General features: G+C 70.9%; 42 protein-coding genes and 1 other RNA gene (2 of these 43 cut by a window edge). 31 read left to right on the top strand and 12 right to left on the bottom strand.

Annotated elements, in window-relative coordinates; all coding sequences use genetic code 11:
* Window positions 1–52: the final stretch of a serine hydroxymethyltransferase gene (gene glyA / locus ACMXN5_RS11850; protein WP_439675227.1), read on the top strand. The gene continues 1199 nt to the left of window position 1, outside the view; the window shows 52 of its 1251 coding nt (coding positions 1200–1251); its start codon lies off the left edge, out of view; the stop codon is at window positions 50–52.
* A gap of 108 nt (window positions 53–160) precedes the next feature.
* Here the strand turns inward: glyA and ACMXN5_RS11845 are convergent, their stop codons facing one another.
* Complete coding sequence (locus tag ACMXN5_RS11845) at window positions 161–2779, bottom strand: FHA domain-containing protein (RefSeq protein WP_439675226.1); 2619 nt, start codon at window positions 2777–2779, stop codon at window positions 161–163.
* Window positions 2780–3093: 314 nt separating this feature from the next.
* On the opposite strand from ACMXN5_RS11845, the gene ACMXN5_RS11840 reads away from it, so the two are divergent.
* From ACMXN5_RS11840 to ACMXN5_RS11825, 4 genes are all read left to right on the top strand, one after another.
* Complete coding sequence (locus ACMXN5_RS11840; protein WP_439675225.1) at window positions 3094–4662, top strand: serine/threonine-protein kinase; 1569 nt, start codon at window positions 3094–3096, stop codon at window positions 4660–4662.
* Between the two features lie 149 nt (window positions 4663–4811).
* Window positions 4812–6869 carry a protein kinase domain-containing protein gene (locus tag ACMXN5_RS11835; protein ID WP_439675224.1) on the top strand — a complete coding sequence of 686 codons (2058 nt, stop codon included), beginning with the start codon at window positions 4812–4814 and terminating at the stop codon, window positions 6867–6869.
* Window positions 6870–6906: 37 nt separating this feature from the next.
* A complete protein-coding gene (gene prfB / locus ACMXN5_RS11830; protein WP_395789898.1) occupies window positions 6907–8019 on the top strand; it encodes a peptide chain release factor 2 in 1113 nt (370 codons plus the stop codon).
* A gap of 370 nt (window positions 8020–8389) precedes the next feature.
* Window positions 8390–9421 (top strand): hypothetical protein, encoded by a 1032-nt coding sequence (locus tag ACMXN5_RS11825; RefSeq protein WP_439675223.1) that lies wholly within the window; start codon window positions 8390–8392, stop codon window positions 9419–9421.
* A gap of 355 nt (window positions 9422–9776) precedes the next feature.
* Here ACMXN5_RS11825 and ACMXN5_RS11820 read toward each other — a convergent pair whose 3' ends face one another.
* Window positions 9777–9959, bottom strand: coding sequence for a hypothetical protein (locus ACMXN5_RS11820; RefSeq protein WP_395789894.1), 183 nt, complete (start codon window positions 9957–9959; stop codon window positions 9777–9779).
* A 236-nt stretch (window positions 9960–10195) separates the two neighbouring features.
* Here ACMXN5_RS11820 and ftsE point away from each other — a divergent pair, with 236 nt between their 5' ends.
* The 5 genes from ftsE (at window position 10196) to ssrA (ending at window position 14329) form a co-directional block, all read left to right on the top strand.
* Complete coding sequence (gene ftsE, locus ACMXN5_RS11815) at window positions 10196–10885, top strand: cell division ATP-binding protein FtsE (protein WP_078977036.1); 690 nt, start codon at window positions 10196–10198, stop codon at window positions 10883–10885.
* 56 nt (window positions 10886–10941) lie between these two features.
* Window positions 10942–11847: a permease-like cell division protein FtsX gene (gene ftsX / locus ACMXN5_RS11810; RefSeq protein ID WP_078977037.1), complete on the top strand. Its 906-nt coding sequence runs from the start codon at window positions 10942–10944 to the stop codon at window positions 11845–11847.
* A 171-nt stretch (window positions 11848–12018) separates the two neighbouring features.
* A complete protein-coding gene (locus ACMXN5_RS11805; RefSeq protein WP_439675222.1) occupies window positions 12019–13278 on the top strand; it encodes a peptidoglycan DD-metalloendopeptidase family protein in 1260 nt (419 codons plus the stop codon).
* A 57-nt stretch (window positions 13279–13335) separates the two neighbouring features.
* On the top strand, window positions 13336–13815 hold the full coding sequence (gene smpB, locus ACMXN5_RS11800) for an SsrA-binding protein SmpB (RefSeq protein WP_439677990.1): 480 nt from the start codon (window positions 13336–13338) through the stop codon (window positions 13813–13815).
* 144 nt (window positions 13816–13959) lie between these two features.
* Window positions 13960–14329, top strand: a transfer-messenger RNA (tmRNA) gene (gene ssrA / locus ACMXN5_RS11795).
* 81 nt (window positions 14330–14410) lie between these two features.
* Here ssrA and ACMXN5_RS11790 read toward each other — a convergent pair.
* Window positions 14411–17650, bottom strand: coding sequence for an FG-GAP-like repeat-containing protein (locus ACMXN5_RS11790; protein WP_439675221.1), 3240 nt, complete (start codon window positions 17648–17650; stop codon window positions 14411–14413).
* A 395-nt stretch (window positions 17651–18045) separates the two neighbouring features.
* On the opposite strand from ACMXN5_RS11790, the gene ACMXN5_RS11785 reads away from it, so the two are divergent.
* The 4 genes from ACMXN5_RS11785 to ACMXN5_RS11770 all read left to right on the top strand — a co-directional run bounded on the left by ACMXN5_RS11785 (window position 18046) and on the right by ACMXN5_RS11770 (window position 28747).
* A complete protein-coding gene (locus tag ACMXN5_RS11785; RefSeq protein ID WP_439675220.1) occupies window positions 18046–25062 on the top strand; it encodes an RHS repeat-associated core domain-containing protein in 7017 nt (2338 codons plus the stop codon).
* Between the two features lie 98 nt (window positions 25063–25160).
* Window positions 25161–26474 (top strand): hypothetical protein, encoded by a 1314-nt coding sequence (locus tag ACMXN5_RS11780; protein ID WP_439675219.1) that lies wholly within the window; start codon window positions 25161–25163, stop codon window positions 26472–26474.
* Between the two features lie 349 nt (window positions 26475–26823).
* Window positions 26824–28230, top strand: coding sequence for an NAD-dependent malic enzyme (locus ACMXN5_RS11775; RefSeq protein WP_078977039.1), 1407 nt, complete (start codon window positions 26824–26826; stop codon window positions 28228–28230).
* A 235-nt stretch (window positions 28231–28465) separates the two neighbouring features.
* Complete coding sequence (locus ACMXN5_RS11770) at window positions 28466–28747, top strand: HU family DNA-binding protein (RefSeq protein ID WP_020553331.1); 282 nt, start codon at window positions 28466–28468, stop codon at window positions 28745–28747.
* 168 nt (window positions 28748–28915) lie between these two features.
* On the opposite strand, the gene murA is transcribed toward ACMXN5_RS11770, so the two are convergent.
* Complete coding sequence (murA, locus tag ACMXN5_RS11765; protein ID WP_126643613.1) at window positions 28916–30259, bottom strand: UDP-N-acetylglucosamine 1-carboxyvinyltransferase; 1344 nt, start codon at window positions 30257–30259, stop codon at window positions 28916–28918.
* Window positions 30260–30410: 151 nt separating this feature from the next.
* On the opposite strand from murA, the gene ACMXN5_RS11760 reads away from it, so the two are divergent.
* The 11 genes from ACMXN5_RS11760 to ACMXN5_RS11710 all read left to right on the top strand — a co-directional run bounded on the left by ACMXN5_RS11760 (window position 30411) and on the right by ACMXN5_RS11710 (window position 42248).
* The gene (locus tag ACMXN5_RS11760) at window positions 30411–30797 is read left to right on the top strand and encodes a hypothetical protein (protein ID WP_439675218.1); all 387 of its coding nucleotides are present in this window, start codon (window positions 30411–30413) and stop codon (window positions 30795–30797) included.
* A 5-nt stretch (window positions 30798–30802) separates the two neighbouring features.
* Window positions 30803–31360, top strand: a complete 558-nt coding sequence (locus ACMXN5_RS11755; RefSeq protein WP_078977041.1) for a YqgE/AlgH family protein — start codon at window positions 30803–30805, stop codon at window positions 31358–31360.
* Window positions 31361–31482: 122 nt separating this feature from the next.
* The gene (locus tag ACMXN5_RS11750) at window positions 31483–31797 is read left to right on the top strand and encodes a DUF3039 domain-containing protein (protein WP_126643614.1); all 315 of its coding nucleotides are present in this window, start codon (window positions 31483–31485) and stop codon (window positions 31795–31797) included.
* A gap of 262 nt (window positions 31798–32059) precedes the next feature.
* Window positions 32060–32893, top strand: a complete 834-nt coding sequence (locus tag ACMXN5_RS11745; protein WP_439677989.1) for an FAD binding domain-containing protein — start codon at window positions 32060–32062, stop codon at window positions 32891–32893.
* On the top strand, window positions 32890–33471 hold the full coding sequence (locus ACMXN5_RS11740; RefSeq protein ID WP_439675217.1) for a (2Fe-2S)-binding protein: 582 nt from the start codon (window positions 32890–32892) through the stop codon (window positions 33469–33471). The genes ACMXN5_RS11745 and ACMXN5_RS11740 overlap by 4 nt, the downstream gene beginning before the upstream one ends.
* A gap of 13 nt (window positions 33472–33484) precedes the next feature.
* A complete protein-coding gene (locus ACMXN5_RS11735) occupies window positions 33485–35656 on the top strand; it encodes a xanthine dehydrogenase family protein molybdopterin-binding subunit (RefSeq protein WP_439675216.1) in 2172 nt (723 codons plus the stop codon).
* 394 nt (window positions 35657–36050) lie between these two features.
* Entirely contained in the window at window positions 36051–37463 is a 1413-nt protein-coding gene (locus ACMXN5_RS11730; RefSeq protein WP_439675215.1) for an MFS transporter, read from the top strand.
* A 210-nt stretch (window positions 37464–37673) separates the two neighbouring features.
* The gene (locus tag ACMXN5_RS11725; RefSeq protein WP_439675214.1) at window positions 37674–37859 is read left to right on the top strand and encodes a hypothetical protein; all 186 of its coding nucleotides are present in this window, start codon (window positions 37674–37676) and stop codon (window positions 37857–37859) included.
* 235 nt (window positions 37860–38094) lie between these two features.
* The gene (locus ACMXN5_RS11720; protein ID WP_380035823.1) at window positions 38095–39876 is read left to right on the top strand and encodes a DEAD/DEAH box helicase; all 1782 of its coding nucleotides are present in this window, start codon (window positions 38095–38097) and stop codon (window positions 39874–39876) included.
* A gap of 790 nt (window positions 39877–40666) precedes the next feature.
* Window positions 40667–41338, top strand: a complete 672-nt coding sequence (locus ACMXN5_RS11715) for an IclR family transcriptional regulator (protein ID WP_078979460.1) — start codon at window positions 40667–40669, stop codon at window positions 41336–41338.
* A gap of 139 nt (window positions 41339–41477) precedes the next feature.
* Complete coding sequence (locus ACMXN5_RS11710) at window positions 41478–42248, top strand: YlbL family protein (RefSeq protein ID WP_380002713.1); 771 nt, start codon at window positions 41478–41480, stop codon at window positions 42246–42248.
* A gap of 458 nt (window positions 42249–42706) precedes the next feature.
* On the opposite strand, the gene ACMXN5_RS11705 is transcribed toward ACMXN5_RS11710, so the two are convergent.
* The 5 genes from ACMXN5_RS11705 to ACMXN5_RS11685 all read right to left on the bottom strand — a co-directional run bounded on the left by ACMXN5_RS11705 (window position 42707) and on the right by ACMXN5_RS11685 (window position 46991).
* On the bottom strand, window positions 42707–43672 hold the full coding sequence (locus ACMXN5_RS11705) for a glycine betaine ABC transporter substrate-binding protein (RefSeq protein WP_439675213.1): 966 nt from the start codon (window positions 43670–43672) through the stop codon (window positions 42707–42709).
* A 1-nt stretch (window position 43673) separates the two neighbouring features.
* Window positions 43674–44489 carry an ABC transporter permease gene (locus ACMXN5_RS11700; RefSeq protein WP_439675212.1) on the bottom strand — a complete coding sequence of 272 codons (816 nt, stop codon included), beginning with the start codon at window positions 44487–44489 and terminating at the stop codon, window positions 43674–43676.
* Window positions 44486–45742 (bottom strand): ATP-binding cassette domain-containing protein, encoded by a 1257-nt coding sequence (locus ACMXN5_RS11695; RefSeq protein WP_439675211.1) that lies wholly within the window; start codon window positions 45740–45742, stop codon window positions 44486–44488. The genes ACMXN5_RS11700 and ACMXN5_RS11695 overlap by 4 nt, the downstream gene beginning before the upstream one ends.
* Window positions 45735–46382, bottom strand: coding sequence for an ABC transporter permease (locus ACMXN5_RS11690; RefSeq protein WP_439675210.1), 648 nt, complete (start codon window positions 46380–46382; stop codon window positions 45735–45737). Before ACMXN5_RS11690 ends, ACMXN5_RS11695 begins: the two co-directional genes overlap by 8 nt.
* Window positions 46383–46520: 138 nt before the next feature.
* The gene (locus ACMXN5_RS11685; protein WP_439675209.1) at window positions 46521–46991 is read right to left on the bottom strand and encodes an Lrp/AsnC family transcriptional regulator; all 471 of its coding nucleotides are present in this window, start codon (window positions 46989–46991) and stop codon (window positions 46521–46523) included.
* A 72-nt stretch (window positions 46992–47063) separates the two neighbouring features.
* Between ACMXN5_RS11685 and ACMXN5_RS11680 the strand changes: the two genes are divergently transcribed.
* On the top strand, window positions 47064–48431 hold the full coding sequence (locus tag ACMXN5_RS11680) for an FAD-binding oxidoreductase (protein ID WP_395789869.1): 1368 nt from the start codon (window positions 47064–47066) through the stop codon (window positions 48429–48431).
* Between the two features lie 406 nt (window positions 48432–48837).
* Here ACMXN5_RS11680 and ACMXN5_RS11675 read toward each other — a convergent pair whose 3' ends face one another.
* Complete coding sequence (locus ACMXN5_RS11675; RefSeq protein WP_439675208.1) at window positions 48838–49710, bottom strand: NAD-dependent epimerase/dehydratase family protein; 873 nt, start codon at window positions 49708–49710, stop codon at window positions 48838–48840.
* Window positions 49711–49906: 196 nt separating this feature from the next.
* Between ACMXN5_RS11675 and ACMXN5_RS11670 the strand changes: the two genes are divergently transcribed.
* Window positions 49907–50764, top strand: a complete 858-nt coding sequence (locus ACMXN5_RS11670; protein WP_439675207.1) for a helix-turn-helix transcriptional regulator — start codon at window positions 49907–49909, stop codon at window positions 50762–50764.
* 466 nt (window positions 50765–51230) lie between these two features.
* On the opposite strand, the gene alaS is transcribed toward ACMXN5_RS11670, so the two are convergent.
* On the bottom strand, window positions 51231–52541 hold the full coding sequence (gene alaS / locus ACMXN5_RS11665) for an alanine--tRNA ligase (protein WP_439675206.1): 1311 nt from the start codon (window positions 52539–52541) through the stop codon (window positions 51231–51233).
* A gap of 289 nt (window positions 52542–52830) precedes the next feature.
* On the opposite strand from alaS, the gene ACMXN5_RS11660 reads away from it, so the two are divergent.
* The 4 genes from ACMXN5_RS11660 (at window position 52831) to ACMXN5_RS11645 (ending at window position 56185) form a co-directional block, all read left to right on the top strand.
* A complete protein-coding gene (locus ACMXN5_RS11660) occupies window positions 52831–53193 on the top strand; it encodes a hypothetical protein (RefSeq protein WP_439675205.1) in 363 nt (120 codons plus the stop codon).
* A 94-nt stretch (window positions 53194–53287) separates the two neighbouring features.
* Window positions 53288–54094 (top strand): SDR family NAD(P)-dependent oxidoreductase, encoded by an 807-nt coding sequence (locus ACMXN5_RS11655; RefSeq protein ID WP_439675204.1) that lies wholly within the window; start codon window positions 53288–53290, stop codon window positions 54092–54094.
* Between the two features lie 109 nt (window positions 54095–54203).
* Window positions 54204–55508, top strand: a complete 1305-nt coding sequence (locus tag ACMXN5_RS11650; RefSeq protein ID WP_439675203.1) for a nicotinate phosphoribosyltransferase — start codon at window positions 54204–54206, stop codon at window positions 55506–55508.
* A gap of 53 nt (window positions 55509–55561) precedes the next feature.
* Window positions 55562–56185 carry an isochorismatase family protein gene (locus ACMXN5_RS11645; protein WP_439675202.1) on the top strand — a complete coding sequence of 208 codons (624 nt, stop codon included), beginning with the start codon at window positions 55562–55564 and terminating at the stop codon, window positions 56183–56185.
* A 252-nt stretch (window positions 56186–56437) separates the two neighbouring features.
* On the opposite strand, the gene ACMXN5_RS11640 is transcribed toward ACMXN5_RS11645, so the two are convergent.
* On the bottom strand, window positions 56438–57671 hold the 3' portion of the coding sequence (locus ACMXN5_RS11640) for an immune inhibitor A domain-containing protein (RefSeq protein ID WP_439675201.1). Its footprint extends 563 nt past the window's final position; the window shows 1234 of its 1797 coding nt (coding positions 564–1797); its start codon lies beyond the right edge, outside the window; its stop codon occupies window positions 56438–56440.

Genomic DNA, 57671 nt, shown 5'->3' with positions numbered 1-57671 from the left:
TGAGGTGCGGGAGTTTTTGGGGCGGTTTCCGGCGCCGGGGTTGGCTGTGTAGTTGGTGGGCTCGGGTTGGTTTACCCACCCGCTCCACCCGTGACGTTTTGGTGTTCGGGCTGCGGGTTATTGCGTTCGGGGCGGCGATTCGGCCTGTGGGGCTTGGTGGCTACCGGGCTTTTTGGGTCAGGTGCAAAGGGGCTCTGGGCCATAGGCGGGATTGCAGCGGGGTGCCCAGTTGTTCGGCGGCGCGGCGGACCGCGCCGGTGAGCAGGGCCAGGTCGGTGGGGCCGTTGCCGCCGCCGACCGGGGTGGGGCGGCGGGCCAGGCGGTTGCCCATCTCCTGCCACTCCTGGCGGACGACGGTGGGGCGCAGGGTCGCCGTGCGCGGCATCCGGCCGGTCACCCGGCCGCCCTGGAAGGGGATCACCGCGCCGTCGCGGCCGCGCACGAAACCCCGACCCGGGTAGTCCTCGTCCACGCCCGCCGCGTCCTCGACGTCGATCAGCACGCGGGAGGACTGCGGATCGTCCACGCGCAGGGCGATCCGCAGTTCGGCGCCCGCCGCGGCCTCGATCTCCAGGCTCCGGGCGGGCCGACCCGTGGTCACCAGCAGATGTACGCCGTGCGCGCCGCCGCGGTGGGCCACGTCGGCGAGGCCCTTGACGCACCCCGGGTACGACTCGGCCAGCAGGTCTATGTCGTCCACCGCCACCACCAGCCGGGGCAGCGCCCCGCCCGGACCCGCCCGATACGCCTCGAACGGGGTGCCGCGCAGCAGCCCCTCGCGGCGGTCCAACTCGTCGCGCACGGCGGCGATCGCGTCGCCCGTGGCCGAGACGTCGGCCGGCGAGCCCACCACGTGCGGCAGGTCGGACAGCCCCTCGGGGCCCCGGACCAGCGCGATGGCCAACTCGTCGGGCCGGTTCGCCACCGCGAGCGAACACAACACGGAGGCCAGCAACTCGGAGCGGCCCGAGCGGGCGGCCCCGCCGATCACCACGTGCGGGCCCTCGGCGGACAGGTCGACGGTGATCGCCCCGCGCGCGTCCGAACCGAGCACCGCGCGCGGCGAGTGGCCCGCCTCGCGCCAGCCCGCGAGCAGCTTGGCGGGGGTGAGCAGGTCCAGGTTGAGCAGGTCGAGCAGGCGGACCGACTCGGGCAGCGGCGAGGTGACCCGGCGGGTGGCCTCGCGCAATGGGGCCAGCGCGCGGGCGAAGCGGTCCGCCCACGCCGAGGACACCGCGTCGGCGACCACGTCGGTCAATCGACGCGTGCCCGGTCCGATCAGGTCGATCCGGGTGCCCACCTCACCGGTGACGTGGGCCACCGCCGAGCACTGCGCCGGCAGGTCCTCGGCCCGCTCGTCCAGGCACAGCGCGTGGACGCCGGCCGCGGGGCCCTCGACCAGGAGCCGGACGATCTCCGGCCGGGCGGCCAGTCGGCCGGCGCCGTCGAGCACGACCACGGTGCGTCGGAGCGGCACCCGCTCGGCCGTGTCGATGCGGTCGAGCAGTTCGCCGGCACGAGCCAGTACCTGCTCCGGGCCGAGGCCCACCAGGAGCCGGCAGTCCTGGCCTTCGCCCGGCCGCAGATGCGGCAACCAGCGGGCCCAGGACCAGTCGGCGGCGGTGGCGCCGTCGGCGCACAGCACGACCAGTTCGACGTCCTGCGGCCCGTGCAGCCCGGCGAGTTGGGCGACCACCGAGCGGGCCAGACCGAGCAGCCGAAGACGTGGCCCGGCCAGGCCGAGGACGGTGTCCTTGAGCGAGACGGTGACCGGTACGGAGAACGCGGTCAGCCTGCGCTCCGCGCCGTCGCCGGCCGAGGTCGGCGGCTCCACCAGGGTCACCCGCGACGGCAGGTCGCCGACCCCCAGGCGCACGCTCAGCGCCTCCGGGTGGCCGGCCGCGCGCTCCCACAACCGGCCCACCGGGCCCGGCTCGCCGGTGGCCAGCGCGTCGAGCAGCAGCGTGGCCGGGTCGGGCGACTGGTCGCGGCGCCAGCGCACCTCGTCGAGCAGCGCCGAGCGGGCCGCCGCCTCGATCGTCTCGCGCTCGGTCCCGCCGGCCCGGCGGCGCAGCGCGAACGGGCGGCGCCGGCCCGGTGCCTCCTCGGGCAGTTCGAACCGGGCCCGGGCGGGCACCGGCAACTGCGCGCGGGCGACCCGGCGGACCTCGATGTGGCCGGTGCCGTCGGCCCGCGCCGGGGCGCCGGAGGCGTCGTCGGGCGAGCCGTAGGGCTGGGGCAGGAACGTCTGCAGGGTGGACTCGCCGACCCGCAGCAACGATCCCGGCGGCAGGTCGACCGGCTCGCGCCCGACCGGCATGCCGTCCACGGTGGTGCCGTTGGTCGAGTCGAGGTCGGCGACCCGGATGCGACCGGGCTCTATCCACAGTTCGGCGTGCAGCCGGGACAGGTCGGGATCGCCCAACCGCACCTCGGCCTCGGGCGCGCGGCCGATCCGTACCCCGCCCTGGTGCAGCAGGTGCACGCCGCCCGCGTCCGGCCCGCCGACCACCCGCAGTTGCGCGGACCCGGCGGAGGGGGAGGGGGAGCCGAGCGCGTCGACGGTGACCAGGGCGCCGTCCACCAGGGGTGGTCGGCCCACGGGGGTGTCGTCGCGCAGCCGCACGTCGCCCACCCAAAAACGTTGGCCGTCGGTGCCGGAGGCGGTCCGCAGCGCGCCCGCGATCCCCGCGAAGGTCGTTCCGGACGGCGCGGTGACGAGCACGTCGGCGCCCGGTCCGGTCCGCTGCGGTCCGTGCACGGTGAGCCGGATCTGCATGCGCGCCCTCCCTCCTCCGAGCAGAAAACAAGAGGCATCCTCGCACCCACGACCGTCATGTCGCCCACGGCCGGACGGACGAAGGTTCTTGTCCGAATTTCGACCGCAAACGACCGGGTCGCCGGCGAATCGCCCGAACACGGAAGCGATCCCGACCCCCACCGCGCCGACCCCACGACGTCGACCCGTGTCGAGTATCCGCCGAGAGCCCGATCGGACAAGGTTCGAACCGGGCGGCCGAACCGTACCTGCGGTCGATGCGTCCGTACCTGAGTACCACCTAGGGTGGGAGGCAACCCGGCACCACCGCCCAGGTGGCGGACAGGACAGTGGGGAGCGGCGTGGACCGGCCGGTCGGCAGCAAATATCTGCTCCAGGAGACCCTGGGGCGCGGAGCCAGTGGCACCGTCTGGCGCGCGAGCGTGCGCGACTCCGGCGAGGTGGTCGCGGTCAAGGTGCTGCGCGAGGAGTTGGGTACCGACCCGGACGTGGTCACCCGCTTCCTGCGCGAGCGCTCACTGCTGCTCAACCTGCGCCACCCCAACCTCGTACACGTGCGCGACCTCGTCGTCGAGGGCGAGACGCTCGCCCTGGTGATGGACCTGATCGACGGTCCCGACCTGCGTACCTACCTGCGCGACAACGGCCCGCTCCCGGCCGCCCCCGCGGCGCTGACGATGGCTCAGATCTGCGACGCGTTGAGCGTGACACACGCCGACGGGGTGATACACCGCGACCTGAAACCGGCCAACATCATGCTGGCCCGCAACGGCGACTCGCTCTACCCGATGCTGACCGACTTCGGCATCGCCCGGCTCGCCGACTCGCCCGCGCTCACCCGCACCCACGAACTGGTCGGCACCCCCAGCTACGTGGCCCCGGAGACCGCCGAGGGGCGTCCGCTCACCCCCGCCGTGGACGTCTACGCGGCGGGCGTGGTGCTCTACGAACTGGTCGCCGGACACCCGCCGTTCCGCGACACCAACCCGATCGCGCTGCTGCACCACCACCTGACCGAGATCCCGGCGCGGCCGGCGGGCATGCCCGACGCCTACTGGCTGATCACCGAGCGCTGTCTGGCCAAGCAGCCCGAGGTGCGGCCCGACGCGGCGGGTCTCGGCCGCGCGTTGCGGATGGCCGCCGACGTGGTCTCCGGCGCGCGACCCGACGACGGCTCGATCGCACAGGTGCTGGCCGCGAGCGCGTTCGGCGCCCGAGCCGGCGGCGGGGCCGCCGACGCCACCCGCGCGCTCCCGCAGACCCGGGCCGGCTACCCGAGCGCGCCGACCACCCCGCCGCCGACGCCGCCCGTACCGCCCGCGTCGCCGAACGCGACCCGGGTGATGAGCACGCAGCCGCCCGGCTACCCGCAACCGCAACAACCGCCGCCCACGCGGCGACAACCGGCGCAGCAGGCCCCGAACCACCCGCCGCCCGCCTACGCCGAGCCGATGCACAACCGGCCCGGCCCGCCCGCGCAGGCCGATCCCGGCCCGCCGCCGCCCCCACCGCCCCCGTCGCGCTACCACCGCGACGAGGCGGCCGAACGTGAGCCCCGGCGCCGACCGCGCGCCGTGCGCGAGCCGGAGGAGCCCAGGGAGCGCGAGCCGCGCGACCGCCGCGAACGCGAGCCGCGCCGGCGGCGGTTCCGGCTCACCAGCATCCCCGGCGTGGGCTGCGGCGTCGGCTGCCTGCTGCGGCTGGTGATCATCGGCGCGGTCCTGTTCGCCGTCTACTGGTTCAGCCCGCTGCACGACTGGGTTAACTCCGCCATCGACACCTTCGATACCGTTCGAGGCTGGTACGACGACGTCAAGGACTTCGTCACCGGCAACGACGGCGGCGACAAGGGCGACGGCAGCGGCGGTGGCGGCAAGAACTGACGCGAAGTCATCCCCCGGTCGCCCGCGTCGAGGACGGCCTCGTACACGCCGTCCTGCCCGACGGTCCCCGCATTCGGGGGTCGGCCGCGTAGGGTGCGGTCGGGGAAGTCCGCTGTGAGCACCACGCTCGCTGGGTCCACGGAGCTGCTTTGGCACGCAAGATCGGTAGCCGATACGTCGCCCTGAAGGTGCTCGGGCGCGGCGCCAGCGGGACCGTCTGGCAGGGCGAGGGCCCCGAGGGACCCGTCGCGATCAAGCTGCTGCGCGAAGACCTCGCGTCCGACCAGGTGTTGGTCGCCCGCTTCGTGCAGGAGCGCACCGCGCTGACCAGCCTCGACCACCCCAACATCGTGGGCGTGCACGACCTGGTCGTCGACGGCACCGACCTCGCCCTGGTGATGGACCTGGTGATCGGCCCCGACCTGCGGGCCCGGCTGGAGCGCGAACGGGTACTCACCCCGCGCCTGGCCGCCGCGATCGTCGCCGACGTCGCCGACGGCCTCTCCGCCGCACACGCGGAAGGGGTGATCCACCGCGACGTCAAGCCCGAGAACATCCTGATCGACACCTCGGGCGGAGTCTCCCGGGCCCGACTCACCGACTTCGGCATCGCCCGCCTGGTCGACGCGCCGCGCCGCACCCGGGCCACCCGGATCATCGGCACGCCCGACTACCTGGCCCCCGAGATCATCGAGGGCCTGCAACCGACGGCCGCGGTGGACGTGTACGCGCTGGCCACCGTCCTGTACGAACTGCTCACCGGCTGGACGCCGTTCGGCGGCGGACACCCCGGCGCGGTGCTGCGCCGCCACGTCACCGAACCGGTGCCCGGCATCCCCGGCCTGCCCGACCCGCTCGCCGCGGTGCTCGCGTCGTGCCTGTCCAAGGCGCCCGCCGCGCGGCTGACCGCCCGCGAGTTCGGCGAGCGGCTGCGCTCGGCCCTGCCCGCGCTGATCGGCCTGCCCGCGTTCGACGTGCCCGACCCCAACGGCACCGCGGGCCGCCAGGACACCCCCGTGCCGCGCCCGGCCGGCGTGGTCCCGCTGGTCTCCGGCATCTCCGAGGCCGCCGACGGCAGCCGGGACACGCACACCAACCTGACCCGCCCGGTGTTCGAGGACGCGGTCCCGGTGCAGTCGCACCGGCGCGGCAAACCGGCGCGCGGGGGCCGGCGCCGGCGGGTCGCGGTGCTCGGCGGCGTGCTGGCCGTGGTCGTGATCGGCGCGGGCGCGATGTGGCTGGGCAAGGACGACGACAACCCGGCCCGCCCCGCCGGACAAAGCGCCGGATCGCCCACCGACACCGCGCCCGGACCGACCCGCGGCTCCGAGGGACCGGCCCCGCAGCGGGCCCCCGGCAGCTACGCGTGGGCCGCGTTCGCACCGCTGCCCGCCGCGCCCGTGCTGCTCCAGGGCGGCCCCGCCGCGGCCCGGGTCGACGCGGACCGCAGCTACCTCGTGCAGCGCGACGGCGACGGCGGACTCTGGTACGTCTTCGGCGACGGCACGCGCTGGGGCGAATGGCGCAGGCTGCCCACCTTCCGCACCACCGACGACCCGGCGGCGGTGGCCACCGGAGCCGGCCGGATGGACGTGTTCGCCGTCGGCGCGAGCGACAAGCTGCTGTATCGCGCCACGTTCGCCGACGGCCGCTTCGGCGAGTGGACCAGGACGGACGCCAAGACCAAGCTCACCGGCGCGCCCGCGGCGGTGGCCACCGGCGACCGGATCGACATCGTGGCCCGCACCGCGAGCGACGGCCTGGCCGCCGGGTCGCTCACCGGCGGCGGCTGGAGCGGCTTCACCACGGTGCCCAGCGCGGGCCGGATCGAGGCGGCGCCGGCGCTGACCGCGAGCGGCCCCGGCACGCTGGACGCCTTCGTGGTGCGCGCGGGCGACCACGCGGTGCTGCACATCACCAGCGTCGACGGCGCCTGGCGCGAGCCGGAGCGGGTCAACCTCGCCGCGTCCGCGCGCCCGGCCGCCGCCTGGAGCCAGGCCCGGGGCCTGGTCGTGCTGGCCCGGGACGGCAACGGGCGACTGCTCGGCGCGGTGCCCGGCGAGGGCGGCTGGCGGCCGGTCGACCCGAACACCGCCAGCGCCGACGCCCCCGCGGCGGCGGCCGTCGGCGCCGACCGGGTCGACGTGTACGTCCGCACCGACAACGGCCGCCTACAGGGCGCCGCGTCGACCCCCGACGCGGGCTGAGTCCCGAGTCGGGCCGCCGTCCACTTAGGATGGGTGCGTGGCTGCCGTTGATCCTTCCGAAGAGCTCAAGTCCGTCGAGTCGACCATGGGGTCGATCGAGGCCGTCCTCGACCTCGACAAGATGCGGGCCGACGTGGCCGCTCTCAACGAGAAGGCGGCGGCGCCGGATCTGTGGGACGACCCCGAGGCCGCGCAGAAGGTGACCAGCCGGCTGTCGTTCCTCCAGGGCGAACTGCGCCGGGTCGAGGACCTGCGCCGCCGGATCGACGACGTGAACGTCCTGTTCGAGCTGGCCGAGGGCGAGGACGACGCGGACACCCGCGCCGAGGCCGAGAGCGAGCTGGCGGCGGTACACAAGGCGGTCGGCGAACTCGAGGTCCGCACCCTGCTGTCCGGCGAATACGACGCGCGCGAGGCGCTGGTGACCATCCGCTCCGAGGCCGGTGGCGTGGACGCCGCCGACTTCGCCGAGATGTTGCTGCGGATGTACACCCGCTGGGCCGAGCGGCACGGCTACCCGACCGAGGTCTACGACACCTCCTACGCCGAGGAGGCCGGCATCAAGTCGGCCACCTTCGCGGTCAAGGTGCCCTACGCCTACGGCACGCTGTCCGTCGAGCAGGGCACACACCGCCTGGTGCGCATCTCGCCGTTCGACAACCAGGGCCGCCGACAGACCTCGTTCGCGGGCGTCGAGGTGCTGCCGGTGGTCGAGCAGAGCGACCGGGTCGACATCGACGAGTCCGAACTGCGGGTCGACGTCTACCGCTCCTCCGGTCCCGGCGGCCAGGGCGTCAACACCACCGACTCGGCGGTGCGCATCACGCACATCCCGACCGGCATCGTGGTGTCCTGCCAGAACGAGCGCTCGCAGATCCAGAACCGCGCCTCCGCGATGGCGGTGCTCTCCGCCAAGCTGCTTGAGCGGCAGCGCCAGGAGGAGCAGGCCCGGATGAACGCGCTCAAGGGCGAGGGCTCGTCCTGGGGCAACCAGATGCGCTCCTACGTCCTGCACCCGTACCAGATGGTCAAGGACCTGCGCACCGAATTCGAGGTCGGCAATCCGCAGTCGGTGCTCGACGGCGAGATCGACGGCTTCATCGAGGCCGGTATCCGCTGGCGCAAAACCCAGCAGACCGCCGCCGCGTAGCCGAGGCCGGCCGCCGGAAATTCCGGTGAACAAGTCGATATCACGGCCCGGGACACCCACGATTCGGTGGGGGTCCCGGGCCGTGTGGCGTTGCGCTTTCGTGCCGATTTTCGCGGCGAATCGGAATTAACCCCCGCAACCCTCTCCGAACGCCCTTGACGCGGCATCCGCCCGGTTACCAGTCTGAACAGCGGCATTACCGCGACGCATCCGATCAGGGGAGTCCGAAGCGCATCGACAGATGGCACGGACGCGCGTCGGGTGATGCCCAACGGCGTTTGGGACCCCACCCGCGCCGGCGCGGATACGGGGATCTCATCCAACTGGGGGTTAATTGATGTCAACCAAAATGCGCGTGCGGACGGCTCGGATGGCCGCCGCCGCGCTGTTCGCGGCGGGCGCGTCCTTCGCGGTCGCCGGCGTGGCGAGCGCGACGGACGGCGGTCCGGACGACGGGTGTGAGCAGACGCACACGTGCCCGGGTGGCGAGACCTCCGGTGGCGCGGCTTCGGGTGGTGCTGCCTCGGGTGGTGCCGCTTCCGGTGGCGCGGCTTCCGGTGGTGCTGCTTCGGGTGGTGCGGCTTCGGGTGGTGCTGCCTCTGGTGGTGCGGCTTCGGGTGGTGCTGCCTCTGGTGGCGCGGCTTCCGGTGGTGCTGCTTCGGGTGGTGCGGCTTCGGGTGGTGCTGCTTCGGGTGGTGCGGCTTCCGGTGGTGCTGCTTCGGGTGGTGCTGCTTCCGGTGGTGCTGCCTCTGGTGGCGCGGCTTCCGGCGGCGAAGCCTCGGGTGGTGCCGCTTCCGGTGGTGCCGCTTCGGGTGGTGCGGCTTCCGGTGGTGCTGCCTCTGGTGGCGCGGCTTCCGGCGGCGAAGCCTCGGGTGGTGCCGCTTCCGGTGGCGCGGCTTCGGGTGGTGCGGCTTCCGGTGGCGCTGCTTCGGGTGGTGCGGCTTCCGGTGGCGCGGCTTCCGGTGGCGCGGCCTCGGGTGGCGCTGCCTCGGGTGGTGCCGCTTCCGGCGGTGCGGCCTCTGGAGGCGGTACGAACAGCGGCGGAACCACGAGCAAGGGCTCCTCGGGTGGCAGCACCTCGAAGGGTTCCTCGGGTGGCGGCAGCACCGGTGGCAACACCTGTGACGCCACGCACGCCTCCGGCGGCCTGGACCTGAACTGCGGTGGCGACGGGAACACCCGGACGAGCAGCGGCAACGACCAGCAGAACGCCCCCGTCCGCGACTTCGGCGGCGGCGACACCGCGCCGGCGCAGCAGGCCACGAAGAAGGAACTGGCCGAGACCGGTTCCGGCGCCAACATGGCGTTCCTGATCGTCGGCGGTGCCGCGATGGCGGCCGGTGGCTTCACCTTCACCGTGCTCCCCGCGCGGCTTCGGCGCCGCCAGGCCGAGGCGGCCTGAGTCGAAGACTTGTGCCCCGGCGCGGCGGTGCCGGGGCACTGAATCCGCCGTCCCGGCGTTCCGAGCCGGGCGCACCGCGGTCATCGCGAGTGCGTCTGTGAAACGGTCGGCCCGGAACCGGGGGCGGTGGGCGGTACCCGCGGTACGCGGTCGGGCCCTGTGCCCGGCCCGAGAACGGGGCGCCCGCTCGGATCGGTCCGCGCCGGACAGCTGCCGGCAAGGGCGGGTTCGGGTTCCGGAAGCCGCGGAGCGCCGCTGCACAGCGCGAAGGCCCTGGGGGCACCCAGGGCCTTCGTCGTGTCCGGTCTCGGCTGTTGCCGGGGTCTCTCCCGGCCGCCGGCGCGCTTCGGGCGGCTCAGCCGCCCACGCGGGCCAGCAGCAGCGCACACGCCAGGACGAGCAGGGCGAGTGCCGCCACCATCGCGGGGTTGATTCCGCCGGAGCTCCTGAGGCGTTCGCGACTGGCTCGACACGTCGGGCAACGACCCTCCGTGACCAGTCCGGCGCAGTTCGCACACACCAGGCGGTCCAAGGTCATCTCGACTCCTCCGCCTTGATTGCTCCGCTAACACGCATCGATATACATAACGCTCACGACGCGGCGGGAAGTTCCCGTCCGCCTCCACTGTGCCGCTTACACTCACGGAATGGCCATGCCCGACGACCACTCTGTTCGAGCCTGGGCGCCCGGCTCCCGACAGCGTGGTCCCTTGGCCTCCTCTGTGCCCCCAGCTGCATGCCCTGCCCCCTACACTGGCGCACCGTGATGCAACCGTGATCCGATTCGACAACGTCAGCAAGACCTACCCGAAGCAGCCGCGCCCCGCGTTGCACGACGTCTCCCTCGAAGTGGAGAAGGGTGAGTTCGTCTTCCTCGTCGGGTCCTCGGGCTCGGGTAAGTCCACCTTCCTGCGGCTGGTCCTCAAGGAGGAACGGCCGTCCCTGGGCAACATCTTCGTGGCGGGCAAGGACCTCGGCCGACTGTCCAACTGGAAGGTGCCCGCGCTGCGCCGCCAGGTGGGCACGGTCTTCCAGGACTTCCGCCTGCTGCCGAACAAGACGGTGTACCAGAACGTCGCGTTCGCGCTCGAGGTGATCGGCAAGCCTCGGGGCACGATCCGCAAGGTGGTACCGGAGGTTCTGGACCTGGTGGGGCTGGGCGGCAAGGAGGAGCGCATGCCCGGCGAGCTGTCCGGTGGTGAGCAGCAGCGGGTGGCGATCGCCCGGGCCTTCGTGAACCGGCCGATGATCCTGATCGCCGACGAACCCACCGGCAACCTCGACCCGCAGAACAGCGTCGGCATCATGAAGCTGCTCGACCGGATCAACCGGACGGGCACCACGATCCTGATGGCCACGCACGACCAGGCGATCGTGGACCAGATGCGCAAGCGCGTCATCGAGCTGGAGCAGGGCCGACTCGTCCGCGACCAGTCTCGCGGCGTGTACGGCTACCAGCACTGATCCACCGGACCACCCCGGCGCGGCAGTCCGGCCGCGCCCCTAGCGACTAGGACATCATGCGCGCCCAGTTCGTCCTCTCGGAGATCGGAGTCGGTCTCCGCCGGAACCTGACCATGACGATCGCGGTGATCGTCAGTGTCGCGCTGTCCCTCACGCTGGCCGGAGCGGGTCTGCTGCTGCGGGTTCAGGTGAACGAGATGAAGGACTTCTGGTACGACCGGGTCGAGGTCTCGATCTTCCTGTGCGGCAAGAGCGACCACGGACCCGGTTGTGAGGGCGGCGAGGTCTCGAACGAGCAGCGTGAGGGGTTCCGCGCGGAACTCAGCCGGATGCCCCTCGTGGAGAAGACCTACTACGAGACCAAGCAGGAAGCGTTCCAGCACTTCAAGGAGCAGAACAAGGAATCGCCGATCTCCGGCAGCGTGACCGCCGATCAGCTGCCGGAATCCTTCCGGGTCAAATTGAAGGACCCGACCAAGTACCAGGTGGTGGCGAGCGCGTTCCAGGGGCGTCCGGGCGTGCAGTCCGTCCAGGACCAGCGCAAGATCCTGGAGCCGTTCTTCAAACTGCTGAAGAACGCGCAATGGGCGGCGCTCGGCGTGATGGTCTTCATGCTCCTGGTGGCGATCCTGCTGATCGTCAATACCGCCCGGGTGTCCGCGTTCAGCCGCCGCCGGGAAACCGGGATCATGCGTCTGGTCGGCGCGTCGAACCTGTACATCCAATTGCCGTTCATCATGGAATCCGCGATCGCCGGGTTGCTGGGCGGTCTGATGGCGACCGGGTTGTTGAGCGCCGGGTTCTACTTCGGCGTGAAACAGGGGCTCGGTCAGCAGTTCAGCGCGTTCGATCTGATCGGCTGGGGTCCGGTGCTGATGACCCTGCCGTGGCTGATCGTGTTCGGCGCGGTGATGTCGGCGATCGCGTCGTTCTTCACCCTGCTGAAATACCTCAAGGTCTGAGCACCGGCCGGACACCGGGTACCCGAAGCGGCCCGAGAGCCCCGCAGCGCCACGGCGCGGCGGGGCTCTCGAACGTCTGTGTGCGTCCGGATGGGTTCCGTGTGGGTTCGTATTACTTCCATACCGGTGTGTTCAGTGGCAATTCATGTGTGTTCCGCGTTTCTTGTGATCATGCGCAGAATTCGGACCAGGCGACTCGGATTGTCGGTGCTCGTGGTGATCACGGCCGCCGCGGTGGGTTTCGTGCCCGCGTACGCGGACGGCGACGACGACGGTGACGTGCGGGCCCGGAAGCAGCGCGCCGATGTGGCGGCCCGGGACATGCGGGCCGACCTGGACGCGTCGCTGGCCCGGCTGAGCGCGGCGGAGAAGGCGTACGCCGAGGCCGAGGCGGCCGCGCCGGGCGCCCGGGCCGCGGCGGAGGCCGCCCGGGCGAAGGTGGCCGAGGCGCAGGCCCGTACCGCCGATCTGAGCCACGCCGTGGAGGTGGCGGAGGCCGCGGTGACCACCGCGGAGGGCGAGCTGCGCGACGTGGCCGCCTCGACCCAGGCGGTGCGCGACGACGTGGCGCAGCTGGTGGGGCGGGCGTACCGCAGCGGGCAGATGGCGCAGTTGTCGATGATCCTGCGCGCGCAGACCCCCGCGGAGCTGCTGAGCAGCCTGGAGAGCTATCGGCGCATGGTGCAGGCGGACCACGAGACCATCGCGCGTCTGGAGCGCACCCGGGACGCGGTGGACGCCCGCCGGGCCGAGCTGGAGCGGCGCCGCGAGGAGGCCCGGCGCAGGCACGCCGACGCCGGGCGGAACCTGGCCGAGGTGGTCGCGCTGGAGAAGACCGCGACCGAGGCGGCGGCGAGGGTGACCGCGCTCGGCGCGCAGCGTGAGCGCGCGCTGGCCACCGCGCGCGAGGAGAAGGCGGCCGACCAGCAGCGCTACGAGGCGATCCGCACCGAGCAGAAGCGGCTGACCGAGCTGGTCAACCGCAGCAACGCGCCCGCCCGCGGGGCCGGCCCGCAGACGTCCTCCTCGGCCACGGGCGGCGCGCTGTCCTACCCGGTCCGCGGTTCGATCAGCTCGGGCTTCGGGATGCGCTACCACCCGATCCTGGAGTACACGAAGCTGCACACCGGCACCGACTTCGCGGTCCCCGAGGGCACCGCGGTGGCCGCCGCCCGCGAGGGCACGGTGGTGCAGACCGGCTACAACGCGGCGTACGGCTACCGCGTCGTGCTCTCCCATGGGCGGGTCGGCGGCGTCGCGCTGACCACGACGTACAACCACCTGTCCCGGATCGCCGTGCGCGAGGGGCAGCGGGTGGCCCGGGGCGACCAGGTCGGCCGCTCCGGCAACACCGGCTGGTCCACCGGCGCGCACCTGCACTTCGAGGTGCTGGTGGACGGCGACTTCGTCGACCCGGCACTGTGGTTGTGACGGCCGGGCCGGCTCCGGGGTAATGGGCTTGCGGCCATGCGCGAGAATGCAGGGATCATGGCGAAAGAGATCGGGCGCAAACTCATCGCCCAGAACAAGAAGGCGCGGCACGACTACCTGATCGAGGACACCCTCGAAGTCGGGCTCGTGCTGACCGGCACCGAGGTCAAGTCGTTGCGGGCCGGCAAGGCGTCCCTGGTGGACGGCTTCGCGAGCATCGACGGCGGCGAGGTGTGGCTGCACAACGTGCACATCTCGGAATACTCCCAGGGCACGTGGACCAATCACACGGCGCGACGCAAGCGGAAGCTGCTGCTGCACCGGCACGAGATCGACAAGCTGGTCCAGTCGACCCAGGAGACGGGTCACACGCTGGTCCCGCTGAGCCTGTACTTCAAGGACGGCCGGGCGAAGCTCGAACTGGCGCTGGCCAAGGGCAAGAAGAACTACGACAAACGACAGACCCTGCGCGAACAGCAGGACAGGCGGGAGACGGAACGCGTGATGTCCAAGTACGTGCGCGGCCGTCGGCAGTGAACCGGCGGCGAGGGTGACCGGCGGGGAATGAAGTGGACCGGTCCGACGTTGGACCGTACGATGTGCCTGGTTCGGCTCGAGCATGTGTGGCGAGTCGGGCCGTTCGAGCAGGACACCCTCGGGTGGTTGCTTGAAAATTCAATAGGGGGTGATCGGTTTCGACTGCGGCTGTCGAAGCAGAGGAAGCGAGCCGAGGAAGCGACAATGATCTCGTTAACCATATGTCGCAAACAAATAATCGCCGATACCAAGCGCGATTCCTTCGCCCTCGCTGCCTAAGCGAGTATCCGAAGGTGTCAGACCGGGTGCGTCCCCGCCCCGGACCCTGGCATAATCTAGGGGACTTCACCGCCCGACCCGGTTACGGGGTCGTTCGGGACAAAAAACAGTAACTGGGCCCGTCGGTGTCTTGTCCACGTGAACACCGGGGCCGAGAAAATCGTTGTGGACTGCGCTCGGAGAAGCTCTGGTTCCGCACCGTAGGACGCGGGTTCAATTCCCGCCACCTCCACCCCTGTTGAAAAGATCGACGCGAAGAGCCCGGTGTGTCCGCACACCGGGCTCTTCGCGTTCGCTCACCGTGCACCGAAGCTCGTCAATAGATCCCGATGACGTAGCTCGTCCAGCCGTGCTCGCCGATGTTCACGCCGGGTTCGTGGGTGGTCGGCTTTCCGGCGTAGTAGTAGAGGATGCCCTCGTTTCCGGCTCCGCCGGGGCCGGTGGCGAACAGGTCGGGTGTCTCGCTGCCGGGAGTGGGCACCCATACTCGCCCTTGGGTGCGGGTCTCGACCGTGCCCTGGTTGTTGCCAGAGGAGGCGAGCAGCGGGCGATTGGCGGGGTTCCATCCGGCCGAGCCGTAGACGGCGCGTTCGCCGATCCCGTAGCTGCCCTGGCCGGTGGGTCGGGTACCCGGGTAGAGGAAGAGCTTGCCGAAATCGCCGTCGGCGGGGTTGTCGGAGCGTAGGCGGCCGATCAGGTCCGGAACGCCGTCCCCGTTGATGTCGCCGGGCGCGATGACGTCGAAAGCGCTCCAGCCCCCACCGGCCACCCGGGTGCGTTTGGCCAGGTCCACTCCGCCGTTGGGGTCGCCGGGGTAGATGAACAGGTCGTCGCCGCCTTCGATGGTCACCAGATCGGGATATCCGTCTCCGGTGGCGTCGCCGGGGGTGAGGATCTGTAGTCCGGCGGGCCAGTTGCCGCCGCCGGGGTGGGGGATTTCCTTGCGGGTGTAGGGGTCGGGGATGCCCGTGCCGTCGTTGGGGTACAGGATCAGCCGGTAGGTGCCGTCCGGTTGGGGCAGGGCGGCGAAGTAGTCCTCGAAGCCGTCGGGCGGCGCGAACTGTGTGGTGTAGGGGCCGGTGAAGTCGCCGCGGTGGGCGAGTTTGACGCCGGCCCAGCCCCAGCCGATCTGGTAGCCCTCTCCCAGGGGGCGTTCGGCGATGCCGGGGTACAGGCGCAGGATGCCGTCGTTGGAGATGGTGACGACGTCGGGTCGACCGTCTCCGGTGAGATCGCCGTCGCGGTCGTCCCAGTCGCCGGTGTCGATGGAGTCGACTCCGGTGACCCAGTCGACGGGTTGGGTCTTGATCGTGACGGCGTCGCCGTCGGCGGGGACGGTGGCCCAGTCGAACTGATGGTCCAGGTCGTTGTTGCCGACGTTCAGGAGCGAGCGGTTTCCGGCCTTGTCGTACGCGCGGACGTAGAGGCGGGATTCGGGGAATCGACCCGGCGTGATGGTGATGTCGGCGATGTAGTCGTCGGTGTCGGTTGTGTCGGGGTCGGGCCGGGCGGGGACCGATATGCCGCCTTCACAGTCTCCGTTGCCTGTGGACAGGTATCTGTTCAGCAGGTAGCAGAACGACGTGACGCCGACGTTGTCGCGGGCTCGCAGGCGCAGTACGCGCGGTGTGCGCGCGGGTGCCTGGGCGATGTCGATGCGTTTGCCGTCGATGGGGGTGACGGTGGGTTTGGCGGGTGCGCTCTTGTCGACGGTGAAGCCGCAGTGGGCGGTCCAGCCGGTGTCGACGAGGTTGTCGGAGCCGTGCACGATCCATTTGTAGCGGTGGCCGTCCTGGAGGGCGGCGATGGGGATGGTGACGTGGGCGAGGCTGTTCTGGGCGACCTCGACGACGGGGTCGCTTACTCCGCCGCCGGCGTACTCCCAGAGGGAGAAGCCCACCTGGACGTTGCCGCCGTCGGGGTCGGAGACGCGGGCGGTCAGGGTGATGTCGGTGTTGCCGATGGTGGGCCAGGTCGCGGGGTCGGCGTCACATCGGAGGTTGACATTGCCGGCGCCGCCGGGGTTCCACGGGCTGAGCCAGGCGGAGCTCTCCTCCAGGTGCGGCGGCCTGTTGTAGGTGACCTCGAGGTACGGGTTGTTGGCGAACTTCTTCCAGGTCAGCGGGTCCTTGCCGGTGGCACCCGGGGCCCGGAGTCCGAGGGTGATGTTCTCCCAGTTGCCGTTCGCGGCCTGCTGGACCGCGTTCTTGACCTCGTCGGCGTTGAAGTCCTCTCCGGCCGGGGTGCATCCGGCGCCCCAGCCGTGTGCGAAGTTCTTGGTCTGGAGTGTTCGGACCCAGGTGGGCCGGTTGTTCCACGTGGTGGCCGAGGTGATTTGATCGGTGAGGCCGAGTTCGACGGAGCGGGCGGTGCAGCTCCACGACTTCTCGTTGAAGAAGTTGACGTTGGCCGAGATGATCGTCGATCCGGCGAGGCCGTCGGTGTTGAGTTCGAAGTAGGACTCGGCGGTGCCATAGCTGCGTGCGGTGGAGTCGTTCTCGTAGCCGACGCGGGCCTGTTTGTCGTCGAAGTGCTGGCCGTTCCAGTAGGACGTGGACGCCGCGCCGGCGTCGTTGTCGCGTTTGTAGGCGATGGTCCAGTCCTCGCGCCAACCGTCGGAGAAGACCGGATCGACAACGACGGGGAAGACCGTGTCCGCGGCGGCGAGCAGGGCGGCGTCGGGAGTGAGCTTGAGCGTGTCGGACTCGACGCTCACGGCCACCGGTACGGCTTTGACCGGGGTGTCCGCCGGGTCCACGCCTCGCGCTTCGCCTTCCGCCGCGACGGCGGTCCGTCCGGCCGCCGCGGTGGACACGCCGCCCCACATCGAGGGTGGTGGGGCCTTGAACACCGGTGTGCCCGCGGTGTCCTGCGCGACCAGGCCGCCATCCGCCCTGGTCGTCAGGGTCAGGCCGTTGCCGGCGACCGCGTAGCGAACTTCCTTGAGGGCGGGATCGGCCGCGGCCTCCCGGGTCTTGACCACGAGGTGTTGCGTGACACCGTCCACGTCCGCGATCAACTTCAGGTCGATGCCGGGAAGGACTTCGGGGTAGGTCGCCGTCGCGCCGTCCACTCGGGGCTCGGGCAGTGGTGTCGGCCAGGAGAGCGACAGGCTCTTGCCGCCCTTGGTCATGGTGGCCAAAGCGCCCCGGCCCCCCGCCGAGAACGAGATGCCGAAGACCGGCGCGACGGGTGCGATCCGGCCGTCCGACCCCATGCGCAGCGTCGCGTCGACGGGTTGCCAGTCCCCGCCGATGTTCGTGCGCACCGGGCGCAGGTGTTGTCGACGGGTGACCGTTCCATCCGGATTGGCCCATTCCTCGACGGTCGGTGTGCGGGCGTCGACCTTTTCGACCGGCCGCCCGGTCGCCTTGGCGCGCGCGTACGCGTCCGAAGGCGGCTTGGGGCTCGCGTCGACCGGTTGAACGGCACTCGCGTCGCGTTGCTCCGCGGCCGGTGCGGACTGGGTCGCGGAGACGGTCCATAACGCCGCCAGGGCAAGGATTGCCGAGCCCTTGCGCAGGGCCGAGGCTCGTCTTCGATCTCGGGTATACACGGTGATCCCCCTCATACATACCGCTGAATTCGGTGCCTGCCGTGCCGGTGTCATCACCGAAACCGCCCCCCCACTTTTCGGCCACGACCCGTCCGGATCGCGACAGGACATCACCATCGGGCGTGTGGCCTTTTCCCCCGGAGTCGACGGAGAGTGCCCGCCCGGCCGCCGCAGCCTAGCGACGGCATTGAGGGAAACGAAGGGCGCGAAGGGCTTGCTCGTGAATGAGCCGTCTCGTCCGTTTCCGGTGACGTTCAAATGGTTGGGACGGTTTGACATCGATTTCCGGTACAGTCGAATCGGAATTCGATCTTTTATTTTCCGTACAGACTCCCGAGCGGTCGAAAAGGTTGTCTTCCGAATAGCGGTTCCCGCTTGCTATTTTGCGCTGGCTCGTGATCGCCCGGGTCGGAGCGGAACTGGTGGGGGTTCAGGTGTCCGGACTCGATGGGGGACGATTCGTCGCGGGCGTCGCCGGCGGCCCACGCCGTCGACTGCTCGGAGCCGGTGTCGCACTCGCGCTCATGGGCACGCTGATCGCGGCGACTCCCGACGGCGACGGCTCGACGTTCAAGGCGCGCAAACCGCAGCAGGAACGCTCGATCGACGGCACGCGGGTGCCGGTCGACCCGAATCGACCTCCCGGCGAGTCGGTACGCAACGCGACTCCACCGGCCGCGGTCCCGAGCTGGCCCCGAGGCGGGCGGGCGGTCGTCGACATCGGGTTATCTCCGCCGCAGGCACGGGCGGACGGCACGGACAACGCGCGATCAGCCCTGGTCCAGGCAACCGGTCTGCCGGTACGGGTCGGGTCCCCAGCCGCCTCCGTCTCGACCGATACCGCGTCTCGATCGGCCGCAGCCACCTCCCCGACCCGCCTCGCCGTCCAGGTCGAGGGGCGCGAGGCGGTTCGGCGTGCGGGACTGGACGGTCTGCTGTTCTCGCTGCGGCGCGCCGACGGCGCGGAAGTGCCGGGCACCGTCGCCGTGGAGGTCGACTACGGCCCGTTCCGCTCGGCGAACGGTGCCGGATGGGCCGACCGTTTGCACTTGGCGCAATTTCCCGCGTGTGTACTGACCACGCCGGAGATCCCCGAGTGCCGGGTCGGCGTGCCGCTGCCGACCCGCAACGACGCCAGGGGCGGCACCCTCTCGGCGGACGTCCGGGTGATCCCGGACACGTCGTCGTCGGACCCGGCGCGCTCCGCGGCGGGCCCGCAGGACACCGGGAGCGTTTTCGCGGTCACGGCCGGAACGGCCGGGAACAGCGGTGACTTCAAAGCCACCTCGCTGGCCCCGTCCGGTTCGTGGGCGGCGGGCGGCAACGCGGGCAGCTTCACCTGGAACACCCCGATTCCGCTTCCGCAGGTGCCCGGCTCGCTCGTCCCGGGTCTCGCGCTCGGCTACTCCTCGGCGAACGTGGACGGCCGAACTTCGGCGACGGCCAGTCAGCCCTCGGTGATCGGCGAGGGTTGGGGCGGTCTCGAACAGGGCTTCGTGGAACGGCGTTACCGCAACTGCAAGGACGACAAGGACACGCCGGGATCGAACACCACCAAGGACGGCGACCTGTGCTGGATCGGCGGCCAGTACGTCGTCATGTCCCTGAACGGCAAGTCCACCGAACTCGTTCGTGACGAGGCGTCCGGCGCCTGGCGTCCCGCCGCCGACGACGGCTCCCGGATCGAGCACCTCACCGGCACGAACGCCGACACGGCGAACGGCGACGACGGCGACGCGGTGGACGGGGCCAACGAGTACTGGCGCGTGACGTCGACCGACGGAACCCAGTACTGGTTCGGCAAGAACCGCCTGCCGACCTGGACCGCGGGCAAGCCCGAGACCAACTCCGTCTACACCGAGCCGGTCTTCGGCAACAACCCGGGTGAGCCGGGTCATCAGGCCGCGTTCGCGGATTCGGCCAAAACCCAGGCGTGGCGCTGGAATCTGGACTTCGTCACCGACGTCCACGGCAACGCGAGCGTGTACTACTTCGCCAAGGAAGAGAACTTCTACGCGAAGAACGGCGCCACGACCGCCACCGCCGGCTACACCCGCGGCGGCTACCCGATCCGGATCGAGTACGGGCACCGCGCCGACCGGATCTACTCGGCGCCCGCACCGGCGAAGGTCGAGTTCGGCTACGCCGAGCGTTGCCTGAGCGCGTGCGACACCTTCGACAAGGACCACGCCGAGAACTGGCCCGATACCCCGGTCGATCTCAACTGCGAGAGCGGCAAGACCTGCTACGTCGCATCGCCCACGTTCTGGACCCGCAAGCGACTCACCCGGATCGACACCTCCGTGTGGTCCGGCACCGGTACCGCCTACACGCCGGCCGACGGTTGGGCGCTGGAACAGACCCTGCCGGGCAGCGGGGACCGCGGTGGCCGAGCCCTGTGGTTGTCCTCGATCACCCGCACCGCCAAGGCCCCCGGGAGCGCGCCGATCACCCTCCCGCCGATGACCTTCGAGGGCACCCTGATGCCCAACCGGGTCGACGGCGCCGAGGGTCTGCCCCCGCTGTACAAGTACCGCCTGACCCGGATCGCCTCGGAGACCGGCGCCGATACGCTGATCGACTACTCGGCCCCGGACTGCACCACCGCGAACCTGCCGACGGCCGATACCAACACCCGCCGCTGCTATCCCGTTTGGTGGACTCCGGACGGATACACCGCACCGCTCAAGGACTGGTTCCACAAGTATGTCGTGACCCGCGTGCAAGAGGACGACCTGGTCGCGGGCGACGGATCGCCGACCACCGTCACCGCCTACGAATACGTGGGACCGGTCGCCTGGCACCGCGACGAGGACGAGTTCACGCTCGACAAACACCGCACGTGGAGCGAGTTCCGCGGCTACGGCGCGGTACGCGTGCGCAAGGGCGCGGGCAATCCGACGCTGACCGAGACGATCTTCTTCCGCGGTATGGACGGCGACAAACTCGCCGACAACAGCGCCCGGTCCGTTCAAGTCCAGGGGATTCCGGACCGCCCGGAGTTCAACGGAAGTGTCCGCGAGGAGATCGGGTACGACAAGGACACCGCGCTGGGCGGAGCACCGGCGACGTCGAAGGTCAACGAACCGCAAGTGCTCCGCGAGACGGCCACCCGACCGCGCCGGGCGGGCCTGCCGGCGCTGACCGCCCATCAGGTGCGTCCGCTGTCGGAGACGGTCAAGGTCAGGTTGTCGACCGGGAGTTGGCAGTCCAGGAAGACCACGCACACCTACGACTCGGACGGCCTGTCGGTGACCTCCGGTGACGAGGGCGACGCGTCGGTGACGGGGGACGAGTCGTGCACCCGCACGACCTACGTGCGGTCCGATCGCACCGCGTGGCTGATCGCGTTCCCGGCCTCCGAGCAAACCGCAGCGGACGGGTGCTCGGTCCCGGCCACGCCCGCGAACATCATCGCCGAGTCCCGAAACTTCTACGACAACCGGGCACTCGGGGAGCCGCCCGCGGCGGGCATGGGCAACGTCACCCGCCGAGAGGGGCTGGAGCGCTTCGAAGGCACCACGCCGGTGTACGGCGTCGCCGCGGTGACCACGTACGACGTCTACGGTCGGCCGCTGAGCGTGGTGGGCGAGGACGGACAGAGCAATTCCACGGCCTATGTGCCCGCCGAAGGTGCCACGCCTCGGGAGATCCGGGTCACCAACCCCCGGAACTGGACCGGCAGCACGCAGATCGACCCCGTGCGTGGGCTGACCCTGAAGTCGGTGGACGTCAACGGGCGCGGCTCGACGAGTGCCTTCGACGCGTTGGGCCGGCTGACCTCGGTCTGGCTGAACGGGCGCCCGACGAGCGCACCCGCGAACATGCTCTACAGCTACGCCGTCAACCAGGCCGCGCCCAGCGTGGTGACCACCAGGACGCTGCTGGACGACGGCTCGTATCACACCGAACTCACGGTCTCCGACGGACTGCTGAGGCCCCGTCAGACACAGAGTCAGGTCGCCGACGGGCGGGTGGTCACCGACACCTTCTACGACGACCAGGGACGCAAGAACAAGCAGAACGCCGGGTACTTCAACCGCAACCCACCGGCTCCGGAACTGCTGTCGGTGGCGGACAACCAGATCCCGTCCCAGACCGTCGTCGAGTTCGACGGAATGAGCCGGGAGACGGCCTCGGTGTTCAAGTCCGCCAATGTCGAACGGTGGCGCACGACCACGCTGCACGGCGGCAACTGGATCGCGACCGTCCCACCGGCCGGCGGGACCAGTGTCCTCAAGATCACCGATGTCCTGGGCCAGACGGTCGAGGTCCGCGAGTACAAGGACGCCAATCCGGCCGACGGTGCCCCGGTGCCCGCCTTCGACGCACCGCCCTCGGCCTTCGACGCCACTCGATACGGGTACGACAAGGCGGGAAATCGCACCAGGGTCGTCGACGCGGGCGGGAACACCTGGACGTACGAGTTCGACCTGAGAAGTCGTCAGGTCAAGACGACCGATCCCGACCAGGGCGTCTCGACCCGTACCTACGTACCGTCCGGCGAGCCGGGTGCGGACCAGGTGAGGACGAGCACCGACCCGCGTGGACAGACCGTCGCCTACACCTACGACGAATTGGGCCGCAGGACCTCGTTGCGCGACGGCGGTCAGACGGGGGCGCTTCGGGCCGAATGGGGATACGACCCGCCGGGTGCCCTCGGGCTGGCCCGCTCGTCCACCCGGATCGCCAACGGTCTGCGCTACGTCTCGGAGACCATCGGATACGACCCGGCGGGACACCCCACCGGTGTCAAGGTCACCATCCCGTCGGCGCCGGGCGAGGAGAAGCTGGCCGGGGAATACACCACGACCAGCACCTTCACCGACGGCATCGCGCTCTTGGACACGATGACCTACAGCCGGTCCTGGGGCGGGTTGCCGGCCGAGACCCTGAACTACGGCTACACCAAGTTCGGTCTGGCGAATTCGCTGGCCTCCGGCAACACCCACTACGTCGGCGGCACCGTGTACTCGCCCTTCGGCGAGCCCATCCAGACGCAGTTCGGCAACGTCGGCCGACGCACCATCACCTCGATGTCGTACGCCGAGGACACCCGCCGGCCGGTGCGCACCGTCACCGACCGGGAGGCGGCCGGGCCGCAGACGCTCGACGATCTGAACTACACGTACGACCAGGCCGGGAACATCGTCCGGATCGCCAATGTCCGCGACGACGCCACGGCTTCCGATACGCAGTGCTTCGGGTACGACTACCGCCGGCGGATGACCGAGGCCTGGAGCGGCATCGACAACTGCGCCAACGGCCCGGCCGCCGGCACCACGCCCCGGGTCGGCGGCATCGACGCCTACTGGACGTCGTACACGTTCGACGCGGTCGGCAACCGCGTCGGCGAGAAGCAGCACGACCCCGCCGGCGTCATCGCCAAGGACGTCACCCGTACCTACAACACCCAGGGCCATCGACTGAACTCGGTCGACACCACCGGCCCCGGCGGCAGCAACCGTACGTCCTATGGCTACGACCCCGGCGGCAACACCACCCGGCGCACCGTCAACGGCGACGACCAGGCCATGACCTGGGATCCGGAGGGACGCCTCGCCACCTCGACGACCGGGGTCGGGGCCCAGGCCAAGACCGGCAGCTTCGTCTACGACCCCGACGGCACGAGGCTGCTGAGGCGCGAACCCGACGCGGTCACGTTGTACCTGGGGACCACCGAACTCAAGCTCGACCGGGTGACGAACACGGTCACCGGGACCCGGTACTACCCGGGAGCGGGGGGCACGTTCGTCCGTACCTCCACCGGTCAGAACTCCGTGCTCGTCACCGACCACCACGGCACGAGCCAACTCGCGATCGACTACGCGAGCCGGAACTTCACCCGGCGCGCGTCCATGCCCTACGGCGACCCGCGCGGGACCCAGCCGGCCGTATGGCCCGACGACAAGGGCTTTCTGGGCGGGCCCAAGGACTCGTCCACCGGGCTGACGCATCTGGGCGCGCGCGAGTACGACCCCGGCGTCGGCCGCTTCCTGTCCCGCGACCCGGTGACCGTCGCCGACGACTCGGCACAGCTCAACCCGTACACCTACGGCGGCGGCAACCCCGTCGGCAACACCGACCCCAGCGGCATGGGTTGGGGCAAATTCTTCAAGAAGGCGGCCAAGGTGGCCGCCGTCGCGGTCGCCGTCGCGGTGGTCGTAACCGTCGTCGTGGCCGCGCCCATCCTCATTCCGGCGGTCGCGGGTGCGGCGGCGGCGGGTGCCGGGGTGGCGGGGCTGGCCGCGGCAGGGGAATTGGGGATCGCCGCGGCGGCCGTCTATGTCGGGTCGGAGGCCCTGAGCGAGGGCCGCAAGCCCGCGACCGGCCGCAAGACCGACGACAAATGCGACCGGAACAGCTTCCCCGGTGACACCCCGATCCTGCTGGCCGACGGGTCGACCAAGCGCATCGACCAGGTCCGGCTCGGTGACCGGGTGGCGAACACCGACCCGGGGGTCGTGGAGGCCGACGGCCGGGTCCAGAGCCACGCGGTCGGTGCCGTCCATGTCACGGACGAGGACAAGGCGTTCGTCGACATCACGGTCGACGGCGGCGAGGGTCCACGCACGATCACCGCCACGGCGGACCACCGCTTCTTCGACGCCACCACGCAGGCTTGGGTGGCGGCCAAGGACCTCGTGCCGGGGGAGGAGCTACAGACTCCGGGCGGGCGCGTGGCGGTGCGGACCGTTGCCGAGCGGCCGGGGAATGTCCGCACGTACAACCTCACGGTCGACAACGTACATACGTACTTCGTCGGAGCCGGGGATACGGCCGTCCTCGTTCACAACGACAGTTGCGAACATGTGGTCCTCGGGATGAACCCCTACTCCGACAAGCTGGCGTACGACATTCGTAAAGGTGAGAACGTACAGCAGGATCAGGATTCGTCGGCTCGGACTTTCAACAAGACCTTCCCCGGCAATGAAACAAGCGGGGATATCAGTAAGGAAAGTCCGTATTGGGCCAACTGGATGACCGGCGTGCACCAGGCGGTAAACAATCAATCGGTATCGTTGACGATCACTCTCGAGGGGGTGGAGGGGAAAAGTACCGAGGAGCGCATCGTGAATACGATGCTTCGTGGAATGTGGGCCACGCGACAGGGGCCCGAGATGGTGTACAAGGGGGGTGACGATCTGGGCGGATTCGGCACGGCATGGGAATTGGTGGTCGTAAAGCTCGCCATAGCGAACGACAACCGTACCTGGGGATCGATCATTTGGTACGACACTGTCAACGGGGTCCGTCAGCGGGTCTATCCAGCGGAGCCGAATTGGCGAAAGATCAATGAGAAGTTCGATAGCGCGGTCTCCAGATCCGCAGGCTCGGAGCGACGACTCGGCATGCTGCTCGGCGCCATCGTGGGCGCGATCGTGGGAGCCTTGACCAAGGACGAGCGGTAGTGGCCGAGACCCCGGGGACCTTCATGCGGCGAAGCGTTGATCGGCCCGGGCGGGCCGAGGCATGGGGAGGCGGGCTGGTTCGCAATCCGGCGGCCCCCGTGTCCGTGCTGTCGCGGCTGTTGGAGATGGATCCGTTTCCCGAGCACGGGCACCGACTGGCGTGGGTGTCGTGGCCCAGGGAACTCTTCGAACGGGTCGTGGTGCATCCGGATCCGGTGGCCCGCGCCAAGGTTTTGGAGAATCGGAACCTGCCGGCGGACCTCTTCGCCGGCATGGCCTTCGATTCGGATCCCGAGGTGCGCTTGATCTGTGCGGTCAACGCCGGGGAGTTCGGTGTGCCGATGCCGGCCGAGGCGATCGCGGCGCTGTGTGCGGCGCCCGAGGCATCGACACGGTACTGGGCGGTCATGCACCGGGATACGCCGGACGAAGTGCGGATGCGGCTGGTCGAGGATCCGGAAGCCAAGGTGCGGTACGCGGCGCTGCACGAACGGATCTGGGGTCGGTTGCGGCCCGAGGTTCGGGAGGCGCTGCGACGTGACCCCGACGCCCACATCCAGGAATGGATCTCGGACTTCGAAGCGACCGAGGAACGGGGCTCCGATTCCGCCGGCGCGGAAGAGGACCCGGAGAAGAGCCGCTGGGAGCTCGCGGAGGAGCCGGAACTCGCCGACGAACTCGCCCGCTCCCTGATCCGGGACGAGGACGTCGAAGTGCGTCGGGCGGTCGCCCGGAACCCGGCGTTGAGCACCGAACTGGCGTTGTCGATGGCCGCCGACCCGGACAACGGGGTCCGCCTGGCGGTGTCCACCCGGGAGGACCTGACCGAGGAGCAACGCGCCCTGATCGACTACACGATCCCCGAAGGCCGGCAGCGGGGCCTGGGTTGGATCCGAAGCCGGCTCGACGACCCCGACGTCGTACGGCGGGCCGCGACCTCCGGGCACGTGCTGCTGCGGCGCAACGCCGCCGAAGCCGCCCACCTGCCGCCGGACCTCCTGGCGCGTCTCGCCGCCGATCCGGACTACTTCGTCCGGTTGACCCTGTGCCGGGCGAACGACGACGCGCCCTCGGAATTGCTCGTGGACATGTACGCCAGTGGGGGATGGGGATACCTGGTGCTTCGGCCGAACTTCCCCACCGTCGGCATGGCCCGATACGCCGACGACCCGAACCCGCGGTTGCGCACGGTCTCGCTGCGGGATCCCGAGATCGCGCCGGATGTGATCGCACGCCTCACGCGCGACCCGGTCGAGTGGGTCCGCGAATCCGCGATCACCGACCCGCGGCTGCCCCTCGACCGGCTGCTCGAACTGCTCGACGACCCCGGGACCGCCGCCGTCGCGGCTCGAAATCCCGGGCTCGGCGAAGAGCGCATGCACGCGATGTTGGACGCCATCCTGGAGGCATAGCGCGACCCGGGCGCCAAAAAGCGGCGGCCCCCTCGGGGCCGCCGCTTTCGTGGTCGAGGACACCGACCCGCCAATGCTCGCCTCTCGGCAAGTGGTCCCTCGTAGGGACTAATGGTTGGGCCCGGGGGCTTGGATCGAGCCGGTGTCGTCGACCAGCGTAACCGACCCTCCCGCCGACGCCGGGAGATCGGCGAAGGACGAGGATCACAGTTTGCGTGGCCGGGGGGTCCGGGTAAGGCGGGCTCCCGGTCGCCCCGGTCGGCACGCCGATGTCCACGAAGTGAGACCATCGGGAGCGATGCGACGTCGTGGGAAACGGGCGTCGCAGCGATCGGAGGAGAAAGAGTTCATGCCCGCAGCGCCCAGCGCCTCGTACTCGATCACGGCTCGACTGGAGGTCCCCGCAGGGGGCCCGTCGGTCAGTCGGCTCACCAACACGGTGGAATCCGCCGGGGGGTCGATCACCGCGCTCGACGTCACCGCGTCCGGCCACGAGCGCCTGCGGATCGACGTCACGATCGCGGCGACCTCGACCGATCACGCCGACCGGCTCGTGGAGGCGATCCGCGAGATCGAGGGCGTCACCCTCGGCAAGGTCTCGGACCGCACGTTCCTGATGCACCTCGGCGGCAAGATCGAGATGCAGTCCAAGCACCCGATCCGCAACCGCGACGACCTCTCGATGGTCTACACCCCGGGCGTGGCGCGAGTGTGCCTGGCCATCGCGGAGAACCCGGACGACGCGCGCCGGCTGACCATCAAGCGCAACACCGTCGCGGTGGTCACCGACGGCTCCGCGGTGCTCGGCCTGGGCAACATCGGCCCCAAGGCCGCGCTGCCGGTCATGGAGGGCAAGGCGGCCCTGTTCAAGCGCTTCGCGGGGATCGACGCGTGGCCGATCTGCCTGGACACCCAGGACCCGGACGAGATCGTCCGGGCCGTGCAGGTGATGGCGCCGGGCTTCGCCGGGATCAACCTGGAGGACATCTCCGCGCCGCGCTGCTTCGAGATCGAGCGCCGGCTGCGCGAGACGCTGGACATCCCGGTCTTCCACGACGACCAGCACGGCACCGCGATCGTGGTGCTCGCGGCGCTCACCAACGCGCTGCGGGTGGTCGGCAAGAAGATCCAGGACGTGCGCATCGTCATGTCGGGCGCGGGCGCGGCCGGCACCGCGATCCTCAAGCTGCTCCTCTCCGCGGGCGCGGGCCACGTGGTGGTCGCGGACGTGCGCGGCGTGGTGCACACCGGGCGCGAGGACCTGGGTACGGACCTGCGCTGGATCGCCGAGCACACCAACGAGCAGGGCCTGACCGGCACGCTCAAGGAGGCCGTGGTCGGCGCGGACGTCTTCGTGGGCGTGTCGGCGCCGAACGTACTCGACGGCTCCGACATCGCCGCGATGGCCGCCGACTCGATCGTGTTCGCGCTGGCCAACCCGGATCCCGAGGTGGACCCGGCGGCGGCCCTGGAGCACGCCGCGGTGGTCGCCACCGGGCGCAGCGACTTCCCCAACCAGATCAACAACGTGCTGGTCTTCCCGGGCGTCTTCCGCGGTCTGGTGGACGCGCAGAGCCGGCACATCAGCGACGACATGCTGCTCGCGGCCGCGCGGGCGCTGGCGTCGGTGGTCTCCGACGACGAAGTGAACCCGAACTACATCATCCCGAGCGTTTTCCACCCGGAGGTCTCCTCGGTGGTCGCGGCGGCGGTGCGGGACGCGGTGTTGGCGGAGCGTCAGAACCCTGCGGGATGATCGTCGTACTGTCGGTCCGTATCCCGGTTGCGGGGCCCCCCGAACGGCCCCGTAATCTGCCGGAACCGCGAAATCACGGGGCTTTCCCAGTGATTTGGCGTGTCCTTGATTAGCTTCCGGGCATGGATGAGTGCAGGATTCGTCCCCGGGGCAAGAACAGCGAGTTGGACTGAACCACGTTTGCGACCACGTTCCGTGGTCGTCGGCGGAGGTCAGCAAGACACGGGAGTGACACATGAACCGCAGTGAGCTGGTGGCCGCCCTCGCGGAGCGCGCCGACGTGACCCGCAAGGACGCGGACGCCGTACTGAGCGCGCTCGCCGACGTGGTCGGCGAGATCGTCGCCAAGGGCGACGAGAAGGTCTCGATCCCGGGCTTCCTCACCTTCGAGCGCACCCACCGTGCCGCCCGCACCGCGCGGAACCCGCAGACCGGCGACCCGATCGACATCCCCGCCGGCTACGGCGTCAAGGTTTCGGCGGGCTCGAAGCTCAAGGCCGCGGCCTCGGGCAAGTAAGTCCGTAGCAGCCCCGGTGGAAACCGGAAGGGCGGCTTCCCTCGCTGGGGAAGCCGCCCTTCCGGCGTTGTGGGGCCCGAGCGGCCCGCGCGGCCCTCCTCGGGCCCCTGAGGCCCCGGGAAGGGGCCATCGTGATCCGAGGGGCCGCGGGAAACGGCCGACGAACGGTTAGGCGACGCTCTCGGCGACCCGCATCGGCAGCTCCACGCGGGCGCCCAGGGCCTCCAGCTTGGCCTGGAAGTCCTCGTAGCCGCGTTCGATCAGGTCGATGCCGGTGACCCGTGAGGTGCCCTCCGCGGCGAGCGCGGCGATCAGGTACGAGAAACCGGCCCGCAGGTCCGGGATGTCCAGGTCGGTGGCGTGCAGCTTGGCCGGCCCGGAGATGACCGCGGAGTGCTGGAAGTTGCGCTGGCCGAACCGGCAGGGGGTACCGCCCAGGCACTCGCTGTAGAGCTGGATCGTGGCGCCCATCTGGTTCAGCGCCGAGGTGAAGCCGAGCCGCCGCTCGTACACCGTCTCGTGCACGATGGACAGGCCTGTGGCCTGGGTCAGCGCGACCACCAGCGGCTGCTGCCAGTCGGTCTGGAAGCCGGGGTGTACGTCGGTCTCCAGGGCGATCGCGTTCAGCGGCCCGCCCGGGTGCCAGAAGCGGATGCCCTCGTCGTCGATCGAAAACGCGCCGCCGACCTGCCGGAAGACGTTCAGGAACGTCATCATGTCCAGCTGGCGGGCGCCGCGGACGTAGATGTCACCGTGCGTGGCCAGCGCCGCACAGGCCCAGGACGCGGCCTCCAGTCGGTCCGGCAGGGCGCGGTGGTCGTAGCCGCCGAGCTTGGCGACGCCCGTGATGCGGATCACCCGGTCGGTGGTGACCGAGATGATCGCGCCCATCTTCTGGAGCACGCAGATCAGATCTATGATCTCCGGCTCCACCGCCGCGTTGGACAGCTCGGTGGTGCCCTCCGCGCGCACCGCCGCGAGCAGCACCTGCTCGGTGGCGCCCACGCTGGGGAACGGCAGCCGCACCTTCGCGCCCTCGAGGCCGTTGGGCGCCTCGATGTAGAGCCCCTCGGGGCGCTTGGTGATCACCGCGCCGAACTCGCGCAGCACGCTCAGGTGGAAGTCGATCGGCCGGTCGCCGATCATGCAGCCGCCCAGGTCCGGGATGAACGCGCGGCCGAGGCGGTGCAGCAGCGGGCCGCAGAGCAGGATCGGGATGCGGCTGGAGCCGGCGTGCGCGTCGATGTCCGCGACGTTGGCCTGTTCCACCTGGGTGGGGTCCATCAGCAGTTCGCCGGGCTCGTCGCCGTCGCGCACCGCGACGCCGTGCAGTTGCAGCAGGCCCTTGACGATGCGTACGTCGCTGATCTCCGGGACGTTGCGCAGTCGGCTCGGCGCCTCGCCCAGGAGCGCGGCCACCATCGCCTTGGGCACCAGGTTCTTGGCGCCCTTGACCCGAACCTCGCCTTCCAGCGGGGAACCGCCGTGAACCAAGAGCACGTCGTCTTGCATGAATCCTCGCACTTCTGTGGGTGCCGGAACCGACAGGGAAGATGGGCCGACAGCGCTACACGGTAGTCGGATCCGCGTCGGTCCCGTGGCGGGTTGGGGTGCCGAAGGGCCCGGGGAAAAGGGTCTTTGGGCCCGTGGACGAGGAGCGGGGATGGCCGGGGGAACGAGGGGTGGCAGGCTCGCGTACTGCGCGTTCGCGGTGGCGGTGCTGGTGAATCTCTACCTCCTGTTCAATCCCGGCAGTCCGGGTGACCCGGCGCCGTTCGTTCCACATCGTGACAAGATCGTGCATTTTCTCTCCTTCGCCGCCATTGCCTGGACGGGTCGGCGTGTCGGAATCGGTGCGCTGCCGCTCGGCGCGCTGCTCGTGGGGCACGCGGTGGAGAGCGAGCTGGTCCAGCACTTCCTGCTGCCGCACCGCAGCGGTGACCCGTTCGACGTGCTCGCGGACGTGTGCGGGATCGGCGCCGGACTCGCCCTCGCCGGCCGACTTCCTCGCCGGGCGGCGCACCCTGACGCGGCGGTTGCGGGATCATGAGCCCTATGACCGAGGTATCGCTCACCGGACGCCTGCTCGTGGCCACGCCCGCGCTGGCCGATCCGAACTTCGACCGGTGTGTGGTCTTCCTCCTGGAGCACGACGAGGACGGCACTCTCGGCGTGGTGATCAACCGACCCAGCCCGGTGGACGTCGACGACGTGCTCGTGCCGTGGTCCAAGATCGTCAGCGAGCCGTCCGTGGTGTTCCAGGGCGGGCCGGTCGCGATGGACTCGGCGCTGGCCATCGCCTCTGTGCCGGGCGGCGCGGAGCCGCTGGGGTGGCGTCGGGTGCACGGCGGTCTCGGGCTGGTGGACCTGGACGTGCCGCCGGAGCTGGTGGCCGCCGACTTCGGGTCGATGCGGGTCTTCGCGGGCTACGCGGGGTGGGGTCCCGGGCAGTTGGAGACCGAGCTGCGGTCGGGCGCGTGGTACGTGGTCGACTCCGAGCCGGGCGACGCCTTCACGCCGACGCCGGATCGGTTGTGGCGGGCGGTACTGCGGCGGCAGGTGGGCGAGTTGGCGATGGTCGCCACGTACCCGGAGGATCCGACGCTGAATTAGCGCGGTTGTGGGGGCGGCCGGAGGGGTGGTCGGGAGCGTGGCCGACGGTGGGTCGCGGGTGCGCTCGGCGCTCGCGCGCACGCGCTGATCGATGCGGTCGGCGTCTGGCTATCCTGGTGGGTATGACCACTCCCCAGAGCTTCCCGGAGCCGGAGCACGGGACGGGCACCGGCACGCTGATCGAGGAGACGCCGAAGCTCTCCCACGGCGACGGTGACCACGAACGCTTCGCGCACTACGTCCAGCGCGACAAGATCATGGAAAGCGCGATGTCCGGGAGCCCGGTCATCGCTCTTTGCGGGAAGGTCTGGGTACCGGGTCGCGACCCGAAGAAGTACCCGGTCTGCCCGATGTGCAAGGAGATCTACGAGACCATGCCTGCGGGCGGGTCGGGTGACAAGGACAAGAGCGGTGGCAAGAGCGGCGGCAAGCAGTAGCGGTCGCGGCAGCAGCAGTCGCTGAGGTGTGCGTGGGGCGTCGGCCGATTCGGTCGGCGCCTCTTGCGTTGCGTTGTGGTTCGGGTGGGTGCGGGTGGTGCCGGTCGGGGCGGGATTCGACGCGCTTTTCACCCGTTGTGTTTTGGTTCCGGGGCCCGGTTCGCCGGGTGGGGTTTCGGGTTGGCTCAAATCTCGGCCGGGTCCGCTCGTTCGGTGGCCGCGTGGCAATAGGGTGGGCGGCGCTGTGGACGCGACGATCTTGATGCCGTTGTCGCTCGACGAGGCGGTGGACGCCCTCGCGCGCGATCCCCGGGCACTGCCGGTGGCCGGGGGGACCGACCTCATGCCCCGTGTCAACGCCGAACTGGTGCGACCGTCGGCCCTGGTGGGCCTGGCGAAGGTCGCCGACCTGCGGCGATGGGGTTACGAGGACGGCTTCGCCATGCTCGGCGCCGGGCTCACCTGGGCCCGGCTCGCGGACGCGGACCTGGCGGCGCTCGTCCCGGCGCTGGCCGCCGCCGCCAACGAGGTGGGCACCGCGCAGGTCCGCGCGATGGGCACGCTCGGCGGCAACATCCTCGCGAGCGGCCGGCCCGCCGACTCGCTGCCCGTACTCGCGGCCCTGGAGGCCACCGTGTCGTGCCGTTCGCCCGGCGGGGTGCGCGAGGTCGCACCGCACCTGCTCGAACCCCGGTCCGGTCCGATCGCCGAACAGCTGTTGCGACCGGGGGAGTTGATCACCGGCGTGCGGGTGCCGCTGCTGCGCGGGGTACAGGAGTTCGTCAAGGCGCCGGTGGGCGCGGGCCGGTATCTCACCCTGGCCCTGGTGGCCGGGCCCGTGGTCGGCGACGTGCGCTGCGCGGTCGGCGGGGCGCACCCCGGGCCGGTGCGCGCGTTCGAGGCCGAGCGGTGGTTGGCGGGGCGGATGGACGCGCGTACCGGGCGGCTTTCGGACGTGCGCGACGCGGCCGACTTCGGCCGGCTCGTCGCCGACGAGGTGCGCCCCGAGGCCGAGCAGCGGGCCGCCCGGGCGCATCTGCGGCACGTGGTCGCGGTGTGCGCGCGGCGCGCGGTACAACGGGCGTTCGGCGGATGAGCGGGCCCGGATTCGGGGACGTCCTCGGGGGCGACACGACCCCGACGACGTCGTACGTGCTGCGGGTCAACGGCGAGGCCCGGCTGATCGAGAACGCCTGGATCGGCGAGAACCTGCTGTACGTGCTGCGCGAGCGGCTCGGCCTGCCCGGCGCCAAGGACGGCTGCGGGCAGGGCGTGTGCGGCACCTGCACCGTGCAGTTGGACGGGGTCGCGGTGGCCGCGTGCCTGATCGCCGCGGCCACGCTGGGCGATCGTGAGGTCCGCACCATCGAGGACCTGGACAACGACCCGGAGACCGCCGACGTACAGCGCGCGCTGATCGAGGCCGGCGCGGTGCAGTGCGGGTTCTGCGTGCCGGGCGTGGTCGCGTCGGTGTGCGCGCTGCTGGCCCGGGTGGCCGAGCCGAGCGACGTGGAGATCCGGCGGGCGCTCGACGGGCACCCGTGTCGGTGTGCGGGGCCGCATCCGATGGTGGACGCGGTGCGGATCGCGGCGCGCCGGCGGGTACCGCGGGAGACCCACTCGACGATGATGTTCAACGTGATCGCGCCGCCGACGTCCGGCGGCGCCCAGTGAGCGGGCGGACCCGGTGATCGGCGAATCCGCGCCGCGCCCCGACGGCGACGCGAAGGCCCGGGGGCGGTTCTCGTACACCGGCGACCTGTGGGCGCCGGGCCTGCTGTGGTGCGTGCTGGTGCGCTCGCCGCATCGGCACGCGCGGATCCTGGGCATCGACGCCGGGGCGGCCTACGCGGTGCCGGGGGTGCGCGGTGTGGTCACCGCCGCCGACCTGCCCGCCGGGGCGTGCCACGGGGCGATCGTGGCGGATCGGCCGGTCCTGGCCGACGGTGTGGTGCGGTTCGCCGGGGAGGCGGTCGCGGCGGTGGCGGCGGAGACGTTGCAGGCGGCGCAGGCCGGCGCCGCGGCGGTGCTGGTGTCGTACCAGCCGCTGGAGCCGGCCGTCGACCCCGAACACGCTTTCGCCGGGCCGCCGTTGCATCCGGACGGGAATGTGCTGCGGCACATCGCGTTGCGGCACGGGCGGCCGGTCAGGGTGCGTCGGGACGGTACGCCCGTGGAGGAGGTGGTGGTCGAGGGGCTGTACGAGGTGCCGGCGCAGTATCAGGCCAATCCGGCCACGGACGCCGCGCTTGCGCTGCCCTCGCCCGACGGCGGGGTCGAGTTGCACGTGGCCACGCCGTATCCGCACGCGGACCGCGATCAGGTGGCCGAGTGTCTGGGGCTGCCGGCCGGGATGGTCCGGTTGATGCCCACCGGCGCGGGCGGCTCCGGGGGCAGTCGCGAGGACGTCGGACTGACCGCCGTGGTGGGGCTGTTGGCGCTGCGCACGGGGCGGCCGGTCAAGGCGGTGCTCGATCGGGACGAGTCGCTGCGCGCGGGCGGGCATCGGCACGCGGCGCGGATGAAGTACACGCATCGGGCGGACCGGGACGGCCGGCTGCTCGCGGTGGAGGCGCAGATCATCCTGGACGGCGGTGCGTACGCCGGGGTGTCGGCGGAGGTCGTCGGGCGGTTGATCGGGTGTGCGGCGGGGCCGTACATGGTGCCGTACGCGGCGGTGGACGCGTGGGCGGTGCGGACCAACAACGCGCCGGCCGGGGCGATGCGGGGGCCGGGCGCGGTGCAGGTGTGCTTCGCGCACGAGGCGCAGATGGACAAGCTGGCGGACGCGCTGGGGATGGACCCGGTGGAACTGCGGCTGCGCAACGCGCTGAGTACCGGGACGATGTTGACGACGGGTCAGGTGCTGGACGGGCCGGTGCCGGTGGGGGTGGCGTTGCGGGCGGTGGCGGAGGCGGCGCCGCCGGCGGTGGCGCCCGCGCCGGGGACGTTGCGCGGGACGGGGTACGCGGTCGGGCTGATGCCGCTGCTCGGGATCGAGGGGGCCGACGAGTCGTCGACGGCGACGGTGCGGCTCGACGGCGGGGTGGTGACGGTGACGTGCGCGGCGGTCGAGGTCGGGCAGGGCTTCGTGACCCTGGCGCGGCAGATCGTCGACGAGGTGCTGGGGGTGCGGGACGCGATCGTGCTCCAGGCCGGGACCGCGCTGCCGACGGCGGGGGCGCCGGGGGTGGGGCGGCATACGTGGCTGACCGCGGGGGCGGTGGAGCAGGCGGCGCGGGAGATCCGGGAGCGGTTGTTGGCGCCGGTGGCGGCGCGGTACGGGATGACGGCGCGGTTGCTGGACGTGCGCGACGGGCGGATCCGGTCCTACGACGGGCTGATCGACCTGCCGGTGGATGTGATGTACGAGGACACGGCGACGGTGACCACGGCGGGCGCGTGTCGGGCGCCGAGCACGGAGCCGTTGGACGACGCGGGGCAGGGCAACGCGTACCCGGCGGTGGCGTTTTCGGCGTGTCGGGTGGTGGTGGACCTGGATCCGGAGCTGGGCACGATCCGCGTGGTGGATGTGACGGGGGCCTACGACGCGGGGCGGGTGCTGGATCCGGCGCAGGCCCGGGTGCGGGTGGAGAGTTCGGTGGCGATGGGGGTGGGGCTGGCGCTGACGGAGGACGCCGACGCGGTGTGGGCGCCGCCCGGGCCGTGGGATGTACCGCCGGTGCGGGTCGCCGCGTGGATCGAGGAGCCCCAACCGGGCGCCCCCTTCGGCGCGAAGGGCCTCGGCGACGCCGCGATCGTCCCGGTCCCGGCCGCCCTGGCCGCAGCCGTCCGCAACGCCACAGGCCTGGAACTCCCCCGCCTCCCCATGCGCCCAAGAGACGTAGTGGTGGACTGACGCCGCCCGCCGGCCCCGCCTCGGGCAGACGCAGACCGCGCCTCCCGGTGCGTTACGCGCGCCCATCCGGGGCGCTACATGACGGAACGCACCCGGGTGCCGCCCACCCGGCGCTTCCAGGCGCGAAGACGCTCGGACCCGTGAGCCGCCTCACCCCACCGAGCCCCGAACCCGCCACACCCGGCGGGCCTCGCCCCGCCGCGTCCGTGCCGCCGGCCGCGTCCGCCCCGGCTCGGGCCCGACGTCCCGCGCCGTCGTGAGGATGTGGCCCTCGCCGTGGCCGGTCGCCGTTCCCGTGTGCGAAGGGATGTGGCCCGCCTTGGGTGTGGTCGTTGAGAAGGTGGGGTGATTGCATTGATAAGTCGGTTGATATGACAGGGCCTAGGCTGTCTCGGTGACAGCCGTAGGGGAGTCGAAGTCCGCCGCACGACGTGGCGCCGCAGGATCCGAGGGGCGGGAGCCGGGGGTGCTGACCCGGCCCTATCGGCATTTGACGCTCGGGATCGTGTCGGTCGTCCTGTTGATCGCCTTCGAGGCGATGGCCGTGGGTACCGCGATGCCGGTGGCGGTTCGGGAACTGGACGGCGTGCAGCTGTATGCGCTGGCGTTCTCGAGCTTCTTCACCACCAGCCTGCTCGCCATGGTCGTCTCCGGCGAGTGGTGTGACGCGCGTGGACCGCGGCTGCCGCTGTTCGGCGGGATCGGGGCGTTCGCCGCGGGCCTCGTACTCTCCGGCACCGCGCAGTCGATGTGGCCCTTCATCGTCGGCCGGGCCGTCCAGGGCCTCGGCGGCGGCCTGGTGATCGTGTCCCTGTACGTGGTGGTCGGCAAGGCGTACCCGTCCACGCTGCGCCCACGCGTGTTCTCGGCCTTCTCGGCGGCGTGGGTGCTGCCCTCGATCGTCGGGCCGCCGGTTTCCGGCCTGGTCACCGATCACCTCGGCTGGCGCTGGGTGTTCCTGGCGATCCCGGTGCTCGTGGTGTTGCCGATCGTGATGATGCTGCCGCAACTGGAGCGGATGGCGGGCGAGTCGGCCTCGGACGTACGGATGGATCGACGCCGCATCGGCGCGGCGGCCGGCGCCGCGCTGGGCGCGGGCATGCTGGAGTACGGCGGCCAGGACCTGGACGTGGTCGGCATACCGCTCCTGGTCGCGGGGACCGTGCTGATGGCCGTGACGGTGCCCCGGCTGCTGCCGACGGGCACGATGCGCGCGGTACGCGGCTTGCCGACGGTGATCCTGTCCCGGGGCGTGCTCGCGGGCGCGTTCTTCACGGTCGAGTCGTTCGTCCCGCTGATGCTGATCAGCGAACACGGGCTGTCCCCGACCGAGGCGGGCCTGACCCTGACGGTGGGGGCGCTGTCCTGGGCGATCGGATCCTGGTACCAGGGCCGTTCGTCCCACGAGCGCCGCCCCGTGCTGGTCCGTGTCGGCTTCCTGTTCGTGGCGCTCGCGATCGCCGGAGCGCTGCTGGCGTTGCTGCCGGGCATGACCCCCTACACCGTCACCGCGGGGTGGTTCTTCGGCGGCATCGGCATGGGCCTCGCCGTCTCCTCGCTGAGCGTCCTGACCCTCGACCTGTCCACTCCGGAGGAATCCGGCACCAACTCCTCCTCCCTCCAGGTCGCCGACTCCCTCGGCACGATCGTCATGATCGGCATCTCCAACGCCGTCTTCGCCGCCCTCCACGAGGGTTCCGGCAAGGACGGCGGCGTCTTCGCCCTGATCTTCGCCATCATGCTCATCCTCGCCCTGGCGGGCACATTCCTGCCCCCGCGAATCCGCCCCCGCCCCACCCGAAGCTGACCGAGAGCCCTCGGCCCGGTCACGGGCTCGTCGATCGGCGGTGAGATTCCGGATACGGACAGCGACTCCGGCGACTACCCTGAGTCCCGAGCGCGTGCGGTACCGCGCGCCATCGGGGATGGGGGCCTCATGCCGTTGCAACCGCGATTTCGGAGATCCGCAGGCTCGCAGCGGCGATACATTCGGCACGAGCGGGTCAAGTCGGCCCTTGTGGACACCGTCAGGTACGCCAAGTTGATCGCGGCGGCGGTCGACCCGGGGACCGAGGGCCGCCTCGTCGCCTCGTTGACCACGAAGCTGAACCGGGCCCGGGCGGTCTGGGGTCTGGATGGTCGGTTGGCCGGCGAGGAGACGCGCCGGATCGTGGGCGCACACGCCCCCGCCGTCGTGGAGTGACGTCGAAGCCGACACGTCGATCCGCCGAGGGCGGGGGGTTTGTCGGGACGCGCCTGGGACGTCGAGGTGGATGGGATTTGGGTGGGCGCAGGGCCTGGGGTTTTGGGTGGAATCAGGGGTGAGCGGAGAGGTTTTGCCCGGGCGCGGGGTCGTGTTCGGAGGGCCCCGATGGGGCGCTCGGGTAGCCTGAGCGCTTGTCTTTGGTTGTCTTTCGGTCTGGAGCAGAGCCGTCGCAGTGAGTACCGCAGCCGCGTCCCATCTGTCCCCGGCCTTTCCGAACCGTGCCTCGTGGGGTACGGCGAACAAGTTGCGTGCTTGGCAGCAGGGGGCCCTTGATCGGTATTTGGAGCGGCAGCCTCGGGACTTTCTCGCGGTGGCCACGCCCGGTGCCGGGAAGACCACGTTCGCGTTGCGGATCGCGTCCGAGTTGTTGGACGCGCATGTGGTGCACCAGATCACCATCGTGGCGCCGACCGAGCATCTGAAGAAGCAGTGGGCCGAGGCCGCCGCGCGGATAGGGCTGCGGATCGACCCGAACTATTCGAGTTCTTCGGGGCCGGTCTCGCGGGAGTATCACGGCATCGCGGTCACCTACGCGGGTGTCGGTGTGCATCCGATGTTGCATCGGCGGCGGGTGGAGAACCGCAAGACGCTGGTGATCCTGGACGAGATCCACCACGCGGGCGACAGCAAGTCGTGGGGCGAGGCGTGCATGGAGGCGTTCGAGCCGGCCACCCGGCGGCTCGCGTTGACCGGTACGCCGTTTCGATCGGACATCAACCCGATCCCGTTCGTTGCGTACGAGGAGGGCAAGGACGGCATTCGGCGGTCGTCGGCCGACTACACCTACGGATACGGCCACGCGCTTTCGGACGGCGTGGTGCGGCCGGTGATATTCCTGTCCTACTCCGGCGATCTGCGCTGGCGGACCAAGGCCGGGGACGAGATCGCGGCGTCGCTCGGCGAGCCGATGACCAAGGACGCGATCAGCCAGGCCTGGCGTACCGCGCTGGATCCGCAGGGGTCGTGGATGCCGCAGGTGTTGCGGGCCGCCGACAAGCGGTTGGGCGAGGTGCGCAAGGCCATTCCGGACGCGGGTGGTCTGGTGATCGCCACCGACCACGAGTCGGCTCGGGCGTACGCGCGGATGATTCGGGAGATCACCGGTCAGGGCGCGACGCTGGTGCTCTCCGACGACGCCGGCGCGTCGAAGAAGATCGAGGACTTCTCCGCCTCCGAGGAGCGCTGGATGGTCGCGGTGCGGATGGTGTCCGAGGGGGTGGACGTGCCTCGGCTGTCGGTGGGCGTGTTCGCGACGACGATCTCGACGCCGCTGTTCTTCGCGCAGGCCGTGGGGCGTTTCGTTCGGGCCCGCCGGCGTGGTGAGACCGCGTCGGTGTTCCTGCCCTCCGTACCGACGCTGCTCCAGCACGCGAACGAGATGGAGATCGAGCGCGACCACGTGCTGGACCGCCCGAAGAAGGAGGGCGGGATGTACGACGAGGAGGACGCCCTCCTCGCCCAGGCCAACGCGCAGAAGGACGAGCCGGGACAGCAGGAGGAGTTCGCGTTCGAGGCGCTGGAGAGCGAGGCCCGGTTCGACCGGGTGTTGTTCGACGGTGCGGAGTTCGGGCTTCAGGCGCACGTGGGCAGCGAGGAGGAGCAGGAATACCTGGGGTTGCCCGGGCTGCTCGAACCCGACCAGGTGCAGATGTTGTTGCAGTCGCGGCAGGCCAAGCAGGTGGCCAAGAGCCGACGCCGGCCGGACCACGAGGCCGACCTGTCGGAGAAACCGGCCGACCAGCGCCCGGTGGTGACGCATCGTCAGATGACCGCGATGCGCAAGGAGCTCAACACGATGGTGGCCGCGTGGCACCACCGCACCGGGCAGACGCACGGGCAGATCCACAACGAGCTGCGGCGGGTGTGCGGCGGGCCGGCGGTGGCCCAGGCATCGGCGGGGCAGTTGGAGGCGCGGATCGGGAAGATCCGGGAATGGGCCACGTCGGGGCGGTGAGTGCGGGGGCGCGGCGGCTCGCCGAGGAGGGGTGGTGAGCCTGAGCCCTTCGCCGGGCCGGAGTCGGCCCTCGCTCGGGCCCCGCCAGGCCCAGCCCTTGCCCCAGCCGGAGTCGGCCCTTGCCCGAGCTTCAGCCCGAGCTGCCTGAGCCCTCGCCCGGCCTCCAGGCCCAGCCCTTGCTCGGGTTCCAGGCCCAGCCTTCGCTCGGGCTCCAGGCCCAGCCCCCGCCCGGGCGCCAGCCCCGCCGCCCGGGCTCCAGCGCGAGTTGTCCGAGCCTGAGTCGAGGTTGGTGGATGGGTGAGCGATCCGGGTGGGGCTGTGAATTCGGGTCGATGGGGGCGGTTGGGGGCGTCTTGATCTGGGGGATGGGGCGCGCTCGGGGTCGGGGTGCCGGACTGCTTTGGTCTCAGGGGTTGGGACGCGGTGTCCGGCTGGTGAGTACGGGGCTGCCCGGATGCCGCCCTGTGCGCAACGTGGCGAGGATCGCATGTTGTGGATTGGTTTGTTTGTGGCTTATGTTCCGATTCATCTGATATTTTAGCTGTCCGTATCTCGGATATCCGGTGCCAAAGCTTCCCCCTCTGGTTAGCGTGATCCTCTGACGCCTCGCACAGGAGAAACCGTCCTGCGTGGGCGTGGGAATCCGTTCGGCCTGCCCGCCGAATGGTGACGAGTACGTGTCCTGGCCCCATGACCTGGCGCCGCACAGCCTCGCGAATGTGGCGTTCCGTTCGGGGATCGAACGCCGCCGCTGGACGTAATGCAACGTCACGCGAAGGGAGGGGGGCCGGTGGTCGCCGAGACGTCACAGACCCTGGACCGAGGACTCAAGGTTCTCGAACTGCTCGCCGATGCCTCGGACGGTTTGTCGGTGTACGACATCACCGCCGCACTGGGCGTCAACCGCACCGTCGTCTACCGCATTCTCGCCACTCTGGAGCAGCACGGCCTGGTCCGCCGCGACGAGAGCGGACGTACGAAGCTCGGCCTCGGTGCGCTGCAACTGGCCCGTCGGGCCCACCCGCTGGTCCGCGACGCGGCGGTGCCGTGTCTGCGTCGGCTCGCCGAGGAGACCGGGGCCACCGCGCACCTGACCATCGTGGACGGCATGGAGGCCCTCGTGGTCGCCGTGGCCGAACCCACCTGGACCGACTACCACGTGGCCTATCGGGTCGGCTCGCGGCACGCGCTGGACGCGGGTGCGGCGGGGTTGGCGATCCTGGCCGCGCGTCGGGTGATGGCCGGGCTGGACGGGCCCAGGTCCTATGTGTACGCCCCGGGCGACGGCCGGAACACGGTGCCGGGGATCGCCGCTGCGGTGCCGGATCTGGCGGCGGTGGAATCGAGCGTCGGGATCGTCTCGCTCGGCAACCTGGACACCGAACGCCTGGGGCGTCGGGTGGCCGAGGCGGCGGCCGAACTGTCCAACGAACTGGGCGGCGTGCGGGTGTCCGCGGCGTAGGGCCGGGGTCGGGGCGGTGTCTGTGGGGCGGCTGCGGGCCGGCTGTGGAACGCCTGGGGGCGCCTGCGGGGGCGCCTGCGGAGGCGGTGAGGCGAGTCCGGTACGGCGTGGCCTGTCGCGCCGTGTTTAATTGCCAAGCGTGGCCCGAACCAAGCTCACCCTGCCGGTGTCTCTGCTCCTCGTCGCGTGCCTTTTCGGCTTCGCGTTTCTGGTGCCGATGCCGTACGTCCTGATCACGCCGGGCTCGGTCGCCGACACGCTCGGGGACGACGGGGGGCGGCCGGTGGTCGAGATCTCGGGGCCGGCTCCCGTGTACCCGACGACCGGGCACCTGTTGCTGACCACGATCCACGCGAGCGGGCGGAACGAGAAGCATCGGCTCGGGTCGCTGCTTTCCGCGTGGTGGGACGAGGACGAGTCGGTGGTGCCTCGGAAGTCGATCTACCCGGACGGCAAATCGGTCGAGCAGGTCGTCGAGACCAACGTCAAGGACATGGTCAAGTCGCAGGACAGTGCGACGGTCGCGGCGCTTCGGTATCTGGGCAAGTCGCCGGAGGACGTCAAGGTCACGTTGCACCTGTCCGATGTCGGCGGGCCCAGTGCCGGGCTGTTCTTCGCGCTGGGCATCGTGGACAAGATGACCGAGGGCCCGTTGACCGGTGGGCGGACGATTGCCGGTACGGGGGCGATCGATACGAACGGCAAGGTCGGCGAGATCGGTGGGTTGCCGATGAAGCTGTTGGCGGCGAAGCGGGCGGGGGCGACGGTGTTCATCCTGCCGAAGGGTGAATGTGGCGAGGCCGGGCGGGTGGGGGATTCGGGGTTGAAGCTGATTCCGGTGGAGACGCTCTCGGGGGCGGTCGATGCGTTGAACGCGCTCAACGCCGGGGGCAAGGTTCCGTCGTGCTGATGCCTTTGGCCTCAGGCGCGGGGTGGGCCGGCGTGTCGTTCGGCTGACGTAAGGCGTCGGTTGGCTTTGTTGGCCTCAAGCGCCGGCCGGGCTGGATTGTTGTTCGGCCGACCTCGGGCGTGAGTTGGCTTCTTTGGCCTCAAGCGCCGGCCGGGCTGGATTGTTGTTCGGCCGACCTCGGGCGTGAGTTGGCTTCTTTGGCCTCAAGCGCCGGCCGGGCTGGATTGTTGTTCGGCCGACCTCGGGCGTGAGTTGGCTTTCTTGGCCTCAAGCGCCGGCCAGGCTGGGTGGTCGTGTGGCTGACGTTGGGCGTGGGTTGGCTTTGTTGGCCTCAAGCGCCGGCCGGGCTGGGTGGGTGTTTGGCTGACGTCGGGCGTGGGTTGGCTTCTTTGGTCTCAAGCGCCGGCCGGGCTGGGTGGGTGTTTGGTTGGGTGGGCCCTGGGTTGGTTGGGTTGGGGTTAGGTGATGAAGCCCTCTTGTTTTAGCCAGGACTTGGCTACGTCTCTTGGTTCTTGGCCTGCTACGTCCACTTCTGCGTTGAGGGTGCGCATGACGTCTGTGGTGAGTTTGGTGGTGATCGGGGTCAGGACGTCTCGGATGGCCGGGTATTTTTTGTAGGTTTTCGCGTTGATCGTTACTGCGGCGTTGTAGTTGGGGAAGAAGTGTTTGTCGTCGGTGAGTACCGACAGGTTCATCGCGGCGATGCGGCCGTCGGTGGTGAATACCTCGCCGAGTAGGCATGTGTCGCCCTTGGCCGTCTCGGTGTAGATCAGGCCGGACTGCATTTTTCGGATGTTGCCGTCCGGGATCTTGATTCCGTAGGCCGCCAACACCCCGCCCAGGCCGTCGCTTCGGGCCGCGAACTCGTTTTCGACGCAGAACGTCACCGCGCCGGCGTCGCGCGCGGCCAGGGCGGCCACGTCGCTGAGGGTGTGCAGGTCGTATCTGCGCATGTTCGACTGCGTTCCGGCGAACGCGTAGGTGTTGTTCAGTGGTGCGGGCGGCAGCCAGACGATGCCGTTGCGGGCGTCCTGGGCGGCCACCGCGTCCCACTGGGCCTGCGGGTCGGTGATCGGCTGCGTGTGGCCGAGATAGTTGATCCACGCGGTGCCCGTGTACTCCCAGTACAGGTCCACCGAGCCCTTCTTCAGCGCCTCGCGCGCGCCGATCGAGCCCTTGATGTTGGTCTTGTCGATCACCTTGGCGCCCGCCACCTTGAGCGCGATGCCCGCGATCTCGCCGAGCACCAGTTGTTCGCTGAACTCCTTCGAGCTGACCGTCAACGTCTTGCCGTCGAGCGAGGGCTGCCGGCGGATCGAGCCGGGGTCGGCGTCGACGGTCAGCGGCAGGCCGCTGGTCAGGCCGCAGGCGGGCAGCGTCGCGAGCAGGGCCGACAGGGCCACCCGCCAGGCCGCGTGCCGCATGTCAGCCCCCGTTTCCCAGGCCGCGTGGGCGCAGGCCCTGTTCGGCGAGGGAGGCCAGCCAGTCCACGGTGAGCGCGAGGACGACGGTCAGCACACTGCCGACGATCAGCACGCGCGTGCGCTGGAGCAGGATCCCGTCCTGGATGATGTCGCCGAGCCCGCCCGCGTTCACGAACGTGGCCAGCGTCGCGGTACCCACGTTGAGCACCAGCGCGGTGCGCACCCCCGCCAGCACCAGCGGTACCGCGAGCGGGAGTTCGACCTTGAACAGCACACCCGGCATGGACATGCCGATCCCGCGCGCCGCCTCGACCAGTCGCCGGTCGACGTTGCGCAGCCCGGCGATGGTGTTGCTCAGTACCGGGAGTACCGCGTACGCGACCGCGCCGATCACGGCGACCTTCACGCCGACCCCCAGCCACAGGGTGAGCAGTACGAGCAGCCCGATCGCCGGGGTGGCCTGGCCGATGTTGGCCAGCGCGAGGGCGAACGGCGCCAGCCGGCGAGCCTGCCGCCGGGTCAGCGCCACGCCCAGCGGGATCGCGATGGCCAGCACCAACACCGTCGACAGCACGGTCAGTCGGATGTGCTCGACGATCCGACGCCGGACGTTGGACCAGGCCAGCGTGATGCGTTCGATCGGGTCCAGGTCCTGGTGCGAGATCCACAACCACAGTGCCAGCAGGACCAGCGCGAGGAAGACGGGCATCACCACGAAGTCGGTCCACCGGAACCGCGACGGCAGCGCGACCGGGCGTGCCGCGCGCGTCTCGGCCTCCTCGACGGGAGTGGCCGCGCCGCCCCGCAGCCCGCTCATCGCGGATCGCTCTCGGCCGGGTGCGCGCCGTCCTCGTGCCCGGCGCGCCGCTCGTCCTCGAAACGCTGCACCTCGCGCTGCGTCTCCAACTCCTCCAAGTGCTCGCGCGCGGCCTCCCGATCGGCTTCGAGCATCTCCTGGATCGAGGTCATCAACGTCTCGATCGAGACCACCCCGACGTACTCGCCGCGCGCCCCCGTGACCGCGACCTTGCCGCCGCCCTCGGTCAGGATCGCGTCCAGCGCGTCCCGCAGCGTCGCGTCGCGGGTGACCGTGTCGCCCACCTCGTGCGCCGTCACCGCCGACCCCGGGCCGCCGCGCCGGACCTCCTCGCGCCGCAACCAGCGGGTAGGCCGCCGCCGTTCGTCGAGCAGCAGCACCTCGTCGGTGCCGTACTCGCGCGCCGAACGCCGAATCGTGGCGATGTCGTCGCGCAGCCCCGCCGTGGCGAACGGCACCACCTCCACGTCGCGCACCCGCGACAGGGTCAGCCGCTTCAGCGCGGCCCCCGCCCCGACGAACCCGGCCACGAACTCGTCCGCCGGGTTGGTCAGGATCGCCTCGGGCGTGTCGTACTGGGCGATGTGCGACTGCTCGCGCAACACCACGATCCGGTCGCCGAGCTTGACCGCCTCGTCGAAGTCGTGCGTGACGAACACGATCGTCTTGTGCAACTCGTGCTGGATCCGGATCAGTTCGTCCTGGAGGTGGCCGCGCGTGATCGGGTCCACCGCGCCGAACGGCTCGTCCATCAGCAACACCGGCGGATCGCCCGCGAGCGCCCGCGCGACCCCCACCCGCTGCTGCTGGCCGCCGGAGAGCTGGCGCGGGTAGCGGTTGCGGAACTCGACGCTGTCCAGGCCCACGGTCTCCAGGAGTTCGTCCACCCGGCCGGACGTGCGCGAGCGGCTCCATCCGAGCATTTTCGGTACCAGCGCGATGTTCTGACCGACCGTCATGTGCGGGAAGAGGCCGCTGTTCTGGATCGCGTACCCGATCTTGCGCCGCAGTTTGACCGGGTCCAGGTGGGTCACGTCCCGATCGTCGATCGAGATCAGCCCCGACGTCGGTTCGATCAGCCGGTTGATCATCTTCATCGTGGTGGTCTTGCCGCTGCCGGACGGGCCGACGAACACCACCAGTTGCCCGGCCGGGATTTCCAGGCTCACCCGGTCGACCGCGGCCGTCTTCTGCCCGGGGAAGTGTTTGGTCAGCTCGTCGAGTCGAATCGTCGCGCCGGTGACGTCAGTCACGGATCCCCCTGGGAACGGTCAGCCGGCCGAGGAGTACATAGGCCGCGTCGAAGAGCAGGGCCAGCACGACCACGCCGAGGGTGCCCGCCCAGGCCGCGTTGATCGCGTTCCTGCTGCCCAACCGGGCCAGGCCGGTGAAGATCTCGTTGCCCAGGCCGGGGCCGGACACGTAGGCGGCGATCGCCGCGATGCCCATGATCATCTGGGTGGACACCCGGATCCCGGTGAGCAGCGCCGGCCAGGCCAGCGGCAGCTCGATCCGGAGCAGGATCATCACCCGGTTCATGCCGATCCCGCGCGCGGCGTCCACAAGCTGTGGATCGACCCCGGCCAGCCCGACGATCGCGTTGCGCACGATCGGGAGCAGCGCGTACAACACCAGCGCGACCACGGTCGGCGCGACGCCCAGGCCGAGCAGCGGGATCAGCAGACCGAGCAACGCGAACGAGGGGATGGTCAGGATGGTGGCGGTGATACCGATCGCCAGGCGCGAGGCGAACGCGCTGCGGTAGGTCGCCACCGCGATGAGCACGCCGATCGCGGTGGCGATCACCATGCACTGGAACACAGCGCCGGCGTGCATCCAGGTTTCGATCCAGAGCTGCTCGCGGCGGCTGGAGACGTAGTCCCAGAAGCTCAAGGCGGCCCTTCCGCGATCGTGGTGCCGACCGCCGGCAGTTACCGCCGCCCGCCGCCCGGGAAACCCCCGATACGCCGAGCGGGCACGATCGTCACCCGAACCGGTGCCCCGTCACCCGTCCGCCACGAGCGCGTGCGCTCACCCCTCCGTCACCGCGCACTCGACCAGCGGCAACACCCGATACGGCACCGGATTCTCCGTCGCGATCGTCGTGGAGGCGCGGACCACCGCTTCCAGCTCGACGATCGCCTCGATCACCTGCTGCAGATGCGCGTTGGAGCGGGCCACGATCCGGCACAGCAGGTCGCCCCGACCGGTGATCGTGTGCACCTCCAGCACCTGCGGCACACACTCCAGGTGTTTGCGCACGTCACGCCCCTGCCCCTGGCGGATCTCCAGGGTCATGAACGCGGTCACCGGGAAGCCGAGCGTGGCCGGGTCCACGTCCGGCCCGAAGCCCCTGATCACGCCGCCCTCGCGCAGCCGGTCCAGGCGGGCCTGTACCGTCCCGCGCGCCACGGCGAGCCGGCGCGAACACTCCACGACACCGATCCGCGGCGTGTCCACCAACAACCTGATCAGCGCGGCATCCAACCGGTCGATCTGCACGGTGCCCTCCCTCGGGGTACTCGGTTCCCGGTGCCTACCCTGGGGCCATTCACGGCCACACCGGGAGGCAGCATGACGACCGACCTGATCGCGGCGCTGCGGGAGGATCTACCCGCGCACGTCCTGGTGACGGACGCGGACATCGCCGCATCGTACGCGCGTGACATGGCCGGCCTGTGTGCGGCCGGTAACCCTGCGGTGGTGGTCCTCGCCGAGACCACCGAACAGGTGCGGCACGTGATGCGGGTGGCCACCCGGCTGCGGGTGCCGGTGGTCCCGCAGGGCGCCCGTACCGGGTTGTCGGGCGGGGCCAACGCGGTCGACGGCTGCATCGTGCTGTCACTCGTACGGATGAACCGGATCCTGCGCATCGACCCCGTGGACCGGATCGCCGTGGTCGAGCCCGGTGTGGTCAACGCCGACCTGTCCAAGGCCACCGCCGAATTCGGCCTGGTGTACCCGCCGGACCCCTCGAGCTGGGAGACCTGCACGATCGGCGGCAACATCGGCACCGGTGCGGGCGGGCTGTGCTGCGTCAAGTACGGCGTGACCGCCGAGTACGTGCTCGGCCTGGAGGTCGTCCTCGCCGACGGGCGAGTCCTGCACACCGGGCGGCAGACCGCCAAGGGCGTCGCGGGCTACGACCTGACCCGCCTGTTCGTCGGCGCCGAGGGCACGCTCGGCGTGGTCACCCGGGCCACCCTGGCGCTGCGCCCCACCCCGCCGCCCGCGCTGGTGACGGTGGCCCAGTTCGCCGACACCGCCTCGGCGGCCCGCGCGGTCTCCGCGATCATGGCGGCCGGGCACACGCCCTCGCTGATGGAGCTGATGGACGGCACCACGCTGCGGGCGGTGAACGCGCTGGCCGCCATGGGCCTGCCCGAGCACAGCGCGGCGCTGCTCCTGATCGCCGTGGACACCCCGGAGCCGGCCGCCGAGCTGGCCGCGATCGAGGCGATCTGTACCGAGGCGGGCGCCTTCGAGGCGTTCACCGCGGAGGACGCCGAGGACTCGGCGATGTTCATGCAGGCCCGCCGGCTCGCGCTGCCGGCCCTGGAGCGGCTGGGCACGAGCATGATCGACGACGTCGCGGTGCCGCGTTCGCGACTGGGCGACATGCTCGACGGGGTGGCCGCGATCGCCGAGCGGCACGACACGGTGATCGGGGTGTGCGCGCACGCGGGCGACGGGAACACCCACCCGATCGTGATCTTCGACGCGACCGACCCGGCCGCGGTCGAGCGGGCCGGTCTCGCGTTCGACGCGATCATGCGACTCGGCCTGGACCTCGGCGGCACGATCACCGGCGAACACGGCGTGGGCACGCTCAAGCGGGAGTGGCTGGCGGAGGAACTGGGACCGGTGGGTGTCGAGGTGCAGCGCGGCATCAAGGCCGTGTTCGACCCGCTGGGCATCCTCAACCCGGGCAAGGTGGTCTGAACGAACGCCGACCGGGGGCGCGTCGGAGCAGCCGCTGCTCCCTCGGAGGTCCTGTCGACTGCTCCCGGGGTGGCATGCCCCGGGGGTACGTCGGGGTTCGGGTCGTCCTCGGGTAGTAGGCGTGATCGGCACTCCCGGCCGACGCCCGAATGGGGGTACGACACCTAGGTTTGGATACGTCGCCCCTGCTGGGGCGCACGGTGTCGCCCTCTCGGGGCGGACCGGGGTGCGTTCGGAGGTGGCGGTCGTGGAGAAGCGGGACAGTCGAGAGGTACGAGTCGCGGCGATCGCGCTGCGCCGCCGTCGACAGGCACGCGCGCAGGCCACCGCCCGCCTCGTCACCGCGATTCGCCGAGCCGCCTGACCGGCTCCCCCTGCGATGTACGACCCCGCCGCCGAGGCGGGGTCACAGCGCGCCGGCCTCGGCCGCGGCGCGCACCGTCGGGTGCAGCGGGCGGTAGCCGAGTTCGCGGCGCACCAGGCCCGTGTCCGGCAGCGCCTCCCAGGGATCCCCGGCGGCGCCGTCCACGCCGCCGGCGGCCGGGCGGTCGAGGCCGTGCAGCGCGGCCAACTCGTGCACGGTGAGCGGCGCGTCGTCGCCGACGTTGTACACCGGGGACGGCCCGGGTCCGCCGCGCCCGTCCCCTCCGCCGCGCACCACGCGCACCAGGGCCTGGGCGACGTCCGCGTGATGCACCGTCGGCAGTCGTCGATGCGGCGCCCAACCGGCGATGCGGGGCAGGAAATCGCGCATGTGCGTGTCGCCGTCGCCGTACACGAACGCCAACCGCAGGATCACCACGTCGAGTCCGAGTGCCTCGCGCAGCGCGAGCAGTTCGGCGTCGGCGGCGGCCTTGATCTCCGGGTAGGTCCCGAACCCGCCGCTGGGCTCGGTCGGATCGCCCTCCAGGGCCGGCCGGCCGAGCCCTGCGCCGTAGACCAGGTTCGTACTCGTGTGCACGAAGCGCCGCACACCCGCCGCCGACGCCTCGCGGGCCAGGGCCGTGGCCGCCTCCAGGTTGACCGCGCGGGCGGTCTGGTCCGGGACGGCCCGGAACGCGGCGGCGAGGTTGATCACGACGTCGACGCCCGCGAGCGCCGTCGCCCGGTCGGCGGGGGCGAGCAGGTCGCCGACCACGACCTGGGTACCGGTCGGCGCGCGGTTCGGGTCGCGGACCAGGACGCGTACGGTGTCGCGGGGGTCGAGCGCGGCCCGCAGGCGGGGGACGAAGCGGGTGCCGACGTTGCCGGTGGCGCCGGTGACCAGGATCGTGCGCATGGTGGTGCTCCCGAGGGGGTGGGGGCCGCATCCGGTGTTCCGGACTCGGTGCACCCAGCCTGGTGGGGTGGGTCCGGTCGCGGGAGAGACCCGTTCGACCGCGGACTCGTCGACCTCGGACGGGTTGTCCGGGCACTGCGGATCCAGGGACACGTGGTCCCTGGATACCGCTCCGGCCAGGGCCGATGCTGGGGGCATGAGCGATCGACGCGAACTTGCCGGCTTCCTGACGCGCAGCCGGGAGCGGTTGTCCCCGGCCGACGTGGGGCTGCCCGACGGCTCCCGGCGGCGGACCGCAGGGCTGCGGCGCGAGGAGGTCGCGCGGCTGGCCGGGATGTCGGTCGACTACTACGCGCGGCTGGAGCAGAACCGGGGCCCCAACCCGTCGCCGCAACTGCTCGCCGCGCTGGCCCGCGCGCTGCGGTTGGACCGGGACGGTCGCGATCACCTCTTCCACCTGGCCGGGCAGGTGCCGCCGGGGTGCTCGTCGGGCCGCGACGCGCACGTGCCGCCGGCGATGTTGCTGGTGCTCGATCGGCTGCACGACGTGCCGGCGCAGGTGATCTCAGATCTGGGCGACGTGCTCGCGCAGAACACGATGGCGGTCGCGTTGACGGGGCCGGGGGTCGGACGCAACATCCTGGTGCGGTGGTTCACCGAGCCGGGCTCGCGGTCGCGCTTCCGGGCGGAGGACGCCGCCGCCGTTTCCCGGACCCACGTGGCCGATCTGCGGGCCACGGTCGGGCGGCGGGGCGGTGATCCCCGGGCGGCGGCGCTGGTGGCGCAACTGTCGGCGGGGTCGGCGGAGTTCGCGAAGTTGTGGGCCGCGCACGATGTGGCGGTGCGGCGGTCGATGGACAAGACGTTCCGGCATCCGTCGATCGGCGACATCACGGTGCGGTGCCAGGTGCTGGTGGCGGCCGAGGCGGATCAGCGGCTGATCGTGTACACGGCCGAGCCGGGGAGCCGGGCGGCAGAGCAGTTGGCGCTGCTTCGGGTGGTGGGCGTGCAGACCATGACGGCCTCGGCGGAGGCGGGCATGGGGCGGGATTGAGCGGGGCGGGGCTGGGGCGGCGTGCTTCGGGGCGGGCCGGCCTCCGGCCCGGTGTCCTCAAACGCCGGACGGGCTGGGTGGGCTCGGGTCGACTGGCTGCGCTTTGGGTTTCGGGCCGGGGTTGCGCATGCGGTGTGGGCCCGCGTCGGTGTCGGCCGGCCTCCGCCCGGTGTCCTCAAACGCCGGGACGGGTTGGGTGGGCTCGGGTTGACTGGCTGCGCTTTGGGTTTCGGGCTGGGGTTGCGCATGCGGTGTGGGCCCGCGTCGGTGTCGGCCGGCCTCCGCCCGGTTGTCCTCAAACGCCGGACGGGCCGAGTGTGGCTCGGGTTGACCGGCTGCGCTCCGGGCTTCGGGTGGGGGTGGCGCGCGTGTGGTGGGCTTGTGGTTCAGCCCGTCCGGCGTTTGAGGACAACCGGGCCGGAGGCCGGCCGGGGACGGAGTTGCTTTGCTTCGGGGCCGGGGTTCGTTACTGGCCGGGTGGGTTTGGGGGGAGGGTTGGTAGGAGGGTGCGTAGGTGGGGGTGGTCTACCGTCAGGCCGGATTCGCGGGCTGCCTCGATGGTCAGGTCCGGTGGGTAGCCGTGGGAGTCGTAGAGGGTGAAGACGCTTTCCGCCGGCAGGTCGGATTCACCTGTTGCCAGGCGGCGGCGGATGGCGCGGTCGACCAGGCGCGTGCCGCGGGTGAGGACTCGGTCGAAGGACTCCTCCTCCCGCGCGGTCACCTCCTCGATCAGGGGCGCCACGAGGGTGAGTTCGGGCCAGGTCGGGCCCAGGTTGCGCACTACGCTCGCGGTGATCGGCGGCAGGATCGCGCCTTCGATGCCGAGCCGGCGGCCGTGCCGGATCGCGCGTCGCATCAGCCGGCGCAGGACGTACCCCGTGCCCTCCTTGTCCGGCCGGATGCCGTCCGCGAGCAGGAACGCGATCGCCCGCGCGTGGTCGGTGACCACCTCGAACGAGACCCGGTCGGGGTCCTCGCGGTCGACGGGGGAGTAGCCCCGACCCGCCGACTCCTCGACCACCGCGAGCGTGGGCCGCAGCAGATCGGTCTCGACCGCGCCGCCCACGTCCTGGAGGATCGCCGCGAGCCGGTCCAGCCCGAGCCCCGTGTCGACGCCGGTGCGCGGCAGTTCGCCGAGGACGGGAAAACTCCCGTCGGGCCCGCTCTCGCCGCGCACGCTGCGCATGAAGACCAGGCTCCACAACTCGACGAAGCGCTCCGAGTCCACCGCCGGTCCGCCGTCCGGCCCGAACGACGGGCCCCGGTCGTAGGTGACGTCCGAGCACGGCCCGCACGGCCCCGGCACGCCCATCGACCAGAAGTTGTCCGCCGCGCCCATCCGTTGGATCCGCGACGACGGCACGCCGACCGCGCGCCAGATCCGCTCCGACTCGTCGTCGTCCTCGTACACGGTGATCCACAACCGGTCGCGGGACAGGCCGAAGTGTTCGGTGAGCAGTTCGTACGCGAACGCGATGGTCTCCGGCTTGAAGTAGTCGCCGAAGGAGAAGTTGCCGAGCATCTCGAAGAAGGTCGAGTGCCGACGGGTGTACCCGATGTTGTCGACGTCGACGGTGCGGACGCACTTCTGGACCGAGGTCGCGCGGGGGAACTCGGGCTCGACGTCGCCCAGGAACCAGGGTTTGAACTGGTTCATCCCCGCGTTCGCCACCAGCAGGCTCGGATCGGGTGGCATCAGTGAACCGGACGGCACCGGGTGGTGTCCGCGCGCGGTGAAGAAGTCGAGAAAGGTGGAGCGGATGTGTGGAGAGAGCATGGCGCATCGGCCTTCGCGAGAGCAGCGGGCAGCGGGCGGTGGGGGTACACACCGGGGGCACACACGCCGAGCCGGGCCGAGGCGCGCTATCGCGCCCGGTTCGCCGGCCCGACGCCGGTAGCTCGCTGCTCGTGGATCTCCATGTCCCCGACGATAACGGGACGCTTCGCCCGGGTCGACGGGATATCCCGGGCTCGGGCCCGGCGAACCGGGCCTCGGGCCCGAAATCCCGGTGCGGGCCCGGCGAACCGGCTTCTCGCGCCGGTCGGCATGCCCTACCGTGCCGATCATGAGCGAGCAGCCACGCAGCGAGGCCCCGGCCGTCGACGGCGGCGACCTGCGCCCGGACATGGCCGATCGACTGCGCTCCTACTGGGGCTTCTCCGCGCAGCGCGAACGCCAGGCCGCGATCGGCCGCGCCGCGCCGCGCAAGCGGCGGCACGTCGAGGTGCAGTGCGGCAAGTGCGGCTCGACCAAGGTGAGTACGGACATCGTCGGCGACTACGTCTGCGGCTCGTGCGCCGCGCGCTGGCGACCGCCGACCGCCGCGGACGGGCCGACCTGTCCCGAGTGCGGCTCGGGCAAGGTGTCCTCGATGCCGTACGGGGACCGCAAGTGTCGGGACTGCGATCACCAGTGGCGACCCAGCTGACCTGCGGTTTCGCCGGTACGCCCTTGTTTTGTCGCGCGGTTGCCGATACCCACCGAACCCACGAGAGCACAACGATCCACGTGGGAGGCAGCGCATGGCAGGACGTCTTTTGGACCACGTCGCGGTGATCACCGGCTCGGGCGCCGGCATCGGGCGCGGGATCGCCCGGCGGCTCGCGGCCGAGGGGTGTCGGGTCCTGGTCAACGACATCCGCGCTGAGGCGGCGGAGCCGGTGGCCGCCGAGATCACCGACACGTTCGGCGTCGAGACGCTCGCGGTGGTCGCCGACGTCACGGTCAAGGCCGAGGCGGTCGGGCTGGTCGAGGCCGCGCTGTCCCGGTGGGGACGCCTCGACACGCTGGTCAACAACGCGTGGGGCGGCGGCCGGATCAACCGGATCGAGAACAAGACCGACGAACAGTTCCGGCACGGCCTGGACATGGCGATGTGGGCCGGGTGGTGGACGATGCGCGCGGCGTTCGAGCCGATGCGGGACGCGGGCGGCGGCAGCGTGATCAACATCGCCAGCCTGAACGGGGTCAACGCGCACCGCTTCACCGCCGAGTACAACGTCGGCAAGGAGGCGCTGCGCGCGCTGACCCGCTCGGCCGCGCGCGAGTGGGCGCCGCACCAGATTCGGGCCAACGTGATCTGCCCCGGGGCCAGGACCGAGGCGTTCGAGGCGTACGCGAGGGCGAACCCGGAGGCCGCCGCGGCCGCCGAGGCGCTGAATCCGATGGGGCGGATGGGCGACCCGGAGACCGACATCGGCGGCGTGGCGCTGTTCCTGGCGAGCGAGGATTCGCGCTACGTGACCGGTAACACCCTGTTCGTGGGCGGCGGGACGCACATCAACGGGTCGACGTGGGCGCCTACACCGGAGGAGGATCGGGTCGGGTAAATGTCCGAAGTAGTGGATGAATGTTGGCTATTGTCGCGGAATTTCGGTGATGCGTGCCACTCTTGCGAGTAATCGTCAAACTGACGCGTAATCGTGTTATGCTGACGACATGGACACCGCAACCACGGCATTGCTGACGGATCACTACGAGCTGACGATGCTCGAAGCCGCACTGCGCAGCGGTGCGGCGCACCGTCGTACGGTGTTCGAGGCCTTCGCCCGCCGGTTGCCGGACGGGCGCCGCTACGGCGTGACCGCCGGCACCGGGCGACTGCTCGACGCCATCGAGAACTTCCGCTTCGACGACGAGACGCTGAGCTTCCTCGACGAGGCCGGCGTGGTCGGCCGGGCGACGCTGGACTGGTTGGCCGGCTACCGCTTCACCGGCAATGTGTGGGGCTACGCCGAGGGCGAGTGCTGGTTCCCGGGCTCGCCGCTGGTGGTGGTCGAGGGCACCTTCGCCGAGGCGGTGGTGCTGGAGACGCTGATCCTGTCGATCCTCAACCACGACGCCGCGGTCGCCGCCGCCGCGTCGCGGATGACCTCGGCGGCGGCGGGGCGGCCGTGCATCGAGATGGGCTCGCGCCGTACCCACGAGGAGGCCGCGGTCGCCGCCGCGCGCGCCGCGTACATCAGCGGCTTCGCGAGCACGTCCAACCTGCGGGCGGGACAGCGGTACGGGATTCCGACCCGGGGCACCAGCGCGCACGCCTTCACGCTGCTGCACGACGACGAGCACGAGGCGTTCGCGGCGCAGGTGGCCGCGCTGGGGGCGGACACCACGCTCCTGGTGGACACCTACGACGTGGCAACCGCGGTACGGACGGCGGTCGAGGTGGCCGGGCACGAACTCGGCGCGGTCCGGCTCGACTCGGGCGACCTGCTCCTGCTCGCCCACCGGGTGCGGGCGCAGCTCGACGAACTCGGCGCGGCGAAGACCCGGATCGTGGTCACCAGCGACCTCGACGAGTACGCGATCGCCTCGCTGCGGGCGGCCCCGGTGGACGCCTACGGGGTGGGCACGCAGCTGGTCACCGGCTCGGGACACCCGACCGCGTCGCTGGTGTACAAGCTGGTCGCGCGCGCGATGAGCGACGAGCCGGACGCGCCGCTGGTGCCGGTGGCCAAGAAGTCGCCCGGCAAGCCCAGCCACGGTGGCCGCAAGAGCGCGGTGCGGCGCTACGACGCGGACGGGGTGGCCGAGGCCGAGGTGCTGCGGCCGTTCCGGGCGGACGCGGAGCCGGTGCCGGGGGAGCGGGAACTGCTGGTCCCGCTGGTGCTGGGCGGGGAGATCGTCGGGCGCGAGCCGCTGTCGGCGGCGCGGGCGCGGCACGAGCGTTCGCGTGAGGAACTGCCGCTTTCGGCTACGCAGCTCTCGCGCGGGGAACCGGTACTTCCGACGATTTACGAGTAGGCGCGAGCGGGTTCGTCGGTGGCGACGGGCCGGTCACGAGGAGGCAGGTGGCGATGACCCGGGCATTGATCGTGGTGGACGTACAGAACGACTTCTGCGAGGGCGGAAGCCTCGCCGTCGCGGGCGGCGCGGCGGTGGCCGAGGCGATCCGCCACCACGTGGCGGCCAACGCGGCCGAGCAGCCGCCGGACCCGGTCCACGCGGAGACGCCGGCGTATGCGCACATCGTGGCCACGCGGGACCACCACGTGGACCCCGGGGAGCACTTCTCGGCGACGCCGGACTACGCGCGGTCCTGGCCGGTGCACTGTGTCGCCGGGACGGAAGGGGCGCTCTTCCACCCGGCGTTCGCGTCGGCGGTCGAGTCGGGGCGGGTGGAGGAGGTCTTCTCGAAGGGCGCCCACGCCGCCGCCTACAGCGGCTTCGAGGGCGCAGCCCCCGACGGAACGTCCCTTGCCACGTGGTTGCGGGAGCGGGGGGTCACCCAGGTGGACGTGGTGGGCATCGCCACGGACCACTGCGTCCGGGCAACGGCCCTCGACGCGGTAGGCGAGGGCTTCGCCACACGGGTACTCCTGAGCCTCACGGCCGGGGTGGACCCGTCGAGCACGGCGACGGCGCTGGCGCGGCTGCGGGGGGCGGGCGTGGAACTGGTGGGCGAGCCGGTCGCGGGGTGAGGGGGGCGCGGCGGGGCGGGGCGGCCTCAAACGCCGGCCGGGCTGAGTGGCTTGGCTTTGGGGGGTGAGGCGGGGCTTGTGCGTCGGTTGGGCCGGGGGCGGCCGGGCCGGGAGCCCGGGTCTTGGAGCCACGCACGCCGGCGGCGGCCCATCACCGACTCTGACCAGCCCCGCACCGGCCGGCCGCAACCACAGGCGCAACGCACGCCGCCGACAGCCGACCCGCTCGGGAAGGCTCCGCTGCGGGACGTGTCATGGCGTGGACCTGGTGATTGTGACTCTTGTGGCGCCGCCCGTTCTGGTGGGGCCTTCCGTGTGGATTTGTACGCCGGTGCGGGGGACCTTTACGCCTGTTGTGGGGGAGGCTGCGGACCAGTATGTGGCTGTGTCGGTGAAGGTTGGGGTGCCTGGGCGGGATGGGAAGGTGCCCAGTCGGCCGAGGGTGATTGCGGAGGTTTGTTCGGATTCTGCGGTCAGGGCCGCGTCGGCGGTTTGGAAGCGGGTGGGCAGGGGTTTGCCGGTGGGGTCGCGGAGGGGGTCCGGGTGGATGTCGATCGGGAGGATCAGGCCTTCGCCCGGGTGGCGGGAGACGTCGTTGTCGGTGAACGCGGTGTCCCACAGCCAGATCAGGACGCCCTCGCCGTAGGGGAAGTGGGTGGCCACACGTTTGCCGGCGGTGAGTTGGTAGGGGCCGTCGACCAGGGCGGTGTCGGCGCCCACGTATTGGCGGTTTTCGACGATGTACCAGCGTTTTGCGCCGTTGGGGCGTGGGGGGAGCGGGATCAGCAGGGCCTGTGGGTCGCCCGTGGACTGGTTGGGGGCCAGTTGCACCACGGTTTTTTGGGTCGGGTCGACGACTCGGACGTCCAGCCAGCCGAGTTGGAGCTTGTCCCACGCGGACAGGGCGCCCGGCAGGGAGCCCGCGCCGTCCTCGTCGCCGAGGTAGGCGCCGAGGGCCATCAGTGACCAGAAGCCGGGTGGGCCGTCGGTGGAGTCGCCCTGGTCGTACAGGTCCGGCAGGCCCAGATTGTGGCCGAACTCGTGTGCGATCACGCCCAGTCCGCCGTTCTCCGGCTGCATCGTGTAGTCGCCCACCCACATCCCCGAGTCCCCGATCGGCACCCCGCCCGCCCGGTTGTCGGCCGGGCCGGTGCGGCCCACCTGGTCGGCCTCGGCGTACCAGCGGTGCGACCAGATCGCGCCGTGGCCCTGTTCGCCACCGCCCTGGGCCTTGTCCACGCCGGCGTGCACGATCTCCACGTTGTCCAGGTAGCCGTCGGGCTCGTCGAAGTTGCCGTCGCCGTCGAAGTCGTCCCGGTCCCACCGGTCGAACGAGGCGAGCCGCTCGCGGATCTGCGCGGCGCTCAGCCCCTCCGCGGCCCGCCCGTCGTACCAGACCTTCAGCGCGTCGCGCACCAGCGCCCAGACGTCCCGGCACACGTTCCTGCCGCACGCGTCGTTGCCGTAGCGCGCCTCGTTGTACGGC

It is taken from the genome of Embleya australiensis, assembly GCF_051903075.1.
GTDB lineage: Bacteria > Actinomycetota > Actinomycetes > Streptomycetales > Streptomycetaceae > Embleya.
This window is presented reverse-complemented; position numbering and strand designations above follow the sequence as displayed.

Bases quoted from the DNA above. Each gene is read 5' to 3' on its own strand.
- ACMXN5_RS11820 (WP_395789894.1), bottom strand. From the start codon at position 9,959: ATGACCTTGGACCGCCTGGTGTGTGCGAACTGCGCCGGACTGGTCACG.
- ACMXN5_RS11825 (WP_439675223.1), top strand. From the start codon at position 8,390: ATGGCCGCCGCCGCGCTGTTCGCGGCGGGCGCGTCCTTCGCGGTCGCC.
- ACMXN5_RS11660 (WP_439675205.1), top strand. From the start codon at position 52,831: ATGAGCGAGCAGCCACGCAGCGAGGCCCCGGCCGTCGACGGCGGCGAC.
- ACMXN5_RS11760 (WP_439675218.1), top strand. From the start codon at position 30,411: ATGGCCGGGGGAACGAGGGGTGGCAGGCTCGCGTACTGCGCGTTCGCG.
- ACMXN5_RS11775 (WP_078977039.1), top strand. From the start codon at position 26,824: ATGCCCGCAGCGCCCAGCGCCTCGTACTCGATCACGGCTCGACTGGAG.
- ACMXN5_RS11805 (WP_439675222.1), top strand. From the start codon at position 12,019: ATGCGCAGAATTCGGACCAGGCGACTCGGATTGTCGGTGCTCGTGGTG.
- ACMXN5_RS11700 (WP_439675212.1), bottom strand. From the start codon at position 44,489: ATGAGCGGGCTGCGGGGCGGCGCGGCCACTCCCGTCGAGGAGGCCGAG.
- ftsX (WP_078977037.1), top strand. From the start codon at position 10,942: ATGCGCGCCCAGTTCGTCCTCTCGGAGATCGGAGTCGGTCTCCGCCGG.
- murA (WP_126643613.1), bottom strand. From the start codon at position 30,259: ATGCAAGACGACGTGCTCTTGGTTCACGGCGGTTCCCCGCTGGAAGGC.
- ACMXN5_RS11755 (WP_078977041.1), top strand. From the start codon at position 30,803: ATGACCGAGGTATCGCTCACCGGACGCCTGCTCGTGGCCACGCCCGCG.
- ACMXN5_RS11645 (WP_439675202.1), top strand. From the start codon at position 55,562: ATGACCCGGGCATTGATCGTGGTGGACGTACAGAACGACTTCTGCGAG.
- ACMXN5_RS11745 (WP_439677989.1), top strand. From the start codon at position 32,060: ATGCCGTTGTCGCTCGACGAGGCGGTGGACGCCCTCGCGCGCGATCCC.
- alaS (WP_439675206.1), bottom strand. From the start codon at position 52,541: ATGCTCTCTCCACACATCCGCTCCACCTTTCTCGACTTCTTCACCGCG.
- smpB (WP_439677990.1), top strand. From the start codon at position 13,336: ATGGCGAAAGAGATCGGGCGCAAACTCATCGCCCAGAACAAGAAGGCG.
- ACMXN5_RS11670 (WP_439675207.1), top strand. From the start codon at position 49,907: ATGAGCGATCGACGCGAACTTGCCGGCTTCCTGACGCGCAGCCGGGAG.
- ACMXN5_RS11740 (WP_439675217.1), top strand. From the start codon at position 32,890: ATGAGCGGGCCCGGATTCGGGGACGTCCTCGGGGGCGACACGACCCCG.
- ACMXN5_RS11770 (WP_020553331.1), top strand. From the start codon at position 28,466: ATGAACCGCAGTGAGCTGGTGGCCGCCCTCGCGGAGCGCGCCGACGTG.
- ACMXN5_RS11655 (WP_439675204.1), top strand. From the start codon at position 53,288: ATGGCAGGACGTCTTTTGGACCACGTCGCGGTGATCACCGGCTCGGGC.
- ACMXN5_RS11675 (WP_439675208.1), bottom strand. From the start codon at position 49,710: ATGCGCACGATCCTGGTCACCGGCGCCACCGGCAACGTCGGCACCCGC.
- ACMXN5_RS11650 (WP_439675203.1), top strand. From the start codon at position 54,204: ATGGACACCGCAACCACGGCATTGCTGACGGATCACTACGAGCTGACG.
- ACMXN5_RS11680 (WP_395789869.1), top strand. From the start codon at position 47,064: ATGACGACCGACCTGATCGCGGCGCTGCGGGAGGATCTACCCGCGCAC.
- ACMXN5_RS11705 (WP_439675213.1), bottom strand. From the start codon at position 43,672: ATGCGGCACGCGGCCTGGCGGGTGGCCCTGTCGGCCCTGCTCGCGACG.
- ACMXN5_RS11845 (WP_439675226.1), bottom strand. From the start codon at position 2,779: ATGCAGATCCGGCTCACCGTGCACGGACCGCAGCGGACCGGACCGGGC.
- ACMXN5_RS11750 (WP_126643614.1), top strand. From the start codon at position 31,483: ATGACCACTCCCCAGAGCTTCCCGGAGCCGGAGCACGGGACGGGCACC.